Source organism: Herbaspirillum sp. NPDC101396 (assembly GCF_044767365.1).
In the GTDB taxonomy this organism is placed as follows: domain Bacteria; phylum Pseudomonadota; class Gammaproteobacteria; order Burkholderiales; family Burkholderiaceae_D; genus Herbaspirillum.
Map to the genome: position 1 here is coordinate 848945 of NZ_JBIWNT010000002.1, position 56803 is coordinate 905747.

Annotated in this window: 51 protein-coding genes and 1 tRNA gene (2 of these 52 cut by a window edge); 28 read left to right on the plus strand and 24 right to left on the minus strand. The window is 62.4% G+C overall.

Features of this window, described 5'->3' with window-relative positions; all coding sequences use genetic code 11:
• From ACIROY_RS08920 to ACIROY_RS08950, 7 genes are all read right to left on the minus strand, one after another.
• Window positions 1-859, minus strand: partial view of a glycosyltransferase family 8 protein gene (locus ACIROY_RS08920; protein ID WP_402341236.1) — the 5' portion only. It extends 152 nt beyond the left edge of the window; only the first 859 of its 1011 coding nucleotides appear in the window; its start codon is at window positions 857-859; its stop codon lies off the left edge, out of view.
• Window positions 856-1968, minus strand: coding sequence for a glycosyltransferase family 9 protein (locus ACIROY_RS08925; RefSeq protein ID WP_402341238.1), 1113 nt, complete (start codon window positions 1966-1968; stop codon window positions 856-858). Before ACIROY_RS08925 ends, ACIROY_RS08920 begins: the two co-directional genes overlap by 4 nt.
• A gap of 29 nt (window positions 1969-1997) precedes the next feature.
• On the minus strand, window positions 1998-3734 hold the full coding sequence (gene msbA, locus ACIROY_RS08930; RefSeq protein ID WP_402341240.1) for a lipid A export permease/ATP-binding protein MsbA: 1737 nt from the start codon (window positions 3732-3734) through the stop codon (window positions 1998-2000).
• A gap of 291 nt (window positions 3735-4025) precedes the next feature.
• A complete protein-coding gene (locus ACIROY_RS08935) occupies window positions 4026-5327 on the minus strand; it encodes an amidase (protein ID WP_402341242.1) in 1302 nt (433 codons plus the stop codon).
• Entirely contained in the window at window positions 5324-6250 is a 927-nt protein-coding gene (locus ACIROY_RS08940) for an allantoinase PuuE (protein ID WP_402274637.1), read from the minus strand. The genes ACIROY_RS08935 and ACIROY_RS08940 overlap by 4 nt, the downstream gene beginning before the upstream one ends.
• The gene (locus ACIROY_RS08945) at window positions 6243-6755 is read right to left on the minus strand and encodes an ureidoglycolate lyase (RefSeq protein ID WP_402341244.1); all 513 of its coding nucleotides are present in this window, start codon (window positions 6753-6755) and stop codon (window positions 6243-6245) included. The genes ACIROY_RS08940 and ACIROY_RS08945 overlap by 8 nt, the downstream gene beginning before the upstream one ends.
• Window positions 6733-8118 carry an MFS transporter gene (locus tag ACIROY_RS08950; RefSeq protein WP_402274642.1) on the minus strand — a complete coding sequence of 462 codons (1386 nt, stop codon included), beginning with the start codon at window positions 8116-8118 and terminating at the stop codon, window positions 6733-6735. The genes ACIROY_RS08945 and ACIROY_RS08950 overlap by 23 nt, the downstream gene beginning before the upstream one ends.
• Window positions 8119-8346: 228 nt before the next feature.
• Here ACIROY_RS08950 and ACIROY_RS08955 point away from each other — a divergent pair, with 228 nt between their 5' ends.
• The 4 genes from ACIROY_RS08955 (at window position 8347) to ACIROY_RS08970 (ending at window position 11996) form a co-directional block, all read left to right on the plus strand.
• Window positions 8347-9249 carry a LysR family transcriptional regulator gene (locus tag ACIROY_RS08955; RefSeq protein WP_402274644.1) on the plus strand — a complete coding sequence of 301 codons (903 nt, stop codon included), beginning with the start codon at window positions 8347-8349 and terminating at the stop codon, window positions 9247-9249.
• Between the two features lie 250 nt (window positions 9250-9499).
• Complete coding sequence (locus tag ACIROY_RS08960) at window positions 9500-10771, plus strand: ABC transporter substrate-binding protein (protein ID WP_402341246.1); 1272 nt, start codon at window positions 9500-9502, stop codon at window positions 10769-10771.
• 34 nt (window positions 10772-10805) lie between these two features.
• The gene (locus ACIROY_RS08965; protein ID WP_402274646.1) at window positions 10806-11249 is read left to right on the plus strand and encodes a cupin domain-containing protein; all 444 of its coding nucleotides are present in this window, start codon (window positions 10806-10808) and stop codon (window positions 11247-11249) included.
• A gap of 135 nt (window positions 11250-11384) precedes the next feature.
• Window positions 11385-11996, plus strand: coding sequence for a helix-turn-helix domain-containing protein (locus ACIROY_RS08970; RefSeq protein ID WP_402274649.1), 612 nt, complete (start codon window positions 11385-11387; stop codon window positions 11994-11996).
• Here the strand turns inward: ACIROY_RS08970 and mug are convergent.
• From mug to ACIROY_RS09020, 10 genes are all read right to left on the minus strand, one after another.
• Window positions 11993-12550, minus strand: coding sequence for a G/U mismatch-specific DNA glycosylase (mug, locus tag ACIROY_RS08975; protein ID WP_402274974.1), 558 nt, complete (start codon window positions 12548-12550; stop codon window positions 11993-11995). The two genes, ACIROY_RS08970 and mug, sit on opposite strands and share 4 nt — an antisense overlap.
• 160 nt (window positions 12551-12710) lie before the next feature.
• Window positions 12711-14192, minus strand: a complete 1482-nt coding sequence (gene rng / locus ACIROY_RS08980) for a ribonuclease G (RefSeq protein WP_402341248.1) — start codon at window positions 14190-14192, stop codon at window positions 12711-12713.
• 74 nt (window positions 14193-14266) lie between these two features.
• Complete coding sequence (locus ACIROY_RS08985) at window positions 14267-14884, minus strand: Maf family protein (protein WP_402341249.1); 618 nt, start codon at window positions 14882-14884, stop codon at window positions 14267-14269.
• A gap of 89 nt (window positions 14885-14973) precedes the next feature.
• Window positions 14974-15444 carry a 23S rRNA (pseudouridine(1915)-N(3))-methyltransferase RlmH gene (gene rlmH / locus ACIROY_RS08990; RefSeq protein WP_402274655.1) on the minus strand — a complete coding sequence of 157 codons (471 nt, stop codon included), beginning with the start codon at window positions 15442-15444 and terminating at the stop codon, window positions 14974-14976.
• 17 nt (window positions 15445-15461) lie between these two features.
• The gene (gene rsfS / locus ACIROY_RS08995) at window positions 15462-16196 is read right to left on the minus strand and encodes a ribosome silencing factor (protein WP_402341251.1); all 735 of its coding nucleotides are present in this window, start codon (window positions 16194-16196) and stop codon (window positions 15462-15464) included.
• A complete protein-coding gene (locus ACIROY_RS09000) occupies window positions 16196-16873 on the minus strand; it encodes a nicotinate-nucleotide adenylyltransferase (protein WP_402274659.1) in 678 nt (225 codons plus the stop codon). Before ACIROY_RS09000 ends, rsfS begins: the two co-directional genes overlap by 1 nt.
• Window positions 16873-17787, minus strand: a complete 915-nt coding sequence (gene hemF, locus ACIROY_RS09005; protein ID WP_116436779.1) for an oxygen-dependent coproporphyrinogen oxidase — start codon at window positions 17785-17787, stop codon at window positions 16873-16875. Before hemF ends, ACIROY_RS09000 begins: the two co-directional genes overlap by 1 nt.
• 153 nt (window positions 17788-17940) lie before the next feature.
• Window positions 17941-18798 (minus strand): mechanosensitive ion channel family protein, encoded by an 858-nt coding sequence (locus tag ACIROY_RS09010; RefSeq protein WP_402274663.1) that lies wholly within the window; start codon window positions 18796-18798, stop codon window positions 17941-17943.
• Between the two features lie 162 nt (window positions 18799-18960).
• Complete coding sequence (gene purD / locus ACIROY_RS09015; protein ID WP_402274666.1) at window positions 18961-20229, minus strand: phosphoribosylamine--glycine ligase; 1269 nt, start codon at window positions 20227-20229, stop codon at window positions 18961-18963.
• 35 nt (window positions 20230-20264) lie between these two features.
• Complete coding sequence (locus ACIROY_RS09020; protein WP_402274668.1) at window positions 20265-20990, minus strand: YebC/PmpR family DNA-binding transcriptional regulator; 726 nt, start codon at window positions 20988-20990, stop codon at window positions 20265-20267.
• A gap of 190 nt (window positions 20991-21180) precedes the next feature.
• Here ACIROY_RS09020 and ACIROY_RS09025 point away from each other — a divergent pair, with 190 nt between their 5' ends.
• From ACIROY_RS09025 to ACIROY_RS09045, 5 genes are read left to right on the plus strand one after another with little or no spacing between them, the layout of a single operon-like run.
• Window positions 21181-22713, plus strand: coding sequence for a helicase HerA-like C-terminal domain-containing protein (locus tag ACIROY_RS09025; protein WP_402341253.1), 1533 nt, complete (start codon window positions 21181-21183; stop codon window positions 22711-22713).
• A gap of 3 nt (window positions 22714-22716) precedes the next feature.
• Window positions 22717-25242 carry a DEAD/DEAH box helicase gene (locus tag ACIROY_RS09030; RefSeq protein WP_402341255.1) on the plus strand — a complete coding sequence of 842 codons (2526 nt, stop codon included), beginning with the start codon at window positions 22717-22719 and terminating at the stop codon, window positions 25240-25242.
• A gap of 59 nt (window positions 25243-25301) precedes the next feature.
• Complete coding sequence (locus ACIROY_RS09035) at window positions 25302-26219, plus strand: DMT family transporter (protein ID WP_402274676.1); 918 nt, start codon at window positions 25302-25304, stop codon at window positions 26217-26219.
• A 34-nt stretch (window positions 26220-26253) separates the two neighbouring features.
• Complete coding sequence (locus ACIROY_RS09040) at window positions 26254-27228, plus strand: quinone oxidoreductase family protein (RefSeq protein ID WP_402341257.1); 975 nt, start codon at window positions 26254-26256, stop codon at window positions 27226-27228.
• Between the two features lie 9 nt (window positions 27229-27237).
• Window positions 27238-27399, plus strand: a complete 162-nt coding sequence (locus ACIROY_RS09045; RefSeq protein WP_158559763.1) for a hypothetical protein — start codon at window positions 27238-27240, stop codon at window positions 27397-27399.
• 79 nt (window positions 27400-27478) lie between these two features.
• Here the strand turns inward: ACIROY_RS09045 and ACIROY_RS09050 are convergent, their stop codons facing one another.
• Window positions 27479-28153, minus strand: coding sequence for a DUF4136 domain-containing protein (locus ACIROY_RS09050; protein WP_402341259.1), 675 nt, complete (start codon window positions 28151-28153; stop codon window positions 27479-27481).
• 157 nt (window positions 28154-28310) lie between these two features.
• On the opposite strand from ACIROY_RS09050, the gene pepN reads away from it, so the two are divergent.
• The gene (pepN, locus tag ACIROY_RS09055; RefSeq protein ID WP_402341261.1) at window positions 28311-31016 is read left to right on the plus strand and encodes an aminopeptidase N; all 2706 of its coding nucleotides are present in this window, start codon (window positions 28311-28313) and stop codon (window positions 31014-31016) included.
• Between the two features lie 43 nt (window positions 31017-31059).
• Window positions 31060-32064 (plus strand): class 1 fructose-bisphosphatase, encoded by a 1005-nt coding sequence (locus tag ACIROY_RS09060; RefSeq protein WP_402274685.1) that lies wholly within the window; start codon window positions 31060-31062, stop codon window positions 32062-32064.
• A gap of 104 nt (window positions 32065-32168) precedes the next feature.
• Here ACIROY_RS09060 and ACIROY_RS09065 read toward each other — a convergent pair whose 3' ends face one another.
• Together ACIROY_RS09065 and rarD are read right to left on the minus strand one after the other, a co-directional pair.
• Window positions 32169-32729, minus strand: a complete 561-nt coding sequence (locus ACIROY_RS09065) for a type 1 glutamine amidotransferase domain-containing protein (protein WP_402341263.1) — start codon at window positions 32727-32729, stop codon at window positions 32169-32171.
• A 146-nt stretch (window positions 32730-32875) separates the two neighbouring features.
• On the minus strand, window positions 32876-33766 hold the full coding sequence (gene rarD / locus ACIROY_RS09070) for an EamA family transporter RarD (RefSeq protein WP_402341264.1): 891 nt from the start codon (window positions 33764-33766) through the stop codon (window positions 32876-32878).
• A gap of 177 nt (window positions 33767-33943) precedes the next feature.
• Here rarD and ACIROY_RS09075 point away from each other — a divergent pair.
• Window positions 33944-34019, plus strand: a tRNA-Thr gene (locus ACIROY_RS09075).
• 26 nt (window positions 34020-34045) lie between these two features.
• Here ACIROY_RS09075 and ACIROY_RS09080 read toward each other — a convergent pair.
• On the minus strand, window positions 34046-34984 hold the full coding sequence (locus tag ACIROY_RS09080) for a cupin domain-containing protein (protein WP_402341266.1): 939 nt from the start codon (window positions 34982-34984) through the stop codon (window positions 34046-34048).
• Window positions 34985-35080: 96 nt separating this feature from the next.
• Between ACIROY_RS09080 and ACIROY_RS09085 the strand changes: the two genes are divergently transcribed.
• Window positions 35081-35830: an SDR family oxidoreductase gene (locus tag ACIROY_RS09085; protein WP_402341268.1), complete on the plus strand. Its 750-nt coding sequence runs from the start codon at window positions 35081-35083 to the stop codon at window positions 35828-35830.
• Window positions 35831-36016: 186 nt separating this feature from the next.
• A complete protein-coding gene (locus tag ACIROY_RS09090) occupies window positions 36017-36496 on the plus strand; it encodes a VOC family protein (RefSeq protein ID WP_402341270.1) in 480 nt (159 codons plus the stop codon).
• A gap of 119 nt (window positions 36497-36615) precedes the next feature.
• On the opposite strand, the gene ACIROY_RS09095 is transcribed toward ACIROY_RS09090, so the two are convergent.
• Entirely contained in the window at window positions 36616-37068 is a 453-nt protein-coding gene (locus tag ACIROY_RS09095) for a MarR family winged helix-turn-helix transcriptional regulator (protein WP_402274977.1), read from the minus strand.
• A gap of 119 nt (window positions 37069-37187) precedes the next feature.
• Here ACIROY_RS09095 and ACIROY_RS09100 point away from each other — a divergent pair, with 119 nt between their 5' ends.
• The 4 genes from ACIROY_RS09100 to ACIROY_RS09115 all read left to right on the plus strand — a co-directional run bounded on the left by ACIROY_RS09100 (window position 37188) and on the right by ACIROY_RS09115 (window position 41728).
• A complete protein-coding gene (locus tag ACIROY_RS09100; protein WP_402341271.1) occupies window positions 37188-38330 on the plus strand; it encodes an HlyD family secretion protein in 1143 nt (380 codons plus the stop codon).
• Window positions 38327-39865, plus strand: coding sequence for an MDR family MFS transporter (locus tag ACIROY_RS09105; protein ID WP_402341273.1), 1539 nt, complete (start codon window positions 38327-38329; stop codon window positions 39863-39865). The genes ACIROY_RS09100 and ACIROY_RS09105 overlap by 4 nt, the downstream gene beginning before the upstream one ends.
• Window positions 39866-39873: 8 nt before the next feature.
• Window positions 39874-41340 (plus strand): efflux transporter outer membrane subunit, encoded by a 1467-nt coding sequence (locus ACIROY_RS09110; protein WP_402341275.1) that lies wholly within the window; start codon window positions 39874-39876, stop codon window positions 41338-41340.
• Window positions 41341-41512: 172 nt separating this feature from the next.
• Window positions 41513-41728, plus strand: a complete 216-nt coding sequence (locus tag ACIROY_RS09115; protein ID WP_116436751.1) for a glycine zipper 2TM domain-containing protein — start codon at window positions 41513-41515, stop codon at window positions 41726-41728.
• Between the two features lie 61 nt (window positions 41729-41789).
• Here ACIROY_RS09115 and ACIROY_RS09120 read toward each other — a convergent pair whose 3' ends face one another.
• Window positions 41790-42092, minus strand: a complete 303-nt coding sequence (locus ACIROY_RS09120) for a YciI-like protein (RefSeq protein WP_402341277.1) — start codon at window positions 42090-42092, stop codon at window positions 41790-41792.
• Window positions 42093-42522: 430 nt separating this feature from the next.
• On the opposite strand from ACIROY_RS09120, the gene ACIROY_RS09125 reads away from it, so the two are divergent.
• The 9 genes from ACIROY_RS09125 to ACIROY_RS09165 all read left to right on the plus strand — a co-directional run bounded on the left by ACIROY_RS09125 (window position 42523) and on the right by ACIROY_RS09165 (window position 55327).
• A complete protein-coding gene (locus ACIROY_RS09125; protein ID WP_402341279.1) occupies window positions 42523-43284 on the plus strand; it encodes a substrate-binding periplasmic protein in 762 nt (253 codons plus the stop codon).
• Entirely contained in the window at window positions 43281-46391 is a 3111-nt protein-coding gene (locus ACIROY_RS09130; protein WP_402341281.1) for an EAL domain-containing protein, read from the plus strand. The genes ACIROY_RS09125 and ACIROY_RS09130 overlap by 4 nt, the downstream gene beginning before the upstream one ends.
• 4 nt (window positions 46392-46395) lie before the next feature.
• Window positions 46396-47118 (plus strand): glutathione S-transferase N-terminal domain-containing protein, encoded by a 723-nt coding sequence (locus tag ACIROY_RS09135; protein ID WP_402274711.1) that lies wholly within the window; start codon window positions 46396-46398, stop codon window positions 47116-47118.
• Between the two features lie 17 nt (window positions 47119-47135).
• A complete protein-coding gene (locus ACIROY_RS09140; protein ID WP_402274713.1) occupies window positions 47136-48035 on the plus strand; it encodes a LysR family transcriptional regulator in 900 nt (299 codons plus the stop codon).
• A gap of 217 nt (window positions 48036-48252) precedes the next feature.
• Entirely contained in the window at window positions 48253-51786 is a 3534-nt protein-coding gene (locus tag ACIROY_RS09145; protein WP_402274716.1) for a response regulator, read from the plus strand.
• A gap of 48 nt (window positions 51787-51834) precedes the next feature.
• Complete coding sequence (locus tag ACIROY_RS09150; protein ID WP_402274718.1) at window positions 51835-52662, plus strand: CheR family methyltransferase; 828 nt, start codon at window positions 51835-51837, stop codon at window positions 52660-52662.
• Window positions 52659-53240, plus strand: coding sequence for a chemotaxis protein CheB (locus ACIROY_RS09155; protein WP_402341283.1), 582 nt, complete (start codon window positions 52659-52661; stop codon window positions 53238-53240). Before ACIROY_RS09150 ends, ACIROY_RS09155 begins: the two co-directional genes overlap by 4 nt.
• A gap of 13 nt (window positions 53241-53253) precedes the next feature.
• Window positions 53254-54378 carry an ATP-binding protein gene (locus ACIROY_RS09160; protein ID WP_402274723.1) on the plus strand — a complete coding sequence of 375 codons (1125 nt, stop codon included), beginning with the start codon at window positions 53254-53256 and terminating at the stop codon, window positions 54376-54378.
• Window positions 54379-54589: 211 nt separating this feature from the next.
• A complete protein-coding gene (locus ACIROY_RS09165; RefSeq protein ID WP_402341285.1) occupies window positions 54590-55327 on the plus strand; it encodes an SDR family NAD(P)-dependent oxidoreductase in 738 nt (245 codons plus the stop codon).
• Between the two features lie 11 nt (window positions 55328-55338).
• On the opposite strand, the gene ACIROY_RS09170 is transcribed toward ACIROY_RS09165, so the two are convergent.
• Complete coding sequence (locus ACIROY_RS09170) at window positions 55339-56262, minus strand: LysR substrate-binding domain-containing protein (RefSeq protein WP_402341287.1); 924 nt, start codon at window positions 56260-56262, stop codon at window positions 55339-55341.
• 162 nt (window positions 56263-56424) lie between these two features.
• On the opposite strand from ACIROY_RS09170, the gene ACIROY_RS09175 reads away from it, so the two are divergent.
• Window positions 56425-56803: the 5' portion of a D-cysteine desulfhydrase family protein gene (locus tag ACIROY_RS09175; RefSeq protein ID WP_402341289.1), read on the plus strand. Its footprint extends 653 nt past the window's final position; 379 of the gene's 1032 nt are visible here — the first part of the coding sequence; the start codon lies at window positions 56425-56427; its stop codon lies off the right edge, out of view.

Here is a 56803-nt window from a genome sequence, read left to right on the forward strand (position 1 = left end):
ACAGGTATTTGCGGAACAGGTGACGCGCATCGTGGCCGCTCCAGTCGGTCCAGGGTTTGACGGCCCCGGCGAAATGGACGAACACCGCCTTGCCGACCGGGCGCAACGCGAACTTGTTGACGTTGAGGTCGTGGATCAGGTCGTACAGGTAATTCCAGCGCGGCGAGATGTAGCGGGCGCGGCCGTTGAGCACGATGTTGAGCGCATCCTGGTCGTTGAAGCGCATGTCGGTCTTGCTGTCGAGCAGTGCATCCAGCGTTTGCTGGGTGATGTCCTCGCTGATCCACTTGTCGATGTTGATGAAGATCACGCCGCCGTTGAAGTATTCGTTGTGCTTTAGCTTCAGTGCTGCGACACGGCGCTGCAGCGTGACGGGCGCGTCCGGTACCACCACGGCGATGTCGCCGCTGATGTCCATGTCGACCATTTCGTCGAGCTTGTTGACGCAGAGGATGTCGGCGTCGAGATACAGCACGCGGTCGGTCTGGCCTTTCAGTACTGTCGGGATCACCAGTCGCGTGAAGATCGACAGAGAGTAATGCGAGTGGCCGATGAAATGCGAAAACTGCGTAAATGAACTCAGGTCGAGCAGATGTAATTGGGTGCTGACCGGATACATCGCTTCCAGCTGTTTGAGGCGGCGCTGGTGGTCAGCGGAAACCTCGAACGCCAGCACATGGAAGGTGAAATGCTGGCCCGGATTGTTGTCGATGATGGAAGAAATGGTGCCGCCCATCGCACGAAAATAATTATTGTCGACGCAGAACGCGATGTGGAAGGACGGCTTGCCGTTGCTGCCCACAGGTGCGGTTTGCTGGTTTTCTGGTTGATTCGCGATCTGGTTCACGGGCTGATTCATTGGATGGCTTTCAATACTTGTTCAACGGTGACGGCCTTGACCCAGTCGCGGCGGTTGGGGGCGGTGATGACGGTGCTGTTGGCGCGATCGATCGGCACCCATTCAGGATTCTTTTGGCGCATGAGCGCAATCACCGGTACGTGCACGGCGTTGGCCAGGTGCATGACGGCGGTTTCCACCGAAATGATCAGGTCGCAGCGTTCAAGTATGGCCGGCAGTTGGAAGAAATTCTCTTCGGCGCTGAACAGTTCGGTGCGCTCCAGCTGGTAGCTGTTGATCACGGAGCGCGCGTGCGCCAGCTCTTGCGGCACGGCGTTGACGATGAAGCTGCTGTCGCGCCAGGCGTCCAGCTTCTTCATCGCGATGATCAGTTCGGCGACATGCTCCAACGGCCAACAGCGTTTTTTGGTCTTGGCGTAGGGATTGATGAACACCAGCTTGCCGGTATTGCCATCCGCCGGTTTGAAAGCCCAGGCCGCCAGTTTGTCTTGCGCGTAGTCGCGCCACTGCTGCGGGATGTTAACGAAGGGGAAGCGCTCGGCCGCACCGACTTCCAGGCCGCTGAGCTGGTTGAACCAATGCGCATAAACATCGCTGATGTGTTGCGAATTGGTGCGGTCGACAGTGTACGGCGGGATCGATGCATTCAGCTTCCGATAGGCCAGCTGATGGTGCGGCTGGTAGAACTTGACGCGCTTCTTCATGCCGATCACCAGCCCGTCCGGGCTGATGCTGCGGGCCAGGCCGGCGTACAGGTGCGGCCGCAGCGTCGCCAGCGACACCACGATGGGATAGTGCTCGCGCTGGGCTTCTTCGATCGATTCCTGATACAGCGCCGGGCTGTACGTGCGGGTGTAGATCTTGTCGAAGAACGGGCAAGCGGCGACCCAGTCGTAGAGCGAATATTTTTCCAGATGCTTCCATTGCGCCGGATCGCTGGTGCGACGCACTTCATCGACCCACAGATGGACTTTCAGGTGCGGGTTGGCGCGTGCGAACGCCTGGAAGAAATTCTGCAGATAAGTGAAGTCGCCCAGCGCCAGGTGGGCGATGAACAGGATCTTGTCCGACTTCTTCAGCAGCGCTGGCGGGATCAGTGTCTGGGGCATGGTTGACGTTTGTTGTTTTCTCGGCGGAGTCAATCGGCTTGTTGAGAGAATTGCAGGCGGTAGAGATTGGCGTAGACGCTCTCATTGGCCAGCAATTGCTGATGGCTGCCGACTTCGACGATCTGGCCGTGCGACAGCACCACGATGCGGTCGGCGCGTTCGATGGTCGACAGGCGGTGGGCGATGACAAAGGTGGTGCGGCCTTCCATCAACTGGTCCAATGCAGCCTGCACGGCGCGTTCGGACTCGGTGTCGAGCGCGGAGGTGGCTTCGTCGAGGATCAGGATCGGCGCGTCCTTGTAGATCGCGCGCGCGATTGCCACACGTTGGCGCTGGCCGCCCGAGAGGCGCGAACCGTTGTCGCCGATGCGGGTTGCCAGTCCTTCCGGCATCCCTTCGACGACATCGGTCAGATGCGCCGCCACCACTGCCGCCTGCACGCGTTGCGGATCGGGTTGGGCGTCGCCGTACGAGATATTGGCGGCAAGGGTATCGTCAAACAGTACGGTGTTCTGGCTGACCATGGCGATCTGATTGCGCAGGCTGATCAGCGAAATCGACTCGATCGGCTTGCCGTCGAGCAGGATCTGGCCGCCGGTGGCGGAATAGAAGCCGGGGATCAGGCTCACCAGCGTCGACTTGCCGCCGCCGGACATGCCGACGAAAGCGATGGTCTCGCCTGGCTGCACGTTGAGGTTGATCTTTTGCAGCGCCAGTTGGGTATGGCCGGGATACGAGAATTCGACGTCGATCAGGTCGAGCTTGCCGGTGCTGCGCGCGTTCAGCGTTTCGCCACCGGTGCGCTCGGTCGGCTTGTCGATCAGGATATAGACCTCTTCGGCCGCCGCCATGCCGCGTTGCAGCGGACCGTTAATTTCAGCCAATTGCTTGAGCGGCGCCAGCAGCATCAGCATCGCGGTGAGGAAGGAAACGAAGCCGCCGACGGTGATCTGGCCGTTGCCGGATTGGATCAGCGCCATCACGATCACGATTGCCACCGCGCAGGCGGTCATCAGCTGCGTGATCGGTACTGTGGCCGAGAACGCCGTGGTCATGCGCATGGTGTAGCGGCGCAGATTTTCGGCGCGCTCGTGGAAGCGGCCCTTCTCATATTCATGGCCGCCGAACACCTTGATGACTTGCTGGGCGCGGGTGGTTTCTTCGATGACCTGGGTCAGTTCGGCGTTGACCGCGAGCGAATCGCGGTTGAGTTTCTTGAGGCGCTTGCCGGTGGTGCGCACGACGATGGTCACCAGCGGCAGCAGCACCAGCGTGACGATGGTCAGCACCCAGTTCAGGTACAGCAGCCATGCCAGCAGGCCCAGAACCGTCAGCGCCGAGCGCACGATGGAGGTGAACACCTTGGTTACCATGTCGATGATCTGCTGCACTTCGAACATCATCGAGTTGATCACTTTGCCGACCGTGTTGGTGGCATAGAAGTTGATCGGCAGATCCAGCATGCGCGCAAACATCTGGCGCCGCAGTTCATTGAGGATGCGCGTCGACACCCACGTCATCATGTACGAGCTTGTGAACGTCGCGATGCCGCGGATGAAGAAGATGCCGATCACCGCCACCGGCACCAGCCACAGCGAGAACGCCGGTTTGCCGACGAATCCCTTGTCCAGCAACACCTGGAAGATGTATGGCACCACCGGTTCGGTGGCCGCCGTGACGATCATGGCCAGGAACGCGATGGCGAGGCGTCTCTTGTAGGGCCAGTGCAAGGCGGCGAGCCTCTTCATGTTGTGCGACAAAAGCATGTTGTTCCTTACTGATTGCTGCAGATGAAAATACGATGGCGATCACGCCACAGCCAGCCGTTTACGGGACTCAGAGAATGACCGTCAAGAGAAGGGAGGTCATGAGCTCGTTGCCTGGTCGACTGTTGCCTCTGGCTGGCCTGATTTCACCCGTATGGACCTGTTCAGGCCGCAAACCGGAGAAACCGCACATTGTAATGCAACGGCAGGCCGAATTGACCGGCGGGGCATGTAAAGCGGGGAGGGGAGGGGTGTTGCATTAAAGGCAATTATTTGCCTTGAGGTGGCGTTTCAACCCGTGATGGACTGATCCTGCGCCAACCATCGTTCTATCTCGCTGCCCAGCGTCAGCAGCGCCAGGTCGGCGCCGCGGCGCGCCACCAGTTGCACGGCCAGCGGCAGTCCTGCGGAAAAGCCGCAAGGCAGGCTCAGGCAGGGTGTGCCCAGCATGCTCCAGGGGCGATTGAACAGCGAGTTGCCGGTGCCGTCGGCGGCCGGCGGCGCAACGCCGGGGGCGCTGAAGCTGAGCAGGGCGTCGAAACCGCCGTTTGTCATGGCGGCGTCAAAAATGATGCGATGCCGTTCAACGAATTCAAGGGCTTCACGATAGCGCTCCGCCGGCACGGCGCGACCGGTCTCGATCAGGCGTTGCGTGGGCGTGGCCAGCCGTTCGCGGTGCAGGCGGTATTCAGGTTCAAGCGAGTGCGCGCCTTCGACCGCCATGATCAGGCTGTTGCATTCACCCAGCGCGGCCACATCGGCGGGCGCAATGTCGGGCATGGCAAACAGCATGCCGTACTGCTCCAGCACATGCCGTACCTGTCCCAGTGCGGCGACGGCAGCGGATGACGCCGCAGCGGCATGGGGGCCGGGAAACCAGGCGATGCGGATCGGCGTGCCGACCGACGAAGGCGCTGCGCCGTCGGCCAGCACGTCGAACGCCAGCGCAATATCGGCGACGCTGCGCGCGTGCAATCCCACGGTGTCGCTGGACGGCGCCAGCGCTTTCATGCCGCTGCTGTCGATCAGCCCGTGCGTGGGTTTGAACCCGACCACCCCGCAAAACGCCGCAGGACGGATGGTGGAGCCGCCGGTTTGCGAGCTGATGGCAAGGCCGGCCATGCCGGCCGCAACGGCCGCCGCCGAGCCGCTCGACGATCCTCCCGGCGTATGCGCCGTGTCATGCGGATTGCGCGTCGGTCCGGGCGCGGCATAAGCGAATTCGGTGGTGACGGTCTTGCCGAGAATGATTGCGCCGGCCCGGCGCAGGCGCGTCACCAGCGCGGCGTCGCGCGCCGGACGATGATCGCGGTAGAGCGCCGCGCCATAGGCGGTCGGCATGTCGGCGGTGTCGATGATGTCCTTGAGGCCGACGATCACGCCCGATAAAGAGCCGCGCGCGCCGTCATGGTCTTGTTTGCGTGCTGCCGCGAGCGCGCCCTCGGCGTCGAGCCAGCTCCAGGCATGGATATCCGGCTCGCGCTGCGCGATGCGTTCAAGCGTGGCGGCGACGATCTGCTCAACGCTGCAGGCGCCCGCCAGCACGCGCGCGTGCAGTTCGGACGCACTGCAATTCCAGAGCGGCAGGGTCATGGTTGTGGCGGATGAACGGCTTTCCAGTGTGCGGCGATGTCGGCGCGACGGCAGACCCAGACATCCTTGTGCGCGGCGACGTAGTCGAGGAAACGCGCCAAGCCGACGGCCCGGCCCGGATGGCCGATCAGGCGCAGGTGCAGGCCGACCGACATCATCTTCGGCGCAGTCGCGCCTTCTTGGTAAAGCATGTCGAAGCTGTCGCGCAGGAACTCGAAAAAGTCGTTGGCCGTGGTCATCGAGCCGCGGCTGAATTTGCCGTCGTTGTTGGCCAGGCTGTAGGGGATCACCAGATGGTCGCGCTGCTGCACGCGCACCCAGTACGGCAACTCGTCGTTGTAGGCGTCGGCGTCGTACAGGAAACCGCCGTGTTCGGCCAGCAGCCGGCGCGTGTCGAGCGTCGGCGCATAGCGGCAATACCAGCCCAGCGGCGGCGTGCCGATGCTGCGCGTAATGGAGTCGTAAGCGGCGCGGATTTCTTCGGCTTCCTGTGCGGGCGTGAATTGCTGGGCGCGCACCCAGCGTCGGCCATGGCTGCAGACGTCGTAACCGGCTGTGCGGATCGCGCGCGCCACCGCCGGATTGCGTTCCAGCGCCAGCGCCGTGGCGAACACCGTGGCCGGCATGGCGCGCGCCTGCAGCAGGCGCAGCACGCGCCAGATGCCGACGCGGCTGCCGTATTCGTACATCGATTCGGCCGCCAGGTCGCGTCCCTCGAAGCCGCCCGAGCCACCTTCGATCAGGCCGGTTTCGGTGACGCCGTCGCCATCGTCGAAGGACATTTCCGAACCTTCTTCGTAATTGATGACGATGTTCAGCGCCAGCCTGGCGTTGCCGGGCCAGCGCGCGTGCGGCGGATGTTCGCCGTAGCCGACGAAGTCGCGCGCCAGATGGGAGTGCTGATCGGAACCTGCGTCAGACATGATGATCTCCTTGCGGGGTCGCAGTGACAATATCGGCGATGGTGACCTCGACCGGTTGTTCCAGATGCGCGATCACGGTGTCGTCGCCGCGGCCCGTGTGGCCCATCATCACGACCACTTCGTTGGGGCAGTCCACCGAGGTAAAAGTATAGTGCCACACGTTGGGCCGGTAGCTCACGCCCTGGCCGCCCTGCGTCAGGAAGGCGCGCAGGGCGCCCAGGTCGGGCCGGCCGTCGGCGCCGCCGGGCGCCACCACCACCAGGCAACGGCCCGCTTGCATCGGCACGAAGGTCTGCGCCGAATACGGATGGCTTTCCATCATGTCCACCAGCACCACCGGATCGGTCACCTGCGGCAGTCGATTGACCCACAGTTGCGGCCGGTTGTCGCCGGCGAATTGCAGGCTGAAATCTTGCCGGCGCAGGTCGCTCTTGTTCTCCAGCAGTTCGCCGAAAGCGGCGAAGCGTTCCGCGCTGATCGGTTCAGCGGCCAGTTGTCTGTGCATGCAGTTTTCCATCATTGGTATTGGTGTTGTCGGTTGAAGCGTCCGCGGCGGAGATACGGCTCGAACGGTACAGCTTGGTGGTGCGGAATATCAGCATCAGCACGATGCCGCAGGCCATGAAGCCGAAGAAGATATAGCCGGTGGCGGCGAAGCTGCCCGTGGTCTGGCGGCTCCAGCCCAGGAGGCTCGGTGCAATCACGCCGGACAGGTTGGCCAGCGAATTGATGAAGGCCACCGCCGCCGCTGCGGTGGCGCCGGTCAGCAGCGAGGTTGGCAGGCTCCACAGCACCACGTTGGAAGCGTACACGCCCATGGCCGCAATGATCAGTCCGCACATCGCTGCGGCGTGTACATCCAGCATGCGCGACAGCACCAGGAAGCCGATCGCGGCCAGCGCGAACGAACCGATCAGATGCCATACGCGTTCACGCTTGGCGTCCGAATGGCGGCCCCAGAACACCATCGCCAGCGCGCCGAACAGGTAAGGCACGGCGCTCAGGTAACCGACCACGCTGTCGGTGTAGCCGAAGCTCTTGATGATCTGCGGCAGGAAGAAGGCGATGCCGGTGGTGCCGAACACGATGCAGAACAGCGTCCCGGCGAGCAGCAGCACCGCCGGATTGGTGAACGCCGCCGACAGTTTGTAATGGCCGCCGGCGTCCAGCGCCTGGCGTTCACGCGTCATGATCAGTTCCAGTCGTTGCTTTTCGTCGGCGCTGAGCCATGTCACTTCGGACGGGCGATCGGCCAGCATGCGCAGACAGGCCAGGCCCAGCAGCAGGGCGGGGACGGCTTCGATGATGAACATCCATTGCCAGCCGCGCAGTCCGGCCACGCCGTTCATGCCGTCCAGGATGATGCCCGAGATCGGGCTGCCGATCAGGCCGGACAGCGGAATCGCCACCATGAAGATGCCGGTGACGCGGGCCCGGTAGCTGGTCGGGAACCAGCGGCCGATGTACACCATGATGCCGGGGAAGAAGCCGGCTTCCGAGGCGCCCAGCAGGAAGCGCAGCACGTAGAAACTCTTTTCGCCGCTGACGAAGGCCATGCACAGCGACACGATGCCCCAGGTGATCATGATGCGGGCGATCCAGACGCGCGCGCCGACCTTGGCAAGGATCAGATTGCTCGGCACTTCAAAGAAGAAATAACCGATGAAGAACATGCTGGCGCCGAAGCCGTAAGCGATGCTGGACAGGCCGAGGTCGGCGTTCATCTGCAGCGAGGCGAAGGAAATGTTGACGCGGTCGAGAAAGGCGATGAAGTACAGCAGCATGAGGAAGGGAATGATCTTCCACATCAGTTTTTTCATCAGGACAGCATCGTGGTGGCTGTCTTCGTGTGTGGTTGCCGGATGCATGGCGCTCCCCTTTGGATTGGCGATGGATGACGAAGTGACGATCGATGACATTGACGACATGTCGGCGATGGCCATCGCCGGCAGGCAAAGCGGAGCAGCTGCGGTGTATTCGGCTTGATTACGGATCCACTGCGGATTGATTTGTGATCGTTCCGGGACCAATTTTAGGGGCATGGATATAATAGTCAACTATTAATATTTATCCACTTTCTATTAGGTTTGGTTATTATGAATTTGCGCCTGTTGAGCATCTTCCGCGCCGTCATGGCCAGCCAGAGCACCGTCGGCGCCGCGCGCACCCTGGGCATTTCGCAGCCGGCGGTCAGCAACGCCATCCGCCAGCTGGAAGAAGAACTCGGCTTCGAATTGTTCAACCGCGTCGGTAACCGCCTGGTCGCGCGCGAAGAGGCCAAGGTGCTGCTGACCGAGTCGGATGCGATGTTCCTGTTTTCGCGCAAGCTTGACGACGTCGCCGAAGATCTCAAGGAGAATCGTGTCGGCCGCATCCGCGTGACGGCCACGCCGCAGCTCGGCCACACTGTGCTGCCCGGCGCGATCCAGCGCTTCCTGGTCGAGCGGCCCAAGGTCAAGGTCTTGTGCGACGTCATCGATTCGCACAAGGTGATCGAGAGCGTCGACGCCCAGGCCGCCGATTTCGGCCTGGCGATCGCGCTCGAGCCTGAGCTCAGCGACAGCCTCAAGATGGTGCTGATGACCGACATCGAAATGGTCTGCGTGCTGCCCGCCGGCCACGCGCTGGCGGGCAAGGCGACCATCTCGCCGGAAGACCTGCGTGCGCATCCGCTGATCGCACTGGAAAGCTCGGCGCGCCTGAGTCCGATGGTGCGCGCGGCCTTCAGCCACGCGGGCGTGCCGCACCGCGCGGCGGTCGAAGTACGCTATTCGGAAACCGCCTGCCTGCTGGTGCGCGCCGGTGCCGGCGTGACGGTGGTGGACTGGTTCTCCGCCAGCACCTTGCGCCACGATCCGGCGGTGGTCATCGTGCCGTTCCGGCCGCAGATCATGGTCAACGTCTGGGCCATCTTTCCCAAGGCGCGTCCGCCGTCGCGGCTGGCGTATGCCTTGCTGGAAGAAATCAAGGACGGCATCAATGCATTGATGGAGCGCTGAGTTTCAACGCGCTGTTTTTCTTCCGTCCTTTCTTCCTCTCTTTTCTTTCCTCTGTAGTACTCCTCCTGCGCACTTCCGTGGCGCTGCTCTTCTGCGCGTCCGGCGGCTGTCGTTTCGTCCTTTTGGCGTCATGTTTCATGCAAAAAGAAAATTAAAATTGTTCATTGTATGAATAAAATATTTGCACTATAGTAAACACGGCATCACACAAAACAATGCAGGCAAGACAATAAAACAGGAGACGAGAGACATGGATACACAGATGCAAACGGCGGTACAGCCGCGCCGGTGGCGGCAAGCTCGCCGCTGGACGACGGGATTGAAGCGCACCGGACTGGCCGCGTTGCTGGCGTGCGCCTTCGCCGGCGCCCATGCGGCGCCCGGTGTTTTTTCCGGCGACGTGGTGAAGATCGGCATCCTCAACGATCAGTCGGGTTTGTACGCCGACCTGGCCGGATTGGGCTCGGTCGAGGCGGCCAAGATGGCCATCGAGGAAATGGGCGGCACGGTCGCCGGCAAAAAGATCGAGCTGGTGTCGGGCAACCACCAGAACAAGGCCGACGTCGGCGCGGTGATCGCGCGCGGCTGGTTCGACAAGGATGGCGTCGACATGATCGCCGACTTCTCGAATTCGTCGGTGGCGTTCTCGGTGCAGGGGCTGGCCGCCGAGCGCGGCAAGATCGCCATGATCGCGGCGGCGTCGTCCGATTTCACCGGCAAGTCGTGCACCGCGACCTCGGCGCAATGGGTCTACAACAGTTACACCAACGGCTACGGCCTGGCCAAGGTACTGACCGAGCAAGGCTACAACACCTGGTTCCTGCTAACGGTCGATTATGCGTTCGGCCATGCCTTCGCGAGCGACATGAAGGCGGCGATCAAGGCCGCCGGCGGCACCGTGGTCGGCGAGGCGCGCCATCCGCTCAATGCCTCCGACATGAGCTCCTTCCTGCTGCAGGCGCAGGCCTCCAAAGCCAAGATCATCGGCCTGGCCAGCGCCGGCGCCGACATGACGACGGCAATCAAGCAGGCCGGCGAGTTCGGGGTCACGACCAACCAGGCGCTGGCGGCGCCGGCGGTGTTCCTGACCGATATCCACGGCATGGGTCTCAAGGCGGCGCAGGGTTTGCGTTTCATCACGGCGTTCTACTGGGATCGCAACGAGCGTACGCGCGAGTGGGCCAAGCGCTTCTACCAGCGCCGCAAGGCCATGCCGACCATGACCCAGGCGGGCGTGTATTCCTCCGTGCTGCATTACCTCAAGGCGGTCAAGGCGGCCAACACCGACAACGCCGCCGAGGTCATGAAGAAGATGCGCGAGCTGCCGGTCGACGACATGTTTGCGCAAAACGGCCATTTGCGTGAAGACGGCCAGATGGTGCACGACATGTTCCTGGTCGAGGTCAAGAAACCGTCGGAATCGAAAGCGCCATGGGATTACTACAAGGTGCTTTCCACCATCCCGGGCGACAAGATCTTCAAGCCGCTGGCACAGAGCGATTGCCCGCTGGTCAAGAAATGATCCGCATTAATCCGAATTAACCAAGGAGATGACGATGTCTGAAGTTGCAAAAAAATCCGAACAGAAAGATCCGCCGCCGCAGGTACGGCACGTCGACGAGATGGAATGGGAAACCATTCGCTGGCCTGGCGAAACCGGCAAGATGCTGTTCCACCCGAGTGAAGAAAATCCGACGGCGCCGAACGCCGGCCTGCTGCGGCTGGCGCCGGGTGCGCATCATCCGTGGCATCGCCACGATTTCGCCCAGGTCTGGTACATCCTCGAGGGCGAGTTCACCATCGGCGGCAGGGTGTGCACGCCCGGCACCATGCTGTGCCACGGTGACCCGCATTGCGAAGAAGAATTGCATACGGAGCATGGCGGCGTGATTCTCATCGTGCAGTATCCGGGTCCGACCACGGGCGGCCGGCCGATCTACGACAAGCGCTTCAACATGAAAAAACGCATTGAAGTCGCCTTGGAGCGCACGGACATCTGAGCGGAAAAAAATCCCCGTACTCAGCTGCGGTAAAAACGGTCGCATGGACGCATGCGGCCGTTTGTCTTTGCTGCGCATGAGGACGGGTACAATGCCGGAAACAGGCGCAGGCCTGCGTCTCTCACCAAAAAAAGCATGGATAATCCAGAACTTGTAGCGATACAGATCGGCAGCCGCATCCGCGAATGCCGGCGTGCGAAGAACATCACCTTGCAAGTCCTGAGCGACGAGACGGCGCTCTCCACCGGCTTCCTGTCAAAGCTGGAGCGCGGTGAAGCCAGCGCCTCGATCGCCAACCTGATCTCGATATCGAAGTACCTCGGCTTGTCTCTGCAGGACCTGTTCCAGACGTCCACCGAAACAGTGCCGCCGCCGCCCGACTATGTCCTGTCCAAGGCCAAGGCGCGCAACGACGAGGCGCCGTTGTCGGCGGCCGGGTATACCTTCCATCGCTCCTGCGGCGACTTGCCGGGGCAGCAGCTGGCGGCGTTCGAACTGGAATTTCCCGCCAACCAGGAAGCCCAGCCGGTGCTGGTGTCGCATGAAGGCGAAGAGGTGCTGTACATGCTCGACGGTAAACTGGAATTCCATATCGGCGACGACGTGCTGATTCTGGAGCGCGGCGATTGCCTGCATTTCAACTGCGAAAAGCCGCACATGGGGCGCAACATCGGCGCCAAGACTGCGCGCCTGATGATGGTGGTGTCGAGCGCGTCGCCGATCAAGCGGCGCTTCGGCAAGGGCTAGGCAATCGCGCAGGCTGCTGTTTGCCGCTCGCTCTTCGCAAGTTCCTCGCGCAACTCCCGGTAAGCCTGCACCAGCATCTCCTGGCTGAATCCGCGATTCAGTCCGCTGGGATTCGGCAAGAGCCACACCATCGTGCCGCCGAACCTTTCCGACTGTTTTCCCCAACCGACTTTGGGCTGTCCCGTAATGGCCTGATACGCAGGCTTGCCCAAGAACGCCAGGCACTTCGGTCTGATCTGTTCGATCTTCTTGCGCAGTGTTTCGGCGGAACGAATGAACTCATCTCGCACCAACTCATCGGCCCGCGCAGTCGGCCGCTCGACCACTGTCGTCAGGCCGCAGCGATGATCCAGAATGTTGCGATCGTCAAGCGGATCGATGAGCCCGGGCGTGAAACCGGACAGATGCACGGTCTTCCAGAAACGATTGCTCCTGCCCATGAAATGGTGCCCGCTCGCTGCTGCGCGCAGGCCCGGATTGATGCCGCAGAAGACGACGTCGAGACCGGGGGAAAGAAGATCGGGAAGAGAGGAGGCTACAGTAACGGATGGCATCATGGCGGCGCTGTCTGGACATAATCAAGGTGCGGAGGTGAGATCGAGGATCTCCGCAACGACGCTGATTATGGGCAAGGATGAGCGCAGGAACAACCGCTGTCATGTGTTGTTATCGGCCATTCCACGCCTGATTCGGGCCATCCTTCTGGCACGCCTCTTACATCAGGATGATGTCGTACTGCTCCTGCTGATAATCGGTCTGCACCTGCAATGAAATCGGCTTCTTGATGAAATCGCCGAGCATGGCCAGGTGTTGCGATTCTTCTTCGAGGAACATGTCGACCACCACCTGTGCGGCAAGGATGCGGAATTCGCGTGGGTTGAACTGCTTGGCTTCGCGCAGCACCTCGCGCAGGATTTCGTAGCAGACCGTACGCGAGGTCTTGACCTGGCCCTTGCCTTTGCAGGCCGGGCAGGTCTCGCACAGGATGTGCGCCAGCGATTCGCGCGTGCGCTTGCGGGTCATTTCCACCAGCCCCAGAGCTGAAAAATTGGACACCGAAATCTTGGTGCGGTCGCGGTGCAACGCCTTGTTCAGTTCCAAGAGCACGGCGCTGCGGTGCTCGAGGTTTTCCATGTCGATGAAGTCGAGGATGATGATGCCGCCCAGATTGCGCAAGCGCAGCTGGCGTGCGATCGCGTGCGCGGCTTCCAGGTTGGTCTTGAAGATGGTGTCGTCGAAGTTGCGGCCGTTGACGAAGCTGCCGGTATTGACGTCGATGGTGGTCATCGCTTCGGTCTGGTCGACGATCAGGTAGCCGCCCGACTTGAGGTCGACGCGGCGTCCCAGCGCGCGTTCGATTTCTTCTTCCACGCCGTACAGGTCGAACAGCGGGCGTTCGCCGCGGTAGTGCATCAGCTTGGGCAGCACCGATGGCGTGTAGAGCGTGCCGAACTCCTGCAGCATCTGGAAGTTCTCGCGCGAGTCGACCTGGATGTTCGAGGTGTCGTCGCTGACGAAATCGCGCAGCACGCGCTGGGCCAGGCTCAGGTCCTGGTACATCAGCGTCGGCGCGGGTTTGGTCTTGGTCTGGGCAATGATGCTGGCCCAGGTCTTGCGCAGGTATTCGACATCCATCTGCAGGTCGGCGTCGGAGGCGTCTTCGGCCATGGTGCGGATGATGAAGCCGCCTTTTTCTTCCGGCGGCAGCAGGCTCTGCACTTTGCTGCGCAGCAGTTCGCGTTCGGCTTCGTTCTCGATGCGCTGCGAAATGCCGATGTGCTTGTCCTGCGGCAGGTAGACCAGCATGCGGCCGGCAATCGAGATCTGCGTCGACAGGCGCGCGCCCTTGGTGCCGATCGGATCCTTGATCACCTGCACAGTGATGGTCTGGCCGTCGAACAGCAGTTTTTCGATCGGGACCTGCGGCGTGCTCTGGCCATGCTGGCCGTGCTGTCCATCATGCGGCTTGGCTTCCCAGATGTCGGCGACATGCAGGAAGGCGGCGCGCTCGAGGCCAATGTCGATGAAGGCCGATTGCATGCCGGGCAGCACGCGCACGACTTTGCCGAGGTAGACGTTGCCGGCCAAGCCGCGCGACAGCGTGCGCTCGATGTGCAGCTCTTGCACCGCGCCTTGCAGGATGAGCGCCACGCGCGTCTCCTGCGGCGTGATGTTGATCAGGATGTCTTCGTTCATGGTCTGGTGACCCTAAAAATGGTGAATGCTGGAAAGGGCTGGCCCGGACGGATAGGGAAGCCGTCCGCTGCAGCTCACAATGTGGCTTGCGGCAAGATGCGCATGCCGGTCTTCTGCAGCAATTGCGCGGTCTCGAACAGCGGCAGGCCCATGATGCCGGAATGACTGCCGGCGATGTCCTTGATGAACACTGACGCCAGGCCTTGGATGCCGTAGCCGCCGGCCTTGTCGAACGGCTCCTGGGTCGAGCAGTAGGCGCGGATCATGTCGTCGGTCAGCGCTTCGAAGGCGACGTCGGAATATTGCGTGATCTGCCACATCTGTTCCTGGAAGGCCACCGCGACGCTGGTCAGCACCTGGTGCGTGCGGCCGGACAGGCGCGTGATCATCTCGACGGCTTCCCTGACATCGACCGGTTTGCCAAGGATCAGGTCGTCCACCACCACGGTGGTGTCGGCCGACAGGATGGGGCGCATCGGCAATTGCCGGTACAGCATGGTCTGGCGTGCGCTGAGGAGTTTGTCGCGGGTGACGCGGGCGACGTAGTCGGCCGGCTTCTCGTTCGGCAGAACTTGCTCGTCGACTTCCTTGTCGTTGAGCAGCAATTCGAAATCGATGCCGATCTGGCGCAGCAGTTCGCGCCGGCGGGGACTCTTGGAGGCGAGGTAGATTTTTTTGTCAGCAAGTTTCATGAAGCAACACTTCTCAGTATTTATCCGTACAACATCTTCGAATCGTTGAAGGCGTTGTGCTTGCTTGTTTTTCTTACCTGATCGGTTTCCTATACGCGGTGATACGGATGATTCTGCGTAATCGACCAGGCGCGGTACAACTGTTCCGCCAGCAGCACGCGCACCATGCCGTGCGGCAGCGTCAGGCTGGAGATGCGCACCAGCATGTCGGCATTGGCCTTGAGGCCTGGATCGAGCCCGTCGGCGCCGCCGATGACGAAGGCGACGTCGCGGCCGTCCTGCTGCCATTGCACCAGCAACTGCGACAGCTGCATCGAGGTGATGTCCTTGCCGTGCTCGTCCAGCGCCACGACGCGCGCGCCTTTCGGCAGCGCTGCTTCGATTTTGCTGCGTTCCTGCGACATCACGGTTTCTGCGGTCCTGCTGCCGGAGCGTTCGATCGGTTTGATTTCTTTCAACAGGACCCGGCATTCGGCCGGCATCCGCTTGGCGTATTCATTAAATCCCGATTCGATCCAGCCCGGCATTTTGTGGCCGACGGCGGCAATGATGAGCTGCATGGCTCACACTACCGGGGTCAGGCCTTGGCTTTTGGACGTGCCGGACGCTTGGCCGCGGCCGCTTTCTTCGACGCCACGGCGCTTTTCGGCATGGCGACCTTGACGGTGGTGCCGACTGCTTTTTTAGCCGGGGCCTTGCGCTTTACCGCCGTGCCGGTGCCGGCGGCAGCCTTGTTCTTGGCTGCGCTGAGCGTGGTCGAGGCGCGTGGCGCACGAGTGGTCTTCGGCGCCGGCTTGGCGTCGGTGGTGACCGAGGTGGCGCGCGGCTTGCGTGCCGGTTTCTTCGGTGCGTCGTCGTCGATGGCCTGGCTGGCTTCAACCGCTTCGGCTTGCTCGCGGGTGCGGCGGATCTTGGCCGGCTTTTCGTCTTCGGATGCCTTCTTGGCGGCGGCGCTGGAGGCGACGCGCTTGGCAGCACCCATCTTCACTTCCTTGTCGCCCCAGATTTCTTCCAGGCGGTAGTAGGCGCGGATGGCCGGCTGCATGATATGGACGATCATGTCGCCCAGATCGACCAGCACCCATTCGCCGGTGTCTTCGCCTTCGACGCTGACGACATTGCCGCCCTTGGCCTTGACCTTGTCGCGCACCGAAGCGGCCAGCGCCTTGGTCTGGCGGTTCGAAGTGCCGGAGGCGATCGCCACGCGGTCGAACAGGCTGGTCAGGTGAGTGGTGTCATAGATCTTGATGTCCTGAGCTTTGACGTCTTCCAGCGCGTCGACGACGGCGGTTTGCAGTTTTTTGATATCCATTAGTTTTGATAGAGATGATGTTGTTCGATATAGTCTAGCACCCTCGCCGGGATCAGCGACTCCGGTCTTTCGCCGCGTTGCAGCAAGGAACGGATCTCGGTCGATGAAATGTCGACGTCGAGACTGGATGCCAGATAGGCTTTGCCGTGCGAGGTGGTGCGTATTTCCTTTTCAGTGCCGGCACGGCGTGTAAATTCCTGCATGACAATATCCGGCACCTGCGCAGCGTCGATACCGAAGCCCGGGCGCGAAGCGGCGCACAGGTGGGCGTAATCGAACAGCTGTTGCCAGCCTTGCCAGGTATCCAGATGCTGCAATTGGTCTGCGCCCATCAGGAAAACGATGGAGACCTCGGGACCGAGCTCGGCGCGCAAGGCCTGCAAGGTATCGATGGTGTAAGTTGCCGTCGTGCGGCGAATTTCCTGTTGGTCAATCACCACAGGAACGTGTTCATGGCTGAACGCCAGTCCGACCATTTCCACGCGTTGCGCCGCCGTCGCCTGCAAACCGTGCTTCTGCCACGGGTTGCCGGCCGGAATCACGCGCAGCTCGTCCGGCTGCAGCAGCTCGACGAAATGATCGCCCAGCGCGACGTGGCCGTTGTGCACGGGATCGAAGCTGCCGCCCAGAATGGCGATACAGCGCGTGGCTTGCACGGGCAAGGGGGCTGTGACCATCAAATCCATTCCTTGTGCGGCAGGAAGTCGCTGTACAGCTGCGCTTCCGGGCTGCCGTCTTGCGGCTGCCAGTTATAGCGCCACTTCACCACCGGCGGCATCGACATCAGGATCGATTCGGTGCGTCCGCCCGATTGCAGGCCGAACAGCGTGCCGCGGTCGAACACCAGGTTGAACTCGACATAACGTCCGCGTCGATAGGCTTGGAAATCCCGTTCACGTTCGCCGTAAGGCGTGTCCTTGCGCTGCTCCAGGATCGGCAGGTAGGCGCCGATAAAGCTGTCGCCGACGCTGCGCATCAGCGCAAAACTGTCGTCCAGCGGCAGCGCGTTGAAATCATCAAAGAAAATCCCGCCGACGCCGCGCGCTTCCTTGCGATGCTTCAGGTAAAAATAGTCGTCGCACCACTTCTTGAAGCGCGGATGCAGTTCGTTACCGAACGGCGCCAGCGCATCGCGGCAGCTGCGGTGGAAATGGGTCGCGTCTTCCGCGAAGCCGTAATACGGCGTCAGGTCCATGCCGCCGCCGAACCACCAGACCGGCTCCTGGTTCTGGCCGTCCGCTTTGGCGACGAAGAAGCGCACATTCATGTGCACCGTCGGCGCATAGGGATTGCGCGGATGCAGCACCAGCGACACGCCCATGGCTTCCCATTCGCGACCGGCGATTTCCGGACGGTTGGCCGCCGCTGAGGGAGGCAGGTTCTTGCCCATCACGTGCGAAAAACCGACGCCGCCGCGTTCAAATACATTGCCTTCTTCGATGATGCGCGAAGTCCCGCCGCCGCCTTCAGGGCGTTCCCAGGAATCGGTGAGGAAGGATTTGCCGTCAACTCCTTCCAGCGCCGCGACAATGCGTTGCTGGAGGTCTTGCAGATAGGCTTTAATGGTTGAGGCGGTGGCGGTTGCTGTCACGGAGTATCGTCGCTGCTAGGGGGCGTGGGGGGCAGCCGCAAAGGCGCTCTTGGTGCACGCAAGAAAAATTACCCCCGCGATTGTACCCTGACGGAGCCGTCAGCGGGTAGCCCGAAGCCGTTTAGGCGGCTTCGGAGCAGGCTTTTGGTGGGTTTAGGTGGCGCTTGGCGGGACGGATGCCGCCGGCTCAGACGGATTCGGATTGGCAACACTGACCTGATATGTGGCAGGCGCCGGCCAACCCGCTTCTGCGCAGGTTTGCGCGATGGCGCGGTTGGTGTCGTTGTAGACCTGGCCGAAATTCGGTGTCGGGGCGAACAGGCGCACTGCCAGCAGGGTGCCGGTGGTGTTGAATTCCTGGATCACCACGGCTGGCGCCGGATCGACCAGCACATTCGGGATCTGCGCCACTTTTGTACTCAGGCGCGTGATGGCCTCGGCCGGATCGACGCCATAGGCGATCTGGCAGCGCAAGTCGACACGTCGGGTCGGCTGGACGTTGTAATTGGTGATGATGTCGGAGAACAACTTGTTGTTGCCGATGATCACACGCAGATTGTTGTCGGTCAGCATGGTCGTGGTGACCAGGCCAATGTCAGTGACGGTGCCGGTCTGGCCCGCCGCCGTGATGTAGTCGCCGACCTTGAACGGACGCAGCACCACCAGGAAGATGCCGGCCGCGAAATTCGACAGCAGGCCCGACCAGGCCACGCCCAGCGCCACACCGACCGCGCCGATCATGGCCGCGAACGAGGTGGTAGGCACGCCGCACACTTCCAGGATGCCCATCACCAGAAGTACGCGCAAGACCACGTGGATCGCCGAAATGGCGTAGTTCACCAGTGTTGGTTCGAGCTGGCGCGCGGTCAGCACGCGCCGCACCACCTTGGCGAAGGTGCCGATCAGCATGCCGCCGACGAACCAGATGACCAGCGCCGCCAGGACCTTGAGGCCGAACGGCACCAGATAGAGATTAATCAGGTTGTCGAGGTTGAGCAGGTGTTGTTGCATGCGGTTTTCCTGTGTTGAATGCGTTGTTGACCGGGATTAGGTGCTTACGGGCCGTTTTTGTTGCAGATTTTTAGCTATTTTATGAAAAACGGGCAGTTTCAAAGCAAAAAACCTCGCAAAACCCAAAGTTTGCGAGGTTTTTCACGATTCCGGATGCCGTAATCAGCGCTTGATCGCGCGCCAGCCGATGTCGCGGCGCAGTTGCGCGCCTTCGAAATGGATCAGGTCGGTGACGGCGTAGGCCTGTTTCTGCGCTACCTTGACGCTGTCGCCCAGACCGACCACGCACAGCACGCGGCCGCCCGAAGTGGTCAGCTTGTCGCCGGTCAAGGTGGTGCCTGCATGGAAGGTGACGCAATCGTCGGTTTCCGCCGGAATGTCGGTGATCAGGTCGCCCTTGCGCGGCGCATCCGGATAGCCGGCGGCAGCCATCACCACGCCCAGCGCGGTGCGGCGGTCCCATTCCAGTTCGATGGTGTCGAGCGTGCCGTTGACGGCATGTTCCATCACGGCCAGCAGGTCGGTCTTGAGGCGCGCCATGATCGGCTGTGTCTCGGGATCGCCCATGCGGCAGTTGAATTCCAGCGTCTTCGGATTGCCCTTGTCGTCGATCATCAGGCCGGCATACAGGAAGCCGGAGAACGGGATGCCGTCCTTGGCCATGCCTTGCACGGTCGGCACGATGATTTCGCGCATCACGCGCGCGTGCAGCGCCGGCGTCACGATCGGGGCAGGGGAGTACGCACCCATGCCGCCGGTGTTCGGACCCTGGTCGTTGTCTTGCAGGCGTTTGTGGTCCTGGCTGGTGGCCAGCGGCAGAATGTTCTTGCCGTCCACCATGACGATGAAGCTGGCTTCTTCGCCGGCCAGGAATTCTTCGATCACGACGCGCGCGCCGGCGTCGCCGAGCTTGTTGTCCGACAGCATCATGTCGACCGCGCCGTGCGCTTCTTCCAATGTCAGCGCAACGACCACACCCTTGCCGGCGGCCAGACCGTCGGCCTTGATGACGATCGGTGCGCCCTTCTGGTCGACGTAGTCATGGGCCGCCTTGACGTCGGAGAAGGTCTGGTATTCAGCGGTCGGGATCGCATGGCGCTTCATGAAGGACTTGGAGAAATCCTTCGAGCTTTCCAGTTGCGCGGCTTCCTTGGTGGGGCCGAAGATCTTCAGGCCACGGGCGCGGAAAAGGTTGACGATGCCGGCGGCCAGCGGGACTTCCGGACCGACCACGGTCAGCGCGACGTGTTCTTTTTCGACGAAGTCGGCGAGTTCGTTCAGATCGGTGATCGCCACGTTCTGCAGGCGCTCGTCGAGCGCGGTGCCGCCGTTGCCCGGGGCAACGTAGACGGTTTGGATGCGCGGCGATTGAGCGATTTTCCAGGCCAGTGCGTGTTCACGACCACCGGAGCCAACAACGAGAATTTTCATGATAGGGACTAGGTAAGAATGGTTGGCCGGCGGCTTTAATTTTCAATAACGGCGTTGCTGTAAATCTCTTGCACGTCGTCGAGGTTTTCCAGTGCATCCAGCAGTTTTTGCATCTTGACGGCGTCGTCGCCGGTGAAGACGGTTTCGGTCGCGGGCTTCATGATGATTTCGGCCATCTCGGCCTTGAAGCCGGCTTTTTCCATCGCGGCCTTGACGGCGCTGAAGTCGTGCGGCGGCGTCAACACTTCGATGCCGCCTTCGTCGTCGGTGAGGACGTCATCGGCGCCGGCTTCGAGCGCGGCTTCCATGATGGCGTCTTCGCTCACGCCGGGCGCGTACAGCAACTGGCCGCAGTGCTTGAACATGAACGACACCGAACCTTCGGTGCCCATGTTGCCGCCGTATTTGGAAAACGCGTGGCGCACGTCGGCCACGGTGCGGATGCGGTTGTCGGTCATGCAGTCGACGATGATGGCGGCGCCGTTGATGCCGTAGCCCTCGTAGCGGACTTCTTCGTAGTTGACGCCGTCCAGGGTGCCGTTGCCGCGCTGGATGGCGCGGGTGACGTTGTCCTTGGGCATGTTGGCGTCGGCGGCCTTGTCGACGGCCAGGCGCAGGCGCGGGTTGGCGTCCACGTCGCCGCCGCCCATGCGGGCCGCCACGGTGATTTCCTTGATGAGGCGCGTCCAGATCTTGCCGCGCTTTTCGTCCTGACGGCCTTTACGATGCTGAATATTGGCCCATTTGCTGTGTCCAGCCATGATGAATCTTTCCTGCCTTGATGGAACGCGCTCCGTCCGGATGGGCGCGAAATTCGGCGGACTCTGCCTGAACTTCGCGTGAATATCGCGAATTGACGAAGGGGGTTCTAGTTATAATCGACCGAGGATTTTACCATATCGCCCGACCTCCAAGCCCATCACCGGCCTTCTCTCTTATTGATTTTCTATCATGATCAAGCCACTTTTCATCGCCAAAAATCAGACTCAGGAACTGGCCCTGCTGCCCAATCTGGTCAACCGCCACGGTTGCATCACCGGCGCCACCGGCACCGGCAAGACGGTCACCCTGCAAGTGGTGGCGCAGGCGCTCTCGGACATCGGCGTGCCGGTGTTCATGGCCGACGTCAAGGGCGACCTGTCGGGGCTGTCCAAAGCCGGCGTGCTGTCGGCCAAGGGCAAGGAGCGCCTGAGCTCGCTCGGCATGGATGAGCCGGCCTGGGAAGCCTTGCCGGTGACCTTCTGGGACGTCTTCGGCGAAAAGGGCCATCCGGTGCGCGCGACCATTTCCGACATGGGGCCGCTGATGATTGCGCGCATGCTCAATCTGAACGACACCCAGGAAGGCGTACTGCAACTGGTCTTCAAGATCGCCGACGACAACGGCCTGTTGCTGCTCGACACCAAGGATCTGCGCGCCATGCTGCAGCACGTCGGCGACAACGCCGCCACCTTCAAGACCGAATACGGCAACATCTCCGCCGCCAGCATCGGCGCCATCCAGCGCGGCCTGATCGGCATCGAGGAGCAGGGCGGCGACAAGTTCTTCGGCGAGCCCATGCTCAACATCGAAGACTGGATGCAGACCGACGCCAAGGGCAAAGGGGTGATCAACATTCTTGCCGCCGACAAGCTGCTCAACGCGCCGCGGCTGTATTCGACTTTCCTGCTGTGGATGCTGTCCGAGCTGTTCGAGCACCTGCCCGAAGTCGGCGACCTCGACAAGCCCAAGCTGGTGTTCTTCTTCGACGAGGCGCACCTGTTGTTCGACGAAGCGCCCAAGCCGCTGCTGCAAAAGATCGAGCAGGTGGTGCGCCTGATTCGCTCCAAGGGCGTCGGCGTGTTCTTCGTCACGCAAAATCCGCTGGATATTCCCGACACCGTGCTGGGCCAGCTCGGCAACCGCGTGCAGCATGCCTTGCGCGCCTACACGCCGCGCGACCAGAAGGCCGTCCAGGCCGCCGCCGAGACCTTCCGCGCCAATCCGCAATTGAATACCGCGACCGCCATCACCGAACTCGGCGTGGGCGAAGCGCTGGTGTCCTTCCTCGACGAAAAGGGTCGTCCCAACATCGTCGAGCGCGCTTACATTTTGATGCCGGGTTCGCAGATCGGCCCGATCGCCGACGACGAGCGCAAGGCCTTCATTGCCTCGTCCGTGGTGGCCGGCGTCTACGAAAAAGCCGTCGACCGCGAATCGGCCTACGAAAAACTCAAGGGCCGCGCCGCGCAGCAACCGGGCAATGCGCCGGCCGGTGCGCCTTCTACAGTCCCGACCGAGCCGGAATCATCGGGCGGCGGAGGCGGCCTTGGCGACCTGCTCAAGGACGCCGCCGGCGGCTTCTTCGGCAACAGCGCCGGTGGCAAGAGCCGTCGCGAGTCGCCCGTCGAAGCGATGGTCAAGTCCGCGGCGCGCAGCATCGGCTCGCAGGTCGGTCGTGAAATCATTCGCGGCGTGCTCGGGTCGCTGCTCAAGAAGCGCTGACCGATGGCGGTTCCGCAGGCGCAGTCCTCAGCCGGCAATCCCGATGAGCGCGAAGTGCTCGGGCGTTTTCGTCCGCGCCTGACGCTGCAGACCTTCACGCGCGGCGACGGCGTGCTCGGGCTGCGTCCGGGCGGGCTGTTCGGACCGCGCGGCGGCAACGTCACGGTGGCGCAGGTCGACTGGACCTACCAGGCCGGCGTCGGCCTGTACTGGGAAACCGAAGCCCCGGCCAGCCTGATGGACCAGAGCGCCGCCGCCACCCAACTCCTCTTTACTCCGCAAGGCAGGCAAGTCGTCATGCGGCGCAACCTGCACGCCGAAGCCGATGCGCTCGAAGCGATCCAGGCCGCAGGTCTGCTGCCGCTGCCGGCGGACGCCTTGCAATGGCGCGCGGAGGACATGGCGACGCAGCATGCGCAGTTGTGGTCGCTGCTGCTGGAAAACAATTTCGGCGATTTCTGGGCCGACCGCGTGCCGGAGTTGCAGCAGCAAGGCTGGAGCATCGTGGTGCGTCCCGGCTTCGCCCACGAAAGCGTGCCGGTCGAGGCCTGGCGCGTCATCGTCAGTCCCGAATCGGGCGCGATGGTCGGCAAGGAAGTCGCGAGCACGCTGCATCAGGGCCGCACCAAAATCATCGGCGACTTCGGCGGGTTTGCTGACCTTGGTCGCGCCGCCTGGTGGCTGCTGACCATGGGCGTGGAGATCGAAGGCCAGTTCTTCGATCTCACGCCGATGCTGGCCGACCTGCTGCGCCGCGACGCACGCTGGACCGACGTCCAGAAGATCGCCGCCATCGACGATATCTCCCTGATCTCATTGCGCGCGCCGGGCGGCAAGCGTGTCGATGCAATGGCAGCGCCGCTCAAGGTGATCGTGTCCGCGATGCTCGACCTGCTGACCGACGTACGCCGCAAGGACGGGGCGCTGCGCATTTCAGCGTGGGACGCCGGCCGCCTTGACGACATGTGCCGCCGCCTCGGCGAAGACGGCGCCGCGTACAGCAGCGCCTTCCATCTGCAAAGCGACGTCGGCCTGCGCGAACTGGCGTTGCGCCTGCGCGCTGCCGGCGAGCCGCCGCCGGTAGTTGCGCCTGCCGGCATGGGAGTGACCTTGCGGCCGTATCAGCTCCACGGCGTCGCCTGGCTGCAATATCTGCGAGAGCATCATCTGGCCGGTATCCTCGCAGACGACATGGGCCTGGGCAAGACCGCGCAGATGCTGGCGCACATCCTGATCGAAAAGCAATCCGGCCGGCTTGATTGCCCGGCGCTGGTGGTGTTGCCGACCTCGCTGGTGTTCAACTGGCAGGCCGAAGCCAGGCGCATGGCGCCGGACCTGCGTGTGCTGGCCCTGCAAGGGCCGCAGCGCGAGGACGACTTTGCGCGCATGGCCGGATTCGACATCGTGCTGACCACTTATCCACTGGTGTGGCGCGACCTCGACGCGCTGGCGCGCCAGCAGTTCCACCTGCTTATCCTCGACGAGGCGCAGACCGTCAAGAACACCGCCGCCCGCAGCGCCAGCGCAGTGCGCCGCCTGCGTGCGCGCCATCGCGTCTGCATGACCGGCACGCCGTTGGAAAACCATCTCGGTGAGCTGTGGGCGCAATTCAATTTCCTGATGCCGGGCTTCCTCGGCGAGGCATCCACCTTCGCGCGGCTGTGGCGCAAGCCGATCGAGGAAAACGGCGAAACCCTGCGCGCGCAATTGCTGGCGCAGCGCGTGCGGCCGTTCATCCTGCGCCGCCGCAAGGAAAACGTCGCCGCCGAGCTGCCGCCCAAGACCGTGGCGATCAAGCTGCTGCAATTGCAGGGTCGCCAGCGCGATCTCTACGAAAGCGTGCGCGCCGCCGCCGACAAGCAGGTGCGTCGCGCGCTGGAGCGGCGCGGCTTCACCGGCTCGCACGTGACCATCATGGATGCGCTGCTCAAGCTGCGCCAGGTGTGCTGCGACCCGTTCCTGCTCAAGGGTGGCAAGACGCCGAAAACCATCGAGCGCGCCAAGATCGAGATGCTGCGCGACATGTTGCCGTCGCTGGCGGCGGAGGGCCGGCGTGTGCTGGTGTTTTCGCAGTTCACCGAAATGCTGGAACTGATCGAGACCGAACTCGATGCGCTGGAATTGCCTTGGCTGTCGCTGACCGGCAAGACGCCGTCGGCGGCGCGCGGCGAGGTGGTGGCGCAATTCCAGCGCAAGGACGTGCCCATCATGCTGGTCAGTCTCAAGGCCGGCGGCATCGGCCTCAATCTGACCGCCGCCGACACCGTCATCCTGGTGGACCCATGGTGGAATCCCGCCGTCGAAGAACAAGCCATCGCCCGCGCCCACCGCATTGGCCAGGACCAGGCGGTGCTGGTCTACAAGCTCATCATCGAAGGCAGCATCGAAGAACGCATTCTGGAATTGCAGGAGCGCAAGTCGGTGCTGGCCGAGGGCGTACTCGGGACTGACGGCGCGGTGACGCCCAAGTTCGGCCAGGCGGAGCTTGATGCGCTGATTGCGCCGCTGCAGGTCGCGCGGCCGGGCTGATCCGGAAATGACCCGGCCGCCGCCGGGCAGAGCAGGCCCGTAGCGTTTACAATCACGGGATGTCTTCCACCACGCTTTCCCCCTCCATTTCCCCGCGCCGTGCCTATCTGGCCGGTCTGCTGCTCGCCGTCGTCGGCGCCATTTTCTTTTCCGCCAAGGCCATCGTCGCCAAGCTGATGTACCGCTACCACGTCGATGCGGTGATGGTGATCAGCCTGCGCATGATGTTTTCGCTGCCGATGTTTGCGGTGCTGGCGTTCTGGCAGGCGCGCAACTCGCCGCCGCTGGCCGCGCGCGATTACGCCAAAATTGTCTTCCTTGGCCTGATCGGCTACTACCTGTCGAGCTTCCTCGATTTCCTTGGGCTGCAATACATCTCGGCCGGGCTGGAGCGGCTGATCCTGTTCCTGACGCCGTCCTTCGTGCTGCTGATTTCCTTCACCTTCTACAAGCGCAAGGTCGGCCTGATCGAGTGGGGCGCGCTGCTGGTGTCTTACCTCGGCACCGCGCTGGTGCTGCAGCACGACATCAACACCGGCGGCAACAACGTGGTGCTGGGCAGCGTGCTGGTGCTGGGCGCGGCGATCAGCTATGCGCTGTACCTGATCTTTTCCGGCGAGCTGGTGCGCCGCGTCGGCGCCATGCGTCTGGTGGCCTACGCCATGTGCGTGTCGTCGGTGGCCTGCATCATCCAGTTCTTCATCCTGCGCCCAGCCTCCGCGCTGGTGCAGCCGGTCGAGGTGTACCAGCTGTCGCTGATCAACGCGGTGTTCTGCACGGTGCTGCCGGTGTGCCTGACGATGGTCGCGGTGTCGCGCATCGGCGCGCCGAGCGCGGCGCAGGCCGGGCTGGTGGGGCCGGTGTCGACGCTGTTCCTCGGCGCCATGCTGCTGGACGAACCGATCACGGCGATTCAGTTGACCGGCACCGCGCTGGTGCTGTCGGGGATTTATTTGCTCTCGCGTAAAAAGACTTAACACCCAGTTTTTCAATGCCATCCAGGAGACCGAAATGACAAAAGCAATCAGAATGTTCAAGACCGGCGGACCCGAAGTCATGGAATACGTTGACGTTGAAGTCGGCGATCCCGGTCCGGGCGAAGTCCGCATCCGCCATGCCGCCGTCGGTTTGAATTTCATCGACGTCTATTTCCGCATCGGCCTGTATCCGCAACCGCTGCCTAGCGGCCTCGGCCAGGAAGGTGCCGGCACCATCGAAGCGGTCGGCGCCGGCGTTGCCGACTTCAAGGTCGGCGACCGCGTGGCTTACGCCGGTCGTCCCAACGGCGCCTACGCCGAAGCGCGCGTGATGCCCGCCGACATTCTGGTCAAGCTGCCCGATTCGATCAGCTTCGACACCGCCGCGGCAATGATGCTGCAAGGCATGACCGTGCAATACCTGCTGCGCCAGACCTATCCGTTGAAGGGCGGCGAGACCATCCTGCTGCACGCCGCCGCCGGCGGCATCGGCCTGATCGCATCGCAATGGGCCAAGGCGCTGGGCGTGACTGTGATCGGCACCGTCAGCACCGATGAGAAAGCCGCGTTGGCGAAGGCGGCGGGTTGCGCTCACGTGATCAATTACAAAACCGAGAACTTCGTTGAGCGCGTCAAGGAACTCACCGATGGCAAAGGCGTGCCGGTGGTGTACGACTCGATCGGCAAGGACACCTTCCTCGGCTCGCTCGACTGCCTGTCGCCGCGCGGCATGATGGTCAGCTTCGGCAGCGCCTCCGGTCCGGTGTCGCCGTTCGGCGTGAGCGAGCTGGCTTCACGCGGCTCGCTGTTCCTGACGCGTCCGTCGCTGGGCAATTACGTCGCCACGCGCGAGGCGCTCAACGCCACCGCCAACGACTTGTTCGCCATGGTGGAAGCCAAGAAGGTCAACATCGACATCAATCAGCGTTACGCGCTGAAGGACGTCGGCCAGGCGCACGCCGATCTGGAAGGTCGCAAGACCACCGGCTCCACCATCCTGATTCCTTGAGGACCGGTCGTGACTACCTCCGATCCCGGCAAGAGTCCGATGAATCATCCCGATGAGCAGCCCTCCGGCACCGACGGCTCGCCCAAGTTCGGGCGGCTGCTGGTGGTGCTGATTCTGGCGGTGCTGCTGATCGTGGCAATTACTTTCGGCAGTGAAGCGCTGTATTCCTGACTTTCTGATCAGGAAGAGGGCATGAAAAATCCCGGTCTTGCTCAGGCGGCAAGACCGGGATTTTCATTTTCGCCGCTGCTTATTGGGCGGGTGCGGCGGGTTTGACAGTGGTGGAGGTGGGGGCTGCAGGCGCACGCTTGTCCAGTTTCAGCACCACATGGCGCGAGACGCCGCTGGGCCCCGGGAATTCCGAAAACGCGCTGTGCACCATGTACGGCATGGCCATCGGCAGCGTCGCTTCGCGGCCTTCGCTGTCGACCGTGACTTCATACAGCTTGCGGTCGCTGTCGGCGCGCGTGATGGCCAGGTACAGACGGCGTTGGAACACCGGGAAGGCCGTGGTCTGCATCGGCGGCCCCCAGAACGGATCGTAGAACGGTCCCGGACCCCATGGGCCGAACGGGCGTCCGCGCCATCCCGGATAGCCGGGGCCGTACCAGAACGGATCGTAGGCCGGCTGGGTCACCACCACGGTGCCGGCCTGCATGCCGTAGCTGAACGCCACCTTGAGCGTCGCCTTGCTGCCGGGCGCGTCGGTGAAGCCCAGGCGCTGCAGCTCGGCGCGCACCAGTTGTTCGTAATTGCGGTATTCGAGGCTGCCTTCCTGATCTTTTGTGGGCGTGAAGACATAGGACTTGTCCGGCAGGTCGTTGGGCCAGGCGTGGAAGGCGGTGACGTCGCTGGTGATGGTGCTGGCGCAGCCTGCGAGCAGGATGCTGCTTGCAGTGAAGATGATGCCGAGCAAGCGTTTCATGGTGGTTCTCCGGTAATGACGAGGCAGGTGGGGCGAAGGCTTCGGTGAACTGTTGGGCCACTAATCTGTCCCTTTTCTGCCTATCCAATCGGTTGATTGGTAAAATCGTGTTTTGTTCCTAAATGCATTCTATTGCACCTTTCCCGGGATCTCCTCCATGCGCACCGATACGCCTCCGACGATTTACCGCAAAGATTACGCCGCACCGACCTATTTTGTCGACACCGTCGAAATGGGTTTCGACCTTGAGCCTGAACTGACCCGCGTCGCCACCCGCATCGTGATGCAGCGCAACCCGGCCGCCACCGGCAAGGATATCGAACTCTACGGCGAAGAACTCGAACTGGTGCACCTGCGCCTGAACGGCAAGACCCTGACTGCGCGCGACTACCGCATCCAGGGTGGCATCCTGCGCATCGCCGGCGCGCCCGCCAAGGTCACGCTGGAAATCGAAACCACCACGCAGCCGCAGCGCAATACCTCGCTCATGGGCCTGTATGTGTCCAACGGCAATTTCTTCACGCAATGCGAAGCCGAAGGCTTCCGCAAGATCACCTATTTCCCCGATCGTCCCGACGTCATGGGCAAGTACACCGTGATGCTGCGCGCCGACAAGAAGCAATATCCGGTGCTGCTGTCGAACGGCAATCTGGTCGAAGAGGGCGAGCTGCCCGGCGGCCGTCATTACGCCAAGTGGGAAGACCCGTTCAAGAAGCCGTCCTACCTGTTCGCGCTGGTGGCCGGCAATCTGGTCTGCCAGGAAGAAAAGTACCGGCTGCAATCGGGTCGCGAAGTGTTGCTGCAGGTGTGGGTGGAAGAGGGCAACCTCGACAAGACCCAGCACGCCATGGATTCGCTCAAGAACAGCATTCGCTGGGATGAAGAGCGCTTCGGCCTGGAGCTCGACCTGGACCGCTTCATGATCGTCGCCGTCGGCGACTTCAACATGGGCGCGATGGAGAACAAGGGCCTCAACATCTTCAACACCAAGTTCGTGCTGGCCAATCCGCGCATCGCCACCGATGTCGACTATGCCAACATCGAAGCCGTGGTCGGCCATGAATATTTCCACAACTGGACCGGCAACCGCGTCACCTGCCGCGACTGGTTCCAGCTGTCGCTGAAGGAAGGCCTGACCGTCTTCCGCGACCAGGAGTTCTCCGCCGACATGATCGGCAGCGACAGCGGCCGCGCTGTCAAGCGCATCGACGACGTGCGCGTGCTGCGCCAGGCGCAGTTCCCGGAAGACGCCGGCCCGATGGCGCATCCGGTGCGTCCCGACTCCTTTGTCGAGATCAACAATTTCTACACCGTCACCGTCTACGAAAAAGGCGCCGAAGTCGTGCGCATGTACCAGACGCTGCTCGGCCGCGACGGCTTCCGCAAGGGCATGGACCTCTACTTCAAGCGCCACGACGGCGAGGCCGTGACTTGCGACGATTTCCGCGCCGCCATGGCGGACGCCAACAAGCGCGACCTGAAGCAGTTCGAACGCTGGTACAGCCAGTCCGGCACGCCGCGCGTGGCCGCTTCGGTACGCTATGACGCCAAGGCAAAGACGCTGGAACTGACGCTGGAGCAATCCTGCCCGTCGACGCCGGGGCAAAAGAAAAAGCTGCCGTTCCACATCCCCGTCGCCGTCGGCCTGCTCGACCGCAAGGGACGCGACCTGGCGCTGACGCTGGCCGGCGACAAAGCCGCGAAGTCGGCCAGCGCACCAACCACCACACGCGTGCTGGAACTGACGCAGGCAAAACAAACCTTCACCTTCACCAACGTCGCCGAAAAACCGGTGCCGTCGATCCTGCGCGGCTTCTCCGCGCCGGTGGTGCTGGAATACGACTACAGCGACGCCGAGCTGGCCTTCCTGATGGCGCACGACAGCGATCCGTTCAACCGCTGGGAAGCCGGCCAGCGTCTCGCCACGCGCCGTCTGCTCAGCCTGACTATCGCGGTGCAGGCCGCACGCCAGTCGGGTCACGTGGTCTCGGTCGACTCCGTGCTGAACAGCCTGCAGCATGACAGCGCGCTGACGGATGCTTTGCGAGCCACCCTCAACGACGCCACGCTCGACCCGGCGTTCCGCGAACTGGTGTTGACGCTGCCGTCGGAAACCATGATCGCCGAGCAGATGGAAGTCATCGACCCGCAAGCCATCCACGCCGCGCGCCAGTTCCTGCGCCGCACGCTGGCCAGGGAGTTGAGCGCCGACCTGCTCAAGGCGTATCGTGACAATCACGACACCGGCGCCTACAGCCCTGACGCCGCCGCTTCCGGCAAGCGCGCGCTCAAGAACGTGGTGCTGTCCTACCTGGCCGAGCTCGACGACGAACAAGCCCACACGCTGGCGCAGCAGCAATGCGACAACGCCAATAACATGACCGACCGCCTCGCTGCGCTCGCCGCCCTGACCAACAGCGGCGCCGACGGCAAGGGCAAGGCCTTGGAAGATTTCTACAGCGAGTTTGAACAGGAAGCGCTGGTCATCGACAAGTGGTTCACGCTGCAGGCGACTGCACGCACCGCCGATGTCGAGACCGTGCGCACGCTGGCGCAGCATCCGGCCTTCTCGCTGAAGAACCCGAACCGCGCGCGCAGCCTGATTTTCAGCTTCTGCAACGGCAATCCTTCGGCCTTCCACGCGCTCGACGGCAGCGGTTACACGTTCTGGGCCGAGCAAGTCATCGCGCTCAACGCCAGCAACCCGCAAGTCGCCGCACGCCTGGCGCGCAGCCTGGACCGCTGGCGCAAATATTCGCCGGCGCTGCAGGAAAGAATGCGCAACGCCTTGCGCCAGGTCGCTGACACGCCCAAACTGTCGCGCGATGTCGCCGAGGTGATCACCAAGTCGCTGGCGAACTGATACCGGCAGCAATGATTTTGAATTGATTTTTAGAGAGAGCATCATGACCAAACGCATCAGCCTTACCCAGCATCTGATCGAGCAGCAGCGCCTGCACAACAAGATCCCATCCGAACTGCGCCTGCTGATCGAAGTCGTCGGCCGCGCCTGCAAGAGCATCAGCCACGCCGTCGGCAAGGGCGCGCTCGGCGAAGTGCTGGGCAGCGCCGGCAGCGAAAACGTGCAAGGCGAAGTGCAGAAGAAGCTGGACGTGATCTCCAATGAAATCCTGCTTGAAGCCAATGAATGGGGTGGTCACCTGGCCGGCATGGCGTCGGAAGAAATGGAAACCATCCATCCGATTCCCAACCGCTATCCCAAAGGCGAATACCTGCTGATGTTCGATCCGCTGGACGGCTCAAGCAACATCGACGTCAACGTCTCCATCGGCACCATCTTCTCGGTGCTGAAGGCGCCCGACGGCATGACCACGCCGTCGGAAAAAGACTTCCTGCAACCGGGCACCAAGCAAGTCGCCGCCGGCTACGCCGTCTACGGCCCGCAAACCGTGCTGGTGCTGACCACCGGCGATGGCGTGCACTGCTTCACGCTGGACCGCGAAATGGGCGCCTGGGTGTTGACCCAGCGCGACATGCAGATTCCCGCCGACACCAAGGAATTCGCCATCAACGCCTCCAACGCGCGTCACTGGTATCCGCCGGTCAAGCGCTACGTCGACGAAATGCTGGCCGGCTCCACTGGTCCGCGCGGCAAGGACTTCAACATGCGCTGGATCGCCTCCATGGTCGCCGACGTGCATCGCATCCTCAACCGCGGCGGCGTCTTCATGTACCCGGCCGATGCGCGTGAACCGGACAAGCCAGGCAAGCTGCGCCTGATGTACGAAGCCAACCCGATGGCCTTCATCGTCGAGCAGGCCGGCGGCGCCGCCACCAACGGCGACCAGCGCATTCTCGACATCCAGCCGGAGAAGCTGCATCAACGCGTCGCCGTGTTCCTGGGTTCGAAGAACGAAGTCGAGCGCGTCACCGGTTATCACAAGGAATAAACAAAGAATAAGCAAGGAATAAGTTTTCCTTGTCGGATCGTCGGACCAGCAAAAAGGGACTTGCAATGCAAGTCCCTTTTTTATTGCACTGACGTCGGTGAAATCTAAGCGGCTTTCTTCAACGCCGCCAGCAGGGTCTTGTTGAACGCCGGGATGTCGTCCGGCTTGCGCGAAGTGATGAAGTTGTCGTCCTGCACCACTTCACGATCGATCCACTTGCCGCCGGCGTTCTTGAAGTCATCCTGCAAACTCGGCCAGCTGGTCACCGTGCGATCCTTGGCAAGACCGGCCGAGATCAATAGCCAGCCGCCGTGGCAGATTGCCGCGATGGGTTTGTGCGCAGCGTCGGCCTGCTGCACGAACTTGACCGCTTCCGGCACCAGCCGCATGGCGTCGCCGTTGACCACGCCGCCCGGCAGCAGCACGGCGGCGTAATCTTCCTGATGCGCCTGGTCGAAGGTCTTGTCGACCTTGACCTGTTCGCCCTTGTCGACGTGCTTGAAGCCTTGTAATGAACCGGCCTTGGCGGAGATCACGTCGACTTTGACACCGGCGGCTTCGAGCGCCTTCTTCGGTTCCAGCAGCTCGGCTTGTTCAAAGCCGTCGGTGGCGAGGATGGCGACGCGTTGTTGTGTTTGTGTAGATGTTGGGGATGGATTGGCCATGATGATTTCTCCATGTGGGGTGGTCGTCCCGGCAGCAAGCAAATCCGGCCGCCGGCAGAACGACCATGCTGCGCCCATACGACAACGCCGCCTATCAGCGTAGCGCTGAAGGCGGCGTCGGAATAGCGACGACGAGGATGACGGCGTCAGCGCCGTTGCATCAGCCGCACACTGTGGATCGCGGTGAAGCCCACCGACATCCAGATCGGGATATACGTCCACAGCTGCGCCGCGTTCAGCGTTTCATCGAGCAGGATGATCGCCACCACCACCAGCAACACCGGTTCGACGTAGCCGAGGATGCCGAACAGGCCCATCGGCAACAGGCGGCTGGCGCGCAAGAAGCAATCCAGCGCCACCGTGCTCAACAGGCCCAGTCCGGGCAGCAGCATCAGATACATGTCAGGCCGCTGCCACACTGCCGACAGATTGGGGCTGATCGCCAGCGTATACAAGGCGACCGGCGTCAGCAGCACGATCTCCATCATGAAGATCACCATGGAATCCAGCTTCAGCCGGCGCCTCAGCATGAAGTAGGGCGGATAGCCCAACGCCACCAGCACCGTCGGCCACGAAAACGCCCGTGTCATCCACAGCTCGTGCAGCACGCCCACCACCGCACAGGCCACCGCGATGCGCTGCCAGACATCGAGCCGCTCGCCGTAATAAAAACGCCCGATCAGCACCATCGCCAGCGGCAACAGGAAGTATCCGAGCGACACGTCCAACGCCCGTCCATTCAGCGGCGCCCACAGGAACAGCCACAACTGCACCCCCAGCATCGCCGTCATCGCGACAAACAGCAGCGCCTGCAAAGGATTGCGCAGCAATGCAAGAACGGCATCGCGCAACTGCGCGTCATGCTTGCGCCAGAAGATCAGCAACAGCGCCGGCGGCAAGGTCCACACGATGCGCCAGGCAAAGATGTCGAGCCCGTTCAGCGGCGCCAGCCAGGTCGTGTAGGCAGAGAGAAGGGCGAACAGCAGCGACGCTGTCACCGACAAAGCGATGCCGCGCGCCGTTTCGGAATGATTCATGGGGGAAAATGGTAATCGAACAGGGCACCAACATGGTGCGATGGCGATTGTAACGTTGACGCGCAGATGCTGCTTGGACTCATGTGAAGAAAGCATGAAGTCTCGCTGCTTTGGGACAAACGAGCGGTCTTTTCGGCCGATTTTGGAACAGCCGATGTTTGCTAAAATATTGCTTGGGCTGATGTAGCTCAGTTGGTAGAGCAACTGATTCGTAATCAGTAGGTCGGAGGTTCGATTCCTCTCATCAGCACCAGTCCCCCCAGTGGCCGTGACCGGAATTCACGACATCGCAGGCACCTCGTCGGCACTTCCTGCCTCCGCATTTTTTCGCAATTTTGAATATTGACCCGGCGGCATGCCGGTATGGCGGGTAAAGGCGACCGTAAACGTGCTGGATGAACTGTAGCCGACCAGCACCGCCACCTCGGTGATCGCTTTTTTCTGCTCAAGAAATCTTTTTGCCAACGCCATCCGCCACGACAGCAGATAGTCCATCGGTGTGACGCCCAGGGCCGCGCTGAATCGCTGGAAAAAAGAGGAGCGCGACAGCGCCGATTCTTTCGCCAGAAGCGCGACGGTCCAAGGCTCCTCGGGACTTTCGTGGATGCGCCGGATCGCGTTCGCCAGGCGGATATCGGCCAGACCGCGCAACAGGCCGGGTGACGTCACCGCGTTGTTGGAAGAGCGCAATGCCTCAATCAGCAAAACTTCCAGCAGGCGTTCGATCACCACTTCCCGCGCCGGGCGCTGTGAACGCGCTTCGTCGATGGCTAACTGCACCAGCGCCGTCAGGCGGGCATCGCCGCGAATAAGGATCACCTTCGGCAGCAGCGTCAACAGCAAGGCGGCGTCCGGCGACGTCAGCTGACAGAAGCCCACCAGCGATCGCACATCGGCCTCGGCCGATACCGAGCCGTTGCGATGTTCGCCGTTTTCCAGCACCACCGGTTCGGTCTGCCATTCATGCTCTAACGGCTCGTCGAAGCTGCTCGCCGAAAATGTCGACATCGACGGAATCAGCAGGAAATCGCCCGCTTCGGCAACCAGCTCCGACTCATCGACCGTATAGCGGATCTTTCCTTCCAACACCACGCAGCAGCACAACGGCGCTTCTTCAAGTTTGCCGCGCACTCCCCAACGTCCTGCCCCGGTCACGATTTTGGTATAGGACATCTTGGGCTGGAGTAGGGTGACAACGGACGTCAGGGGATCCACCATGCTGGACTCTCGCAAACAAATCTAGGACTTTGGATTGTAGATGGTTTTGTTCATGCCAGTTATTGTCATGCTTCCCCTGACAATGAAAGGATGCACATGAAAACCGTTTTGATCACTGGCTGCTCTTCCGGCTTCGGTCTGGAAATCGCCAAACATTTCCTGGACCGCAACTGGAAAGTTATCGCCACCATGCGCACACCGAACGACGATGTACTGCCGAAGTCTGAACATCTGCGCGTCCTGAAGCTGGACGTCACTAATGCCGAAAGCATCCGTCGTCTGGTCGAAGAAGCCGGGGCCATCGACGTTCTGGTGAACAATGCCGGCGTCGGCATGCTGGGGCCGTTCGAAAGCACCTCGATGGATGCGGTACGCGAAGTATTTGAAACGAATACCTTCGGTACGATGGCGGTGACGCAGGCATTTTTGCCGCAGTTCCGGGCAAGCAGGTCGGGTGTTGTCGTCAATGTGGCTTCGTCCGTGACGCTGAAGGCCTTGCCGTTGCTGCCTGTCTACACGGCCAGCAAGGCAGCGGTTGTCGCCTTCACCAAATCCCTGGCGCTGGAACTGAACGAGTTCAACATACGCGTCGGCGTGGTGCTGCCAGGCATGGCGCCGGAAACAGCGTTTGCCAGCAATGCCCATGCGCGCGTGGCGCAAGTGTTCCCCGAGGATTACGCCGCGACGATGAATGCGGTGCTGTCGGGATTCCAGAATTATTCTGGTCCGGTGACGCATTCGGTGGATGTTGCGGAAGCAGTCTGGCAGGTCGTGCAAGACGGTCAGAGCGGATTCCGCGTTCCGGCCGGTGCGGATGCGGTTGAATGGTTTAACGAAGTTGGTTAGCACCATGTGAGGGACGTTGAATGGGCGGGAAAAGGGAATAGGGCGGATATTTCAGGCGAATTCGTCGGCACTATTTCTGAGAAGCCGGATCGAAAACACACGGGACAGCCAGCCGGCAGCTTGGCAAAATATCATCGGCAAGATCGCCCCGAGTTATCTATCCGCCCCCATTCAGGAGACTCCACCATGACCAGTAAAACCACACTCTGCCTCTGGTACGACGGCGCCGCGCTGGAGGCCGCGCAGTTCTACGCCGCAACCTTCCCCGACAGCGCGGTCGGCGCGGTCCATCGTGCGCCCGGCGACTATCCTTCCGGCAAACAGGGCGACGTTCTGACGGTCGAGTTCACGGTATTGGGCATTCCCTGTCTCGGCCTGAACGGCGGTGCGGCGTTCCGGCATAGCGAGGCTTTTTCTTTCCTGGTCGCCACCGACGACCAGGAAGAAACTGACCGCCTATGGAATGCGATTGTCGGCAACGGCGGCCAGGAAAGCGCCTGCGGCTGGTGCAAGGACAAGTGGGGTTTGTCGTGGCAGATATCGCCGCGCGTACTCACGGATGCGGTCATGGGCTCCGACAAGGCTGCGGCCAAACGCGCCTTCGACGCCATGATGACAATGCGGAAAATCGACGTTGCAGCGATTGAAGCCGCCGTGCGCGGTTGATTTTTTTGCGGCAGGCATCTGCATGCCTGTCCGCGTTCTTGAATGCACCCAGGGGATCGTCTTCGTCAGAGTGCGGCGGATTCCCCCGGTGATGGATTGCTGATTTTCGCGTCAGCGGATTACTTCTCTTCTTCCAATTCAAGCAAGCGCGCATTGAGCCTGCCCAGCAGCAGCGTCAGCTGCGCAATCTCTTCCCTGCTCAAGGCCTCGAACAACTGATCGCCAAACTGCTTGCGCACCGGCTCGGAGGCGCGCAGCACTTTTTTGCCCGACGCTGTCAAAGAAATGAATTTGGCGCGGCGGTCGCTCTCGTCTGTTGTTCGCTCGACAAGTCCCTCGCGTTCCAGGCCGTCCACGGCTTCCGTAATCGTGCGCGGCGCGAAGCCGAACGCTTCGGCAAGATCGGTCGAGCGCACTTTCCCCTCGCGCTTGATCAGGCTCATGATCTTGATGCGTGCAATGGTCGCGCCCTGGCCGGCGAGGCGCTTGTCAAGCGCGCGGTGCGAGCGCAGGTAAAAGTCGCGCAGGGCTTCCGCGGCTTCGGTGTAGTCGTTTGTAAAGGTGGTGGACATATTTTTTGTTAATGCCATATTATATGGTACCTCACTAATTTTTCCGGCAAGCCGATTTGCAAGCATTGACCGACTGACGCCGGCTTTGCTTTATGAAACCAGTTCAGGATAAAACAAACATGACCGACGCGGTAGATAATCGCCCCGATGCGACGCAGAACCCTCCGGATGCAAATCCGAAAGAGGAAAATCCCAAGAGTGACAAGCCCAAGAAAAAAATGAGCCCGCGCGCCAGGCTGATCCTGCGCTCGCTGCTGGTGGTTGTGCTGATCGTCATCGTCGCCTGGTTCATCTACTACGAACTGCGCGGAAAATATCTGGAGAGCACCAATGACGCCTTCGTCTATGCCGACAGCGTGACCGTCGCGCCCAAGGTTTCCGGCTATGTCGAGCAGGTCTTCGTCATCGACAACCAGGACGTCAAGGCCGGCCAGCCGCTGGTGCGCATCGACGCGCGCGACTACGCCGCGCAGTCCTCGCAGTCGAAGGCGCAGATCGATGCCGCCACCGCCAGCGAAGACGCCGCCAAGGCGCAGCTTCAGGAGCAGAAGGCCGCCATCAGCCAGGCCCAGGCGCAACTGAGTTCGGCGGAGGAAGATGCGCGTTTTGCCGTGTCCGAAGTGGAGCGCTACACGCCGCTGGCCGCCAGCGGCGCCGAAACGCGTGAACGGCTGACCACCTTGCGCAACCAGGCGGCGCAGGCGAAGTCCACCGTGGCCTCGCGCCGCGCTGCGCTGGAAGCGGCGCAACTGCGCGTGCATTCGATCGAGGCGCAGGTACGCCAGGCGCAAGCCCAAGGCGAGACGGCGCGGGCGCAGTTTGACGCCGCCAACGTCAATCTCGGCTCCACCCAGGTCACCGCCAGCGTGGCGGGCCGCGTCGGTGACAAGCAGGTGCGCGTCGGACAATTCGTGTCGGCCGGGACACGCTTGATGACGGTGGTGCCGACCGACTTCTACGTGGTCGCCAACTTCAAGGAAACCCAGATCGGCAGCATGCGCAACGGCCAGCCCGTGGCGATCAAGATGGATGCCTTGCCGGGCGCAAAATTCAAGGGCCACGTGGAAAGCATCTCCCCCGGCACCGGCGCACAATTCTCGCTGCTGCCGCCGCAGAACGCGACCGGCAACTTCACCAAGATCGTCCAGCGCGTGCCGGTGCGCATCGCTGTTGACGCCTCGGCGGAAGACCGCAAGGTCTTCGTCGCAGGCCTCTCGGTCACGGCCGAAGTCGATACCGCCGCGACGGAGCGCACGCATTGAGCTCAGCCTCCAGCCAGAAAGCCGATGCCAGTGCCTGGCTGGCAGTTGCCGCCGGCACGCTCGGCGCGCTGATGGCGACGCTGGACATCTCCATCGTCAATTCATCGCTGCCCACCATTCAGGGTGAGATCGGCGCCAGCGGCACCGAAGGCACCTGGATCGCCACCGCTTATCTGGTGGCGGAAATCATCATCATCCCGCTGTCTTCATGGCTGGAAAAACTGCTCGGCCTGCGCACGTTGTTGCTGGCGGCGGCGAGCCTGTTTACACTGTTCTCGGTGCTGTGCGGTTTGTCGACCACGCTGCCGATGATGATCGTCGGCCGCATCGGCCAGGGCTTCACCGGCGGCGCGCTGATCCCGACCGCCATGACCATCATTGCCACACGCCTGCCGCGCGAACAGCAGCCGGTCGGCAACGCGCTGTTCGGCGCCACCGCGATCCTCGGTCCGGTGCTCGGTCCGGTGCTGGGAGGCTGGCTGACCGAGAACGTCAGCTGGCACTATTCCTTTTTCATCAACGTGCCCGTCGGCATCGCGCTGGTCACCTTGCTGCTGGTGGCGGTGCCGTATGCGCGGCCGAAGTTCGAGCAACTGGCCGAGGCCGACTGGTTCGGCATTGCCGGCATGGCGCTCGGCCTCGGCGGCCTGACCGTGGTGTTGGAGGAGGGCGAGCGCGAGCAATGGTTCTCTTCGCCGGACATCCGCTGGCTGGCGGCGGTTTCGCTGCTCGGATTCATCCTGCTCGCCATCGGCCAGTGGCGCGCGAAGCATCCGGTGATCCAGTTGCGGCTGCTGCGCGATCGACAGTTCGGTTCGGTGGCGCTGATGGCGATGGCGGTCGGGGTAGCGCTGTACGGCACGGCGTATGTGATCCCGCAATTCCTCGCCGGCATCGCCGGCTATAACTCGCTGCAGTCGGGCGTGATCGTACTGCTGTCCGGTGTGCCGATGATTCTGATGATGCCGTTCACGCCTTTTCTCATGCGTACCGTCGACATCCGGCTGGCGGTCGGGTTCGGACTGCTGCTGCTGGCGGCCAGCGCCTTCCTTGAAACTGACCTCAGCCCCCTGTCCTATGGTGGTTCGTTCGTCGCCTCGCAACTGATGCGCGGCGTCGGTACGGTGCTGGCGATGCTGTTCCTGAACCAGGCGGCGATCCGTTCGGTGCCGGCGTCGCAGGCCGGCGACGCGGCGGGTATCTACAGTGCCGCGCGCAATCTGGGCGGCTCGCTGGCGCTGGCCGGCATTGCCGTGATCCAGGATCAGCGCTTGTGGCTGCACAGTCGCCGCCTGGAAGAAAGCATTTCCGCCAATTCCGAGCTGGTGCAGTCGAGTATGGCGGCGCAAGCGCATCTGCTGGGCGGGCAAGACACCGCCATACGCCTGCTCGGCTCCAGCATCCAGATGCAGGCGCTGACGATGACCTATGCGGACCTGTTCTGGCTGCTGGGCGTGGCGATCCTGTGCATTACGCCGCTGGTGCTGTTCCTGCGGCCTCTGCCGACCAACGCCGCACCGGTTGCGGCTCACTGAAAAACATCATGCGAACACTTCCTCTCTTCCGACTTGTTTCACTGGCGTGCGTCGCCGCACTGGCCGGATGCGCGCTCGGCCCGGATTATTCCGGTCCGCCCGATGCCGCTCCCGTGGCGGCGCAATCGGGCCACTTCGTACGCGGCCAGGATACCGCCAGCGCGGACGCACCCGTCAACCGCTGGTGGGAGGCGCTCGGCGATCCGGTGCTCAATGACCTCGTGCAACGCGCACTCGACGCCAATCCCAATCTCGGCATCGCCCGCGCGCGACTGCAGCAGTCACGCGCCGCGCTCAGCCTGGAACAGGCCAATTCACTCCCTAGCGTCGGCGCCTCTGCGCTGGCCGGACATGCGCGCCTGCCGCCGATCAATCTGGGCGGTTCATCGGGTTCTTCAGGATCATCGAGCTCATCCGGCTCATCTGGCTCGTCCACCAGCCTGAACCTGTACAGCCTCGGTTTCGACGCCACCTGGGAAATCGACTTGTTCGGCGGACACCGGCGCGCGGTGCAGTCCGCCACTGCCACCGCCGAGGCCGCGGAGGCGTCGTTGGCCGACGTCCAGGTCAGCCTCGAAGCAGAAGTCGCGAATGCTTACATCAACCTGCGCGATCGTCAGCGCCGTATCCAGCTGGCCGACGAATCGATCCGCGCACAGGAGCAGATGGCGACGCTGACGCGCCAGCGGCTGGACCGTGGCACGGCCTCCAATCTCGACCTGATTCGTGTGCAGAACCAGCTCGACGGCACGCGCAGCGACCAGGTACCGCTGCAGGCCGATCTCGAGTCTTATCTGAATCAACTGGCGACGCTGGTGGGGCAGGAGCCCGGCACGCTTGATGACATGCTTGCGGCAAAAGCGGCTGGCGAGATGCCGCTGCCGCCGGCGCAAGTCGCGGTGGGCGATCCGCAGACCCTGTTGCGGCGGCGTCCCGACATCCGCGCCGCTGAGCGCACGCTGGCTGCCGACACCGCCAAAATCGGCCAGGCCGAAGCGGCGCGCTATCCCAGCCTGAAACTCTTCGGCGTCATCGGTCTGGGCGGCACGCATCCATCCGACCTGACCAAGCTGGACGATTTCACGGCAGTGGCGGCGCCGATGCTGAGCTGGAATTTCCTCGACTTCGGGCGCGCCAAGGCGCGTGTCACGCAAGCGGAACGCGTACGCGACGAGGCCGAGATGAAGTACCGGCAATCGGTGCTCGAAGCCTTACGCGACGCCGAGGATTCACTGTCGCGTTTCCGTTACGGCCGCGTGACCGTTGCCACGGTAGCGCGCACCAAGGCCTCGGCCGACCGTGCGCTGGACCTTGCGCAGCAACGCTACCGGGCCGGCACCGGTACCCTGATTGAAGTGCTGGACACTACCCGCCAGCAAATCGCCGCACAGCAGAACCTGTCGCAGGCCGAGGCGGCGCTGACGCGGAGTTTCGTCGGCATCCAGAAGGCGTTGGGTTTGGGCTGGAGTAGTTGACGGATAGTCAATCTTTCATCGAGAGGTGTGTAACAACTGTAAGGGATTGTTTAAGGGCATCGAGGGACAGAAACTATTCGGCGAGAATGCGGCTCGAACTGCCGTCCACATTCCACTTGCTGCGAAAGTAGTCACCGACGCAGCGACCTTATTTTTGACAGGGACTCTCATCATGAAAACAATCCAAAAAATCACAGTCATTTCCATCACGGTCTGCGCGCTGGCGGCGATGAGCGGTTGCAGCAACATGTCGCGACGCGACAAGAACACGGCCGTGGGCGCCGGCATCGGCGCGGTGGCCGGCGCGGTCCTGACCGGCGGCAGCGGCATTGGCACCGCCGGCGGCGCTGCAGTCGGCGGCGTGATCGGACATCAGGTCGGCAGATAAGGGTATTTTGCTTCCCTGAAGATCAATAAAAAAGAGGACCGCGGGGTCCTCTTTTTTTGCCTCAACCCGGTTGTACCGGCGTCGCCGCAGTTTTCCCCACTACTGTGGTCCACGGTCGCACCTGCCATTGCGTCACCACGCCGTTGAGGACATAGGGATCCTTGTTGGCGAAATTCTCGGCGACTTCCGGCGAGGCGCCTGTGAACAGCAGCAAGGCTTCGTCTTCAGGATCGGCCAGCGCCCCGCCGAGGATCAGTTCGCCGCGAGCGCTGGCTTCCCAGGCGTACTTGAGATGCTCGCTGCGGAACGGCTGCTTGGCGGTCTTGCTGTCTTTGACGAAGCGATAAAACAGGGCGTAGTGCATGGCGGCCTCTTTTGGATGATGATGGTGGATGATGCAAATTGTACGCTGACATTCTGCGGGCTTCCGGCGCGCCGCAAATAGAGCGTCCACGCGAACTTCCAAGCCGACTTCAAAGCGTGCTTCAGCACCCCTTTCCCGGCTGTGTTCCTCGGTTGCAGTTTCAATAGGCGTCGGGTAACATCATTCGTCCGCCATGCCGGACGAATCAGGAAAATAACCGGCAGCAGGACCAAATTCGTACGCGCATTTGCACAACATCGCATTGTTGGTTTGCGGCAATAAAAACAATCGTCCGCAAGCCGCGCAAAAGAATACTTAATCAGTACACGGTGCACATGAAGGGGGCCGTATTTCAGTCATTCTTACCGCCGGGGGAACGGTGATCCGCCGACGCTTCGCCGGCATCGTCTGTGCATGCAGCATGTTGTTCATGACCTGCGTCGCGGGCGCTGCCCAGGCAGCCGGTCCCGATTGCTCCCGCCCATATACCCTCGCTCTGCACGACCACGGCCTGTTGTATTCCGCCGATACCGACACCGGCATCGATAAGGACTTCGCCGATGAACTGATTCGCCGCAGCGGCTGCAAGGTCGGCGTCAGCCTGATGTCGCGTGCGCGCATCTGGCAGCTGATCGAATCGGGCGCGCTCGACTTCAGCCTGTCCGGTATTGCCAGTCCCGAGCGGCGCCGCTTCGCTTCTTTCGCCTGGTACTTCAGCAACAAGTATTACTTGCTGGTGCGCAAGGATGCGGGCATGCGCCAACTGATCGAATTCGAACGCAGCGAGACCTTCCGGCTCGGCGTGATCCGCAGTTTCCGCTACAGCGCCTCGGCCAACCGCCTGGTCGACAAGCTGGCAAGCGCCAATCGCGTTACCCAGGCCGGCGGCCTCGATCCGCTATACCAGGCACTGATGGCAAATCGCATCCAGGGAATGATCATGGAGCCGTTCGACTATCCGGTGGTGGAAGAAAAGCACATCCGCGACGTCACCGCGATCATCGAATTCAATGACCCCTCGATCCCGCACGGGCTGATCATGTCGAACAAGGCCTTGCCGCCGAGCGAGCGCGACAAGTGGCGCTCGCTGGTGGAGGAGATGCGCGCCGACGGCACTGTCCGCCGCATCTTTGAAAAATATTTCCCACCCTCGCTGGCGGCATCAATGGTCGACTTCAAGGCCGAGCCGTGAACTGGATACGGCAAATCCTGTTGCCGTTGACCATCCTGGTCGCCGGCCTGTGCGTGACTTGGGTCGCCTGGGATCACGAGCGCGACGCCTCGAGGAAAGAGCTGCGCGCGCAATTCGATTTCTCCCTGCGCGAAGCGGTCAGCCGCGTCGAGCAGCGCGTCTCGAGCTATGAACAGATGCTGCACGGCGTGCAGGGTTTGTTCACCGCCAACGGCAAATTTGACCGCACGGCGCTGCATGAGTATGTCGCGTCGCTCAATCTCGACGCCAATTTTTCCGGCATCCAGGCCATCGGCGCGGAAGAGTGGATCAGCAGCGCCGACAAGACCGCGCACATCGCGCGCATGCAGGAGCTCGGTTTCACCGATTACGCCATCCGGCCCGCAGGCGAGCGTCCCGACTACGCACCGATCATCATGCGCGAGCCGTACGTCGGTCGCAATCGCGTTACCTTCGGCTTCGATCCCTGGGCCGAACCCAATCGCCGGCGCGCCATGGAAAAAGCGCGCGACTCCGGCATGGCGGCGATCTCCGGCAAGGTCAAGCTGGACCTCGACGCCGACGGCCAGGGCCAGCCCAGCTTTCTGATGTACCTGCCAATCTATGCGCGCGGCATGCCTCAATCGACCATCGCCGAGCGCCGCGCCAGCCTGATCGGCTGGGTGCATGCCTCGTTCCGTATGAGCGATGTGGTCGCCAGCCTGTACGGCGAACAGCCGATGGGCGTGGCGTTCGCGATCTACGACGGCGTCGAACCGTCGACCGACGCCTTGCTGTATCACTCGGCAGTCGGACTCGACCAGAAGAAACCAACCCTGATCAGCGCCACCGAATACCTGGTGGTGGCCGGCCACAACTGGACGCTGTCGATGAACACGCTTGACGACTTCACCACGCGCTTCGGCCGCAACGCCGAAGTGCAGACCGCGCTGACCGGCGTCGGCCTGAGCGTGCTGCTGGCGTTGCTGGCCTGGCTGCTGATGTCGAGCCGGCGCCGCGCGATCCGCCTGGCCAACAAGATGACCAGTGAATTGCGCACCAGCGAAGAACAATTCCGCGCCATCGCCGACTGCACCGTCAACTGGGAAGTCTGGTGGGGCCTGGACGGCAAGCCGCGCTGGATCAATCCCTCGGTATTCCATTACACCGGCTACACCGTCGAGGAATGCATGGCGATGCCGAACTTCAAAGCGCAGTTCATTTACCTGGAAGACCTGCCGCGCGTGGTGCCCGAGCTCGACAAGGGCTTGCTGGGCGAACGCGGTGACGACCTTGAGTTCCGCTGCGTGCGCAAGGACGGCTCGCTGTTCTGGCTGTCGGTGTCATGGCTGCCCATCACGGACGCCAATGGCGTGTTCACGGGTTTTCGCACCAGCGGCCGCGACATTACCGAGCGCAAGCAGGCCGAGGCCGAACTGCGCATCGCCGCAGTGGCCTTCGATTCGCTCGAAGGCATGATGGTCACCGACGCCGACAGCAGGATCCTGCGCGTGAACCAGGCCTTTACCAAGATCACCGGTTACGATGCCGACGAAGTCATCGGCAAGACGCCGCGCCTGCTGCGCTCGGACCGACACAGCCCGGCCTTCCATCGCGCCATCTGGGAAAGCGTGCGTCACTCCGGCGGCTGGCAGGGCGAAATCTGGAATCGCCGCAAGAACGGCCAGGTCTATCCCGAATGGCTGACCATCTCGGCGGTGAAGGGCGATGATGGCGTGGTCACGCATTACGTCGGCACCCATCACGACATCACCGAACGCAAGATCGCCGAAGAGCGCATCAAGGAGCTGGCCTTCTTCGACGCGCTCACGCGCCTGCCGAACCGCACGCTGCTGCTCGACCGCCTCAAGCAGGCGATTGCAGCCAGCACGCGCAACAAGACCAGCAGCGCCTTGCTGTTCATCGATCTCGATCACTTCAAGACACTCAACGACACGCTTGGCCACGACAAGGGCGACCTGCTGCTCAAGCAGGTGGCGCAGCGGCTGGCGCTGAGCGTACGCGCCAACGATACGGTGGCGCGCGTGGGCGGCGACGAATTCGTGGTGGTGCTGGAAAGTCTGCACCGCAATCCGCAGGAAGCGGCCAGCCAGACCAAGGCCATCGGCGAAAAAATCCTCAGCGTGCTCGATTCGCCGTATCAATTGGGCGAGATCGAATACCGCACCACCGCCAGCGTCGGCGCGACCGTGTTCCGTGGCCGCCAGGCTTCGATTGACGAGTTGCTCAAGCAAGCCGATCTGGCGATGTACAAGTCCAAGGAAACCGGCCGCAATTCCATGAGTTTCTTCGATCCTGCCATGCAGACCGTGGTGCTGGAGCGCGCTGCGCTGGAAGCCGGCCTGCGCAAGGCCATCGATGGCGGCCAGCTGGTGCTGCACTACCAGGCGCAAGTGGTCGAAGGCGGCCGCGTGACCGGCGCCGAAGTGCTGGTGCGTTGGCAGCATCCGCAACGCGGCACCGTGCCGCCGTCGGAATTCATCCCGCTGGCCGAAGAGACCGGCCTGATCCTCTCGCTCGGCAACTGGGTCATGGAAACCGCCTGCACGCAACTGGCGCGCTGGGCTTTGCGCGCCGAGACCTCGCACCTGAGCATCGCCGTCAACGTCAGCGTGCAGCAATTCCGCGAAGCCGATTTCGTCCAGACCGTCTGCGGCATCATCGAACGTACCGGCGCCAATCCCAAGCGTCTCAAGCTCGAGCTCACAGAAAGCCTGCTGGTCGACAACGTCGAGGACATCATACAGAAGATGTATGCGCTCAAGGCCAAGGGCGTCGAATTTTCGCTGGACGACTTCGGCATCGGTTATTCGTCTTTGTCCTATCTCAAACGCCTGCCGCTGAATCAGCTTAAAATCGACCAGTCGTTTGTGCGCGATGTCCTGATCGACCCCAACGATGCCTCCATCGCCAAGACCATCGTCGCACTCGCACAAAGTCTCGGCCTTGGCGTCATCGCCGAGGGTGTCGAGACCGACGCGCAACGCAATTTCCTGGCCGATGCAGGATGTCACGCCTATCAGGGCTACTTCTTCTGCCGGCCGCTGCCGCTGGACGGATTCGAGCAATTCGTCCAGGCCTTCGATCCGATTTTAGATATGGAGTAACCTCATGTCCGCTTCTTCCAACGCTGCTTCCAAGATTGCCGATTTCCCCATCAACGCTAAATGGCCCGCGCAGCATCCCGAGCGCATCCAGCTGTATTCGCTGCCGACGCCCAATGGCGTGAAGGCCTCGATCATGCTGGAAGAGACCGGCCTGGCCTATGAGCCTCACCTGGTCAGTTTCGACACTAACGACCAGATGTCGCCGGAATTCCTGTCGCTCAATCCGAATAACAAGATCCCGGCCATCATCGATCCCGACGGTCCGGGCGGTAAGCCGCTGGCGCTGTTCGAATCGGGTGCGATCCTGCTTTACCTGGCCGAGAAGACGGGCAAGTTCCTGCCGCAGGATCCGGCCGCGCGTTACGAAGCCATCCAATGGGTGATGTTCCAGATGGGCGGCATCGGTCCGATGTTCGGCCAGCTCGGCTTCTTCCACCGCTTCGCCGGCAAGGAATACGAAGACAAGCGTCCACGCGACCGTTACGTCGCCGAATCCCGTCGCCTGCTCGGCGTGCTCGACCAGCGCCTGGCGGACCGCGAATGGGTGATGGGCGACTACGGCATCGCCGATATTGCGATCTTTCCGTGGGTGCGCAACCTGATCGGTTTCTATGAAGCAGGCGAGCTGGTCGGCTTCCAGGATTTCAAGAACATCAAGCGCACACTCGACGCCTTCGTCGCCCGTCCTGCGGTGATCAAGGGACTGGCGATTCCTGCGCGCGGCTGATCGGCCGGAAGCAAGCCATGTCCTTTGACGGACGCCTGCTGGCCGGCGTCAGCGTGCTGGCGGCGGTGATCGAGCGCGGCACGTTTGCGCGCGCGGCCGAGGCGCTCAACATGTCGGACTCCGGTGTCAGCCGCGCCATCGCCCGATTGGAAGTGCGCGTGGGAGTGCGCCTGCTGGACCGCACCACGCGCTCGATGAACCTGACCGACGAAGGCCGGCGCTTTTACGAACAGGTCGCGCCGCTGCTGGCGGGCATCGAAGAAGCCGCCATCGACGCCTCCGGCTCGGCCAGCGCCGTACGCGGCCGGCTGCGCGTGGACCTCGATCCCTTCTTCTCGCGGCTGCTGCTGGCCGAACATCTCGGCGCCTTCCTCGAAAAATATCCCGACCTGACGCTGGAGCTGACCACGCGCGAACATCTCGGCGACCTGGTCGCCGACGGCATCGACGTCGCCATCCGTTTCGGCAAACCGCCGACCTCGACCACGGTGGCGCGCAAGCTGCTGGAGACGCGCATCCTCACGGTGGCGTCGCCGGCTTACCTGGCAAAGCACGGCAAACCGTCGCATCCGTCCGAGCTGATCAACCACCAGTGCATCCATTTTCGCGACCCGACCACCGGCCGGCCGTATGAATGGGTGTTCCACAAGGGACGCAAAGTAGTCGAGGTCAATCCGCCGGGCCGGCTCGTCCTCAACGATTCCGGCACCATGCTGCTGGCATGCAGCGCCGGCGCCGGCATCGCCCAGATCCTGGCGCTGGGCGCGCAGAACGTGCTGAAGCAGGGGCATTTGGTGGAAATCTTCCCGGACTGGCCCGACGAACGCTTTCCGCTCTATGCGCTGCATCCTTCGCGTCACCGGCCGCCGGCCAAAGTTCGCGCCTTCATCGATTTCGCACTGGAGGCAGTACGTTGATTCAGTTTGATGATGCCTAAAAGGCAACATTAAAAGGGTGGCGCAAGAACTGCTGTGCAGTCCCTGCGTACAGAGGGATTCAAGTATAATTTTTGCGCGATTTCTCCTATAAGAAAAAGAACATATGTCGCGTTGCCGGGCCGAACGTCCGGCAATCGTCTTGCCCTTTCCTTGCCCCACAAATTACGTAACGGAGCACAACGTGCCAGGTTTTCCCATGCCAGCTGATCAACGCATCGATGCAAAACCAACACGCGCCGGCGGCGCCATTTCCGGTCCGCCGCTGCCGCCGGGACCGCTGATCGGTTTCGCTGTCGCGATCTTTGCGGTGATCCTGATCTCCTTCTTCTCTTATCGCGCCCAGGAAGTGCGCGCCAGTACCGCCGAACTGGTGTCGCACACCATCGAAGTGCGGGAGCAGCTGCAAGCGCTGGTGTCCGTGCTCAAGGATGCCGAGACCGGCCAGCGCGGCTTCCTGCTGACCAATACCGAAACCTACCTGCTACCGTACACCAACGCCAAGGCGGCGTTGCCGGGACAGGTGAAACGCCTGCGCAGTCTGATCAGCGACAATCCTGAACAGGTCCAGCGGCTGGATGCCGCCGCAGCCATGGCGAAGGACAAGATGGACGAGCTGGCCGAAAGCATTGAGTTGCGCCGCTCGCTCGGTGCGGAAGCGGCACTGGCGGTGGTGCGCACCAACCGCGGCAAGGTGGCGATGGATCGTCTGCGCGCGATCACCGATGAGATGGAGCTGCATGAACGCAACCTGCTGGCCAGTCGCCAGGAAGAGTGGCGCGATGCGGTGGTGTTCGCCTCCGCAGTGACCTGGATCGGCTCGGGCGTACTGCTGGTGCTGATCGTTGCGGCTGCGGTGATGACGTCGCGCGATTACCGTGCGCGCGAGCGCCAGGTGTGGATCCGTGCCGGACAGATCGGACTGGCCGGCCGTCTGCAGGGCGAGCAGCGGCTCGACGTGCTGGGCGACAACGCGCTGGCTTTTCTGGCCGAATACCTGGGCGCGCAGGTGGGTGCGATTTACATCCACAACGACGCCGACGCGTTCCGCCGGTTCGGCTCCTACGCCATCGGCGAGCGCTCCGGCCATGCCTTGCTGCAACCGGGCGACGGCCTGCTCGGACAGGCCGCCAAGATCAATCGCACGATGCACATACGCGACGTGCCGGATGGTTACCTGCCGGTGATTTCCAGCCTTGGCGCCAGCAAGCCGCGCGAGCTGCTGATTGCGCCGGCCAGCGTCGACGGCGTAGTGCAGGCGGTGATCGAACTCGGCTTCTTCCGTCCGCTGCACGCTGCCGAACTGGAGTTGCTGGAGCGCACCGCCGAGCTGATCGCCGTTTCCGTGCGCTCGTCCAAGGACCGCACGCGACTGGAAGAGCTGCTGGAAGAAACCCAGCGCCAGGCGGAAGAACTGCAAACGCAGGAAGAAGAGCTGCGCGTCAACAACGAGGAGCTGGAAGAACAGAGCCAGGCGCTCAAGGCTTCGCAGGCACGCCTGGAGACCCAGCAGAGCGAACTGGAAGAGACCAACGCCCAGCTGGAAGAGCAGGCGCAACAGCTGGAAGCGCAGAAGGACGACCTCTCCAAGGCGCAGACCGTGCTGGTGGAGAAGGCATCCGAACTGGAACGCTCCAACCAGTACAAGAGCGAGTTCCTCGCCAACATGAGCCACGAGCTGCGCACGCCGCTCAACTCGACGCTGATTCTGGCCAAGCTGCTGGCCGACAACAAGGCCGGCAACCTGACCGAAGAACAGGTGCGTTTTGCCCAGACCATTTCCTCGGCGGGCAACGATCTGCTGGCGCTGATCAACGACATCCTCGACCTGTCGAAGATGGAGGCGGGCAAGATCGAGATCATTTCCGAGCAGGTGCGGATGGAGAAGCTGACGGATGAATTGGCCGCAACTTTCCTGCCGACCGCGCAGCAGAAAGGCCTGTCGTTCCGCACCATTGTCGAAGCCGGCACGCCGGAACGCATCGTCACCGATGCGCAGCGTCTCGGCCAGATCCTCAAGAACCTGTTGTCCAACGCGGTGAAGTTCACCGACAAGGGCGAGGTCACGCTGACGATTTATCCGAATGCGGAGGGCCGCGTGGCGTTCTCGGTGCGCGACACCGGCATCGGCATCGCCGACGACCAGCAGCATTTCATCTTCGAGGCGTTCCGCCAGGCCGACGGCAGCACGCATCGCAAATATGGCGGAACCGGCCTCGGCCTGTCGATTTCGCGCGACCTGGCGCGCATCCTCGGCGGCGACATCCAGGTGCAGAGCCGTCTGGGCGAAGGCAGCATCTTCACGCTGACGCTGCCGTTGGCGTATTCGCCGGAGGCCTCCAACCTGACGTTGCCGACGCCGGGCGACGCCAACGTCGCGGCGATGCCCCCGGTCGGACATGGCGCCCATGCTTCATCGGTGATCTCGGCCGCGCGCGCTTCGCTGGCCGCCACGGCGGCGCCCGATGTGCAGGCGCCGTCGCGTGCGGCGCAAGGCCTGCATCCGATCGCCATCGATGACGACCGCAACCGTCTCAAGCCGGCTTCGCGCCTGATCCTGGTGGTCGAGGACGACACCGCGTTCGCGCTGATCCTGCGCGACCTGGCGCATGAAATGGGCTTCCAGTGCATCATCACGCATTCCGCCAACGAAGGCGTGGCCGCGGCCGACCTGTATCACCCGAGCGCAATCCTGCTCGACATGAACCTGCCCGATTTCTCCGGCCTCGGCGTGCTCGACCAGATCAAGCGCAATCCGCGCACGCGCCATATCCCGGTGCATGTGGTGTCGGTCGCCGACTACATCCAGGAAGCCATGGAGCGCGGCGCCGTCGGCTACGCGCTGAAGCCGGTCCAGCGCGAACAGCTGATCGACGCTTTCCGCAAGCTCGAAGCCAAGTTCTCGCAAAGCCTGCATCACGTGCTGGTGGTCGAGGACGATGCGCGCCAGCGCGACAGCATCCGTCAGTTGCTGGGCAACGACGACGTCAACATCATCGGCGTCGAGACGGCCGCCCAGGCGCTCGAACAATTGCGCACCACCACCTTCGACTGCATGGTGATGGATCTCAACCTGCCGGACCTGAGCGGCTATGAGCTGTTGGAAAAGATGGCCGAACAGGAAGACGTCGCCTTCCCGCCGGTGATCGTCTACACCGGTCGTTCGCTGACCGGAGAGGAAGAGCAGGGCCTGCGCCGCTTCTCGCGTTCCATCATCATCAAGGATGCACGTTCGCCCGAGCGCCTGCTCGACGAGGTGACGCTGTTCCTGCATCAGGTCGAAACCACGCTGCCGCCGGAAAGCCAGCGCCTGCTCAAGGTGGCGCGCGATCGCGAATCGGTATTTCAGGGACGCCGCGTGCTGGTGGTGGAGGACGACGTGCGCAACATCTTCGCGCTGTCCAGCGTGCTCGAGCCGAAGGGCATGAAGGTCGAGATCGCGCGCAACGGCATCGAGGCGCTGGAAGCGCTCAAGCGCAGCCTGACGCCGGGCGCGCAGCATATCGACCTGGTGCTGATGGACATCATGATGCCCGAGATGGACGGCATGACCGCGATGCGCGAGATCCGTCGCCAGCCCGAATGGAAGAAGCTGCCGATCATCGCGCTGACCGCCAAGGCCATGAAGGACGACCAGGAAAAATGCCTGGCCGCCGGCGCCAACGACTACATCGCCAAGCCGCTCGACGTCGAGAAGCTGCTGTCGCTGGTGCGCGTGTGGATGCCGAAATGAAGCGCGTGAACCTTGTGAACGCCACGAAAATTGATTGCTGAGCACCGGATGCCGACACGCCACTTCGATATCGAGATGCAGCTGCTGCTGGACGCCATCTACCTCAAGTACCACTGCGATTTTCGCGGTTATGCAGGGGCTTCACTCAAGCGCCGGCTGGTGACGGCGATGAGCCGCTTCCGTTGCGAGACGCTGTCGCAGCTGCAGGACAAGGTGCTTAACGATCCGGAGGTGTTTCCTGCGCTGATGGAATACCTGACAGTGCAGGTCAGCGAGATGTTCCGCGATCCGAGCTATTTCCGTTCGCTGCGCGAAAAGGTGGTGCCGCTGCTACGTACCTATCCGTCGCTGAAGATCTGGGTCGCCGGCTGCAGCGCCGGCGAAGAAGTGTATTCGCTGGCGATCCTGCTGCGCGAGGAGGGTTTGCTGGAGCGCTCGCTGATCTATGCGACTGACATCAACCCGACCGCGCTGCAGAAGGCCGAGGCCGGCGTCTATGAACTCGACCGCATCGCCGGCTTCACCAGCAACCATCAGAAGTCCGGGGCCCGCACCTCGCTGTCGGATTACTACACGGCGGCATACGGCCGGGCGGTGTTCGACAAGTCGCTGCGCCAGTACATCGTGTTTTCCGACCATAGTCTGGCGACCGACAGCGTATTTGCGGAAATGCATCTGGTGTCGTGCCGCAACGTGCTGATCTACTTCAATCGTCAGTTGCAGGAGCGCGCGCTGGGGCTGTTCCGTGAATCGCTGTGCCGCAAGGGTTTCCTCGGCCTCGGATCGAAGGAGTCGCTGCGTTTTTCGGAGCATGCGGCGGCCTTCGACGACGTGGTCCGTGAGGACCGTATTTTTCAGAAGAAGAACGCGCTATGAGCACCATCGCTTCGCTTGCAGGCCGCATCGACGCGGTCGTGATCGGCACCTCGGCGGGTGGTGTGGAAGCGCTGTCGCATCTGTTGCCGGCGTTGCAGCGCGGCGCACAGGCGGCGGTGTTCGTGGTGTTGCATTTGCCGCGTGAACGGCCCAGCCTGCTGGTCGACATCTTCACGCCCAAGTGCAGGATGACGGTGCGCGAGGCATCCGACAAGGAGCCGGTCGAAGCCGGCACGATATACTTCGCGCCACCCGATTATCATTTGCTGGTCGACGAAGGTCCGCAGTTGGCGCTGTCGTCGGATGAACTGGTCAATTTTTCGCGGCCGGCGATTGACGTGCTGTTCGAGTCTGCGGCCGATGAATACGGCGAGCGCCTGCTCGGTATCGTGCTCACCGGCGGCAACCAGGACGGCGCCGCCGGCCTGCAGGCGATTCGCGCGGCCGGGGGCATGAGCATCGTGCAGCAACCGGAGACCGCGCAGGTGCCGTACATGCCGGAACTGGCGCTGGAGCGTGGAGCAGTGGATTACGTATTGACGCTGGAGCAGATTGCCGCGTTACTGGGAACGCTGTAAGGGAAAAGAAAAAATGAACAATCAAAACAAGGAAACCATGCTGCCCCGCGTGAAGTTTCTCCTGGTCGATGATCTCGACGAAAACCTGCTGGCCTTGTCGGCGCTGCTCCAACGCGACGACGTCGAGCTGCTGCAGGCGCGCTCCGGTTTCGAAGCGCTGGAATACCTGCTGGTGCATGACGTCGCACTGGCCTTCATCGACGTGCAGATGCCGGACATGGACGGCTTCGAACTGGCCGAGCTGATCCGTGGCAGCGAGCGCACGCGCAACGTACCGCTGATCTTCGTCACCGCCGGTGCGCGCGATGAGCGTCGCATGTTCAAGGGCTATGAAAGCGGCGCGGTGGACTTCCTCTACAAACCGATCGAGCCGCATATCCTGCGCAACAAGGCCGAAGTGTTTTTCCAGCTGTATCGCCAGAAGCAGCAGCTGGCGCTGGAGTTGCGCGAACGCACCGAGACCCTGCGCCTCAATGAAATGTTCGTCGCCATCCTCGGCCACGACCTGCGCAATCCGCTTGGTGCGGTGCTGACCGCAGCGTCGCTGATCCAGCGCGCGTACAAGGAAGAGGTCGCCCAGAAGGCCAGTGCGCAGATCATCAACAGCGGCAAGCGCATGGGGCGCCTGATCGACGGTATGCTCGACCTGGCGCGTGCGCGCCTGGCGGGCGGCATTCCGCTGACACGCCAACCGGTCAGCCTGGATGAGGTCATGCAGCGCGTGGTGCAGGAGCACCAGGCGGCGTTTCCCGAAAGCAGCATCGAGTTGCAGATCCAGGGCGACCCGGCCGGTCACTGGGATCCCGATCGCCTGGGCCAGGTGGCGGCAAATCTGCTGGGCAATGCCATCCGCCATGGCAAGCCTGGTGAAACGGTGCAGGTGGTGCTGGACGGCCGCGAGCCGGAGCAGGCGATGTTCTCTGTGGCCAACGCCGGCGGCATTCCGCCGGAGGTGCTGCCCAATATCTTCGATCCGTTCCGCAGCGGCGCACCGCGCGGCGGGCAGAATGAAGGGCTGGGACTCGGTCTCTACATCGTGCAGCAGATCGTGCAGGCCCATCAGGGCGACATCGACGTGCAGTCCGGCGCGGGCGACAAGACCGTCTTCACGGTGACGATTCCGCGCCAACCTGGCTGACGGCGACAGCAAATGCGCCGGTCCGTGCAACGCGGCCGGCGCATCGCCATCTGTTCCACCATGTATCAAGTCAAATGCGGCCCGGCCGCTTTTTCCCCAGAGCGTGAATCCCTATAGTGCATTCCAAGGCAACGCGAGATCACCCCGATCCGCACGCCGACACCATGCTTATTTGCACTATTTGCGGTCCATCATTCTTGAAGGAAACATCATGTCTTATCAACCCAAAACCATCGTCATCACCGGCGCTTCCAGCGGCATCGGCTTCGCCCTGGCGCAAGCCTATCTGAAGCGCGGCGACTACGTCGTCGGCAATGCGCGCACCGAAGAGCGCCTGCAGGCTGCGGCCGCCCAGTTCGAGAACGCCGGCAACTTCTTCGGCGTGGCCGGCGACATCGCGCTGCCGGCGACCGCGGAGGAAATCTTTTCGGAAGCGCTGGACCGTTTCGGCAAGGTCGACGTGCTGATCAACAACGCCGGCATCTTCATCGCCAAGCCGACCATCGGCTACACCGAACAGGACGTCGACAGCATCGTCAGCACCAACCTGAAGGGCTTCTTCTACATCACCCAGCAAGCGGTGCGCCACATGGTCGAGCATCGCAGCGGCCACATCATCAACATCACCGCCAGCATCGCCATGCAGCCGACTACCGCCGTGCCGGCGCTGTTGCCCGTGCTGATCAAGGGCGGCCTCAACCAGGCCACGCGTGCACTCGCGCTGGAACTGGCGGCGCACAACGTCAAGGTCAACGCGGTCGCGCCCGGCATCATCGAGACACCGTTGCATGCCCCGGGCAGCCATGATTTCCTGAAGGCCCTGCAGCCGACCGGTCAGATCGGCCAGGTGGACGACATCATCGGCGCGGTGCAATACCTGACCGATTCCAACTTCACCACCGGTGCGATTCTGCCGGTTGATGGCGGCGCCAGTTCCGGTCGCTGGTAAGGACGTTCACCCTAGCGCTGCAGTTTTTCCATCAGGAAATCGACGAAGGCGCGCACGCGTGAAGACATGTGACGCGCATGCGGATACAGCATCACGAAGGGGCGGGTGACGCCGCCGTAGCCGGTCAGGACCTCGACCAGGGCGCCGGAGCGCAAGTCTTCCGCGACCACGAAGCGATAGGTCTGGAACAGTCCGGCGCCGGCGCGCGCCAGCGTGACGCCGCCGAGCACGTCTTCGGCGCAGCCGTAGTTGCCGCTGGTGGGCACGTCGATGTCGGCGCCGTCCTGGCGCAGCGTCCACGGCAGGCGGCGGCCGTTGCTCGGCAGATCGAACTGGATGCACTCGTGCGCATGCAGTTCGTCGATGGTGCGCGGCGTACCGGCCCGGTGCAGGTAGTCCGGGCTGGCGACGATGACGAGTTCGGCATCCTCCAGCGTGCGTGCGATCAGGTTCGAGTCATCCGGCGCCTTGCCGCGCACCGACAGGTCGTATGCGTCATCGGCGAAATCGACGTTGCGGTTGCTGATGTGGGTTTCGACGGCGACGTCGGGATAGCGTGTACGGAATTCCGGCAGGATCGGCAACACACGGTAATGCGCATACGGCGTCGGCAGGCTGATGCGCAGCGTGCCGGCCGGTTTGCCATGTAATCCGCTGACGCGGCGTTCGGCGTCGATCAACGTGGATAGCGCGTCGCGGCATTGCTCGAAATACAGCTGGCCTTCTTCTGTCAGGCGGATCTGGCGCGTGGTGCGTACGAACAAGCGCACGCCCAGGCGCTCTTCCAGGCGCGAGACCGAGCGGCTGACTGCCGCCGGCGTCACGCTGGCGGCCACGGCGGCGGCGCTGAAACTGCTCAGTTCCGCAGCCAGGCAAAACAACTCGATGCTGCCGACCTGAAGATCGTCGAAGGGGCGTCTGGTGCCGGTTTTCATGCGAGGGTCCTGTACGGAGATATTTTCTTGATGGAATAGTCCGGATGGTAAACCAATTGCCGTCCGGCCACCGGAGGCCGGCGGCATGAATATACCGGGCGTCGTATTATCGGCGTACTTGGAATTTGCACAATCAGAACAAACCAGACCAATGAGGAATCCATGTCCCTGAACCAAACGTCTTCACTTGATCGTTTTCCGCGCTACCGATTGCTCGACCAGGCCACGCCAGTGGAAAAGCTGGAGAATCTGCGCCGCCTGTTGCCGGAAACGGCGGCCGTCAACATCTTCGTCAAGCGCGACGACCTGATGTCGCTGGGCGGCGGGGGCAACAAGCTGCGCAAGCTGGAGTTCCTGATCGGCGCCGCACTGGCCGAAGGCGCCGACACGCTGGTCACCGTCGGCGGCCTGCAATCGAATCACGCGCGCCTGACTGCCGCTGCGGCGGCAAAAGCCGGCTTGCATTGCGAGATCGTGCTCGGTCGCCTGGTGCCGCGCACCAACGAAGAATATGCGCTGGGCGGCAACGTGCTGCTCAACG

Excerpts from the sequence above, each read along its gene's own strand:
- ACIROY_RS09030 (WP_402341255.1), top strand. The coding sequence starts at position 22,717 with ATGGCGGTTCCGCAGGCGCAGTCCTCAGCCGGCAATCCCGATGAGCGC.
- rarD (WP_402341264.1), bottom strand. The coding sequence starts at position 33,766 with ATGAATCATTCCGAAACGGCGCGCGGCATCGCTTTGTCGGTGACAGCG.
- ACIROY_RS08925 (WP_402341238.1), bottom strand. The coding sequence starts at position 1,968 with ATGCCCCAGACACTGATCCCGCCAGCGCTGCTGAAGAAGTCGGACAAG.
- ACIROY_RS08945 (WP_402341244.1), bottom strand. The coding sequence starts at position 6,755 with ATGCACAGACAACTGGCCGCTGAACCGATCAGCGCGGAACGCTTCGCC.
- ACIROY_RS08970 (WP_402274649.1), top strand. The coding sequence starts at position 11,385 with ATGGATAATCCAGAACTTGTAGCGATACAGATCGGCAGCCGCATCCGC.
- ACIROY_RS08950 (WP_402274642.1), bottom strand. The coding sequence starts at position 8,118 with ATGCATCCGGCAACCACACACGAAGACAGCCACCACGATGCTGTCCTG.
- ACIROY_RS09025 (WP_402341253.1), top strand. The coding sequence starts at position 21,181 with ATGATCAAGCCACTTTTCATCGCCAAAAATCAGACTCAGGAACTGGCC.
- pepN (WP_402341261.1), top strand. The coding sequence starts at position 28,311 with ATGCGCACCGATACGCCTCCGACGATTTACCGCAAAGATTACGCCGCA.
- ACIROY_RS08985 (WP_402341249.1), bottom strand. The coding sequence starts at position 14,884 with ATGAAACTTGCTGACAAAAAAATCTACCTCGCCTCCAAGAGTCCCCGC.
- ACIROY_RS09060 (WP_402274685.1), top strand. The coding sequence starts at position 31,060 with ATGACCAAACGCATCAGCCTTACCCAGCATCTGATCGAGCAGCAGCGC.
- ACIROY_RS09115 (WP_116436751.1), top strand. The coding sequence starts at position 41,513 with ATGAAAACAATCCAAAAAATCACAGTCATTTCCATCACGGTCTGCGCG.
- ACIROY_RS09080 (WP_402341266.1), bottom strand. The coding sequence starts at position 34,984 with ATGGTGGATCCCCTGACGTCCGTTGTCACCCTACTCCAGCCCAAGATG.
- ACIROY_RS09065 (WP_402341263.1), bottom strand. The coding sequence starts at position 32,729 with ATGGCCAATCCATCCCCAACATCTACACAAACACAACAACGCGTCGCC.
- msbA (WP_402341240.1), bottom strand. The coding sequence starts at position 3,734 with ATGCTTTTGTCGCACAACATGAAGAGGCTCGCCGCCTTGCACTGGCCC.
- ACIROY_RS09095 (WP_402274977.1), bottom strand. The coding sequence starts at position 37,068 with ATGTCCACCACCTTTACAAACGACTACACCGAAGCCGCGGAAGCCCTG.
- rlmH (WP_402274655.1), bottom strand. The coding sequence starts at position 15,444 with ATGCAGCTCATCATTGCCGCCGTCGGCCACAAAATGCCGGGCTGGATC.
- rsfS (WP_402341251.1), bottom strand. The coding sequence starts at position 16,196 with ATGGATATCAAAAAACTGCAAACCGCCGTCGTCGACGCGCTGGAAGAC.
- ACIROY_RS09165 (WP_402341285.1), top strand. The coding sequence starts at position 54,590 with ATGTCTTATCAACCCAAAACCATCGTCATCACCGGCGCTTCCAGCGGC.
- ACIROY_RS09035 (WP_402274676.1), top strand. The coding sequence starts at position 25,302 with ATGTCTTCCACCACGCTTTCCCCCTCCATTTCCCCGCGCCGTGCCTAT.
- ACIROY_RS09170 (WP_402341287.1), bottom strand. The coding sequence starts at position 56,262 with ATGAAAACCGGCACCAGACGCCCCTTCGACGATCTTCAGGTCGGCAGC.
- ACIROY_RS09135 (WP_402274711.1), top strand. The coding sequence starts at position 46,396 with ATGTCCGCTTCTTCCAACGCTGCTTCCAAGATTGCCGATTTCCCCATC.
- ACIROY_RS08935 (WP_402341242.1), bottom strand. The coding sequence starts at position 5,327 with ATGACCCTGCCGCTCTGGAATTGCAGTGCGTCCGAACTGCACGCGCGC.
- ACIROY_RS09020 (WP_402274668.1), bottom strand. The coding sequence starts at position 20,990 with ATGGCTGGACACAGCAAATGGGCCAATATTCAGCATCGTAAAGGCCGT.
- ACIROY_RS08955 (WP_402274644.1), top strand. The coding sequence starts at position 8,347 with ATGAATTTGCGCCTGTTGAGCATCTTCCGCGCCGTCATGGCCAGCCAG.
- ACIROY_RS09100 (WP_402341271.1), top strand. The coding sequence starts at position 37,188 with ATGACCGACGCGGTAGATAATCGCCCCGATGCGACGCAGAACCCTCCG.
- ACIROY_RS09120 (WP_402341277.1), bottom strand. The coding sequence starts at position 42,092 with ATGCACTACGCCCTGTTTTATCGCTTCGTCAAAGACAGCAAGACCGCC.
- ACIROY_RS09160 (WP_402274723.1), top strand. The coding sequence starts at position 53,254 with ATGAACAATCAAAACAAGGAAACCATGCTGCCCCGCGTGAAGTTTCTC.
- ACIROY_RS09140 (WP_402274713.1), top strand. The coding sequence starts at position 47,136 with ATGTCCTTTGACGGACGCCTGCTGGCCGGCGTCAGCGTGCTGGCGGCG.
- ACIROY_RS09150 (WP_402274718.1), top strand. The coding sequence starts at position 51,835 with ATGCCGACACGCCACTTCGATATCGAGATGCAGCTGCTGCTGGACGCC.
- ACIROY_RS09110 (WP_402341275.1), top strand. The coding sequence starts at position 39,874 with ATGCGAACACTTCCTCTCTTCCGACTTGTTTCACTGGCGTGCGTCGCC.
- ACIROY_RS09145 (WP_402274716.1), top strand. The coding sequence starts at position 48,253 with ATGCCAGCTGATCAACGCATCGATGCAAAACCAACACGCGCCGGCGGC.
- ACIROY_RS09090 (WP_402341270.1), top strand. The coding sequence starts at position 36,017 with ATGACCAGTAAAACCACACTCTGCCTCTGGTACGACGGCGCCGCGCTG.
- ACIROY_RS09085 (WP_402341268.1), top strand. The coding sequence starts at position 35,081 with ATGAAAACCGTTTTGATCACTGGCTGCTCTTCCGGCTTCGGTCTGGAA.
- ACIROY_RS09010 (WP_402274663.1), bottom strand. The coding sequence starts at position 18,798 with ATGCAACAACACCTGCTCAACCTCGACAACCTGATTAATCTCTATCTG.
- ACIROY_RS09155 (WP_402341283.1), top strand. The coding sequence starts at position 52,659 with ATGAGCACCATCGCTTCGCTTGCAGGCCGCATCGACGCGGTCGTGATC.
- ACIROY_RS08965 (WP_402274646.1), top strand. The coding sequence starts at position 10,806 with ATGTCTGAAGTTGCAAAAAAATCCGAACAGAAAGATCCGCCGCCGCAG.
- ACIROY_RS09050 (WP_402341259.1), bottom strand. The coding sequence starts at position 28,153 with ATGAAACGCTTGCTCGGCATCATCTTCACTGCAAGCAGCATCCTGCTC.
- ACIROY_RS09000 (WP_402274659.1), bottom strand. The coding sequence starts at position 16,873 with ATGGTCACAGCCCCCTTGCCCGTGCAAGCCACGCGCTGTATCGCCATT.
- ACIROY_RS08940 (WP_402274637.1), bottom strand. The coding sequence starts at position 6,250 with ATGTCTGACGCAGGTTCCGATCAGCACTCCCATCTGGCGCGCGACTTC.
- purD (WP_402274666.1), bottom strand. The coding sequence starts at position 20,229 with ATGAAAATTCTCGTTGTTGGCTCCGGTGGTCGTGAACACGCACTGGCC.
- ACIROY_RS08960 (WP_402341246.1), top strand. The coding sequence starts at position 9,500 with ATGGATACACAGATGCAAACGGCGGTACAGCCGCGCCGGTGGCGGCAA.
- mug (WP_402274974.1), bottom strand. The coding sequence starts at position 12,550 with ATGCCATCCGTTACTGTAGCCTCCTCTCTTCCCGATCTTCTTTCCCCC.
- ACIROY_RS09040 (WP_402341257.1), top strand. The coding sequence starts at position 26,254 with ATGACAAAAGCAATCAGAATGTTCAAGACCGGCGGACCCGAAGTCATG.
- rng (WP_402341248.1), bottom strand. The coding sequence starts at position 14,192 with ATGAACGAAGACATCCTGATCAACATCACGCCGCAGGAGACGCGCGTG.
- ACIROY_RS09125 (WP_402341279.1), top strand. The coding sequence starts at position 42,523 with ATGACCTGCGTCGCGGGCGCTGCCCAGGCAGCCGGTCCCGATTGCTCC.